This is a genomic window from Herbiconiux ginsengi (assembly GCF_900107435.1).
GTDB lineage: Bacteria > Actinomycetota > Actinomycetes > Actinomycetales > Microbacteriaceae > Herbiconiux > Herbiconiux ginsengi.
The window spans coordinates 1-56,049 of sequence record NZ_FNPZ01000007.1 but is presented as its reverse complement, the minus strand read 5'-3'; the positions used below and the strand labels follow the sequence as shown (position 1 = coordinate 56,049).

Here is a 56,049-nt window from a genome sequence, read left to right as displayed (position 1 = left end):
CCGTGAGTCTGTTCGAGAACGAGGAGCGCCCCCGCGCCTCGCGTCGTGCCCGCCGCGGCTGGACCATCCTGGTCGTCGCCCTCATACTCGGCCTCCTGATGAGCTTTCTGCCGGCGCCCTACGTGATCGAGCAGCCCGGCCCCGTCTACAACACGCTCGGCACGCAGGAGCAGGGCGGCAAAGACGTTCCCCTCATCTCGATCGACGGCGCCCAGACCTATCCCACGGCGGGCACCCTCGACATGCTCACCGTCTCGGTGCGCGGCACCCGCGAATCGCGCCCCTCCTGGGCCGAGCTCCTCAGCTCGTGGTTCGACTCCAGCCACGCCGTCGTGCCGATCGACGCCATCTACCCGCCCGAGGTCACCACCGAGCAACGCGACGAACAGAACGCCGCGCTCATGGTCGACAGCCAGCAGGAGGCCATCGCGGCCGCGCTCACCGACCTCGGCATCGACTACACCACGAACGTCGCGGTCGGTGCGGTCGACCCCTCCGGCGCTGCAGCGGATGCGCTCGTCGCCGGCGACGTCATCCTCTCGGTGAACGGCGCCACCGCCACCGACGTCGACGCACTGCGGGCGGCGCTCGCCACGAACGGCACCGATGCGCCGGCATCGATCGTGGTGCGCCACGCCGACGGCACCGAGGAGACCGTCTCCATCACGCCGACCGTGTCGGAGCAGACGGATGCGCCGGCGCTCGGCATCAGCGCGACCTATGACTACGACTTCCCCTTCGACGTGGAGATCCAGCTGAACGACGTGGGAGGCCCGAGCGCCGGCATGATGTTCGCGCTCGGGATCATCGACATGCTCACCCCGGGCGAGCTGAACGGGGGCCAGAACGTGGCCGGCACCGGCACGATCGACGCGGCCGGCGACGTGGGGCCGATCGGGGGCATCCGGCAGAAGCTGTACGGCGCCCGCGATGCCGGAGCGACCTGGTTCCTCGCACCGGCCACCAACTGCGACGAGGTGGTGGGCCATGTGCCCGACGGCCTGACGGTGTTCGCGGTGTCGACGCTGTCGGACTCGATGACCGCGTTGAAGACGATCGCCGACGGAGGCGACACGTCCGCATTGCCGAGCTGCGACGCGGTGATGGCCTCGCAACCCGCCTCGTAACCTCTCCTGCACATCCCGGGGACCGGCCCAGGTTCCCCACGGAATCCCGCCAGGGTGTTCACAGCGAGCCGCGCCTACGATTCAGTTGTCTAGGATTGATGGACACCGCGCAGCGAGCACCGCCGCCGCATCGAGCACAGCAGCAATCGAGCACAGAGGCACACGTGACTTCCCAAACAGCAGAGAAGCCCGCACGACGTTCGAGAGTCACTCTCGCGATCGCCATCGCGATCGTGGTCGTGCTCGCCATCCTCTTCTTCGTCTTCTCGACCCTCTACACCGAGATCCTCTGGTACGACCAGCTCGGCTTCCTCGGCGTGCTCACCACGCAGTGGGTCGCCGGAGCCGTCATGTTCGTGATCGGCTTCTTGGCGATGGCCGTTCCGGTCTGGGCGTCGATCGAGATCGCGTTCCGCTGGCGGCCGGTGTATGCGAAGCTCAATTCGCAGCTCGACCGCTATCAGCAGGTCATCGAGCCGCTTCGTCGCCTCGCCACCTTCGGGGTGCCGGCCGTGCTCGGCCTCTTCGCCGGTGTCGCCACCGCCTCGCGCTGGCAGCTGACGCTGCAGTACCTCAACCGCACGGCGTTCGGTCAGACCGATCCGCAGTTCGGCCTCGACATCTCCTTCTACATCTACGACCTGCCGTTCTGGCGGGGAGTGGTCGGCTTCGCCTCGGCCGTCGTGATCGTGGCGGGCCTGGCCGGAATCGCCACCAGCTACCTCTACGGCGCCATCCGGTTCAGCCAGCGGGAGGTGCGCATCTCGAAGATCGCGCGCATCCAGATGGCCGTCACCGCCGCCATCTACCTGCTGCTGCAGGCCGTGAGCATCTGGCTCGACCAGTTCGCCACGCTCGCGAACAGTTCGGGCATCATCACCGGTGCGTCGTATTCCGACGTCAACGCCACGATTCCGGGCCTGCAGATCCTTGCCGGGATCGCGGCGATCGTCGCCATCCTCTTCATCGTCGCGGCGGTGATCGGGCGCTGGAGGCTGCCGATCATCGGAACGGCGCTGCTCATCGTGAGTGCCCTCATCCTCGGCTCGCTCGCCCCCTGGGTGGTGCAGCGTTTCCAGGTCGACCCGAGCGAGCGAACGCTGGAGCAGGAGTACATCCAGCGCAACATCGACATGACGCGCGACGCCTATGACGTCTCCGACGTGGAGGAGACGCCGTACGACGCCACCACCACCGCCGAGCAGGGCGCCCTGCGCAACGACGCCGCGACCACGGCGAACATCCGTATCCTCGACCCGGCCCTCGTGACGAAGTCGTTCCAGCAGCTGCAGCAGTTCCGTCAGTACTACCAGTTCCCGGATCACCTGGATGTCGACCGCTACAAGATCGACGGTCAGGTGCAGGACGCCGTGGTCACGGTGCGCGACATCAACATCGACCAGCTCGGCTCCTCGGCCACCTGGTACAACCAGACCGTCGTCTACACCCACGGCTACGGCGTGGTGGCGGCCTACGGCAACCAGCGTTCGGCCGACGGCCAGCCCGTGTTCATCGAGTCGGGCATCCCCTCGGTCGGTCAGCTCGGCGACTTCGAGCCCCGGGTCTACTTCGGCGAGAACTCGCCGCCCTACTCGATCGTCGGCGGGCCGGAAGGCTCCTCGAAGATCGAGCTCGACTACCCCTCGGGCGAAGACGGCGCGTCGCAGACCTACACCACCTTCGAGGGCGACGGCGGGCCGAAGCTCGACAACATCTTCAAGCGGCTGGTCTACGCGCTGAAGTTCCAGTCGGAGCAGATCTTCCTCTCCGACGCGGTGAACGACGATTCGCAGATCCTCTACGATCGCGACCCGGCACAGCGCGTCTCGAAGGTCGCGCCGTACCTCACCATCGACTCCGACCCCTATCCTTCGGTGGTCGACGGCCGGATCGTCTGGATCGTCGACGGCTACACCACCTCGGCGAACTACCCGTATTCGAAGGTGCAGTCGCTCAGCGAGACGATCGCCGACACCTACACTCCGTCACCGGCGTATCCGGTCGACGACATCAACTACATCCGCAACTCGGTGAAGGCCACGGTCGATGCCTACGACGGCAAGGTCACGCTCTATGCGTGGGACGACAAAGACCCGGTGCTGCAGACCTGGGAGAAGATCTTCCCGGCGACCGTGAAGCCGATCAGCGACATGTCGGGCGATCTGATGAGCCACGTGCGCTATCCGGCCGACCTGTTCAAGGTGCAGCGGTCGATCCTGGGCCAGTACCACGTGACGGATGCAGGCGCGTTCTACTCGCAGGAAGACGCGTGGACGACGCCGAACGACCCCACCTCGCCGTCGACCAACCCGACGCTGCAGCCGCCGTATTACCTGACCCTGCAGATGCCGACGCAGGACAATCCCTCGTATTCGCTGTATTCGACGTTCATCCCGCTCTCTCAGCAGGGTGAGTCGTCGAGGAGCGTGCTCACCGGCTATCTGGCGGTCGACGCGAACGCCGGCGACACGACGGGGGAGAAGTCGGGCGACTACGGCAAGCTGAGGCTGCTCACGCTGCCGAAAGACGATACGATCCCCGGCCCGGGTCAGGTTCAGAACAGTTTCTCCTCCGACCCGGGGGTGAGCTCTGCCCTCAACCTGCTGAGACAGGGCGAGAGTCAGGTGATCAGCGGAAACCTGCTGACGCTGCCGGTCGGCGGTGGGCTGCTCTACGTGCAACCGGTGTACGTGCAATCGCGGGGTGAGACGAGCTTCCCGTTGCTGCAGAAGGTGCTGGTCTCCTTCGGCAACAAGATCGCGTTCGAGAGCACGCTCGACGGTGCGCTCGACTCGCTCTTCGGCGGCGACTCGGGGGCGGTGGCCGGCGACGGCGATCTGCCGCCGACCGACGACGGCAGCGCCGGAACCCCCGACACCGGTGGTGGCACGGCGACGCCGCCCGACGGGGGAACCACGACACCCACGGGCGACCCTGCGGTCATGGCCGCTCTTGCGGCTGCGCAGCAGGCGCTCACCGACCGTGATGCGGCGATGGCGTCCGGCGACTGGACTGCCTACGGCGAGGCCGATAAGCGCCTGAAGGATGCGATCGCTCAGGCGATCGCCGCCTCCAACAAGTGACCGGATCTGCGGATCGAATATTGATTCCCGCATAAAGGGCAATTTATTGCCCCTAAGGGTGGATATCGTTTCTAAAGTGCACGATAATGCACTTATGAATGCTGTCGATATCAGCGGAAGTGCGGTGGAGTCGACCACGACGGAAGAAGCGGAAGAGCGGCTGGGTGAGCGCATCCGCGCACTCCGCCTGTCGAAGAACCTGGATCAGTCCGCGGTCGCGGAACGGGCCGGCGTGAGCCTACGCACCGTGAAGAACCTCGAGAACGGACGCGGTTCGAGTGTGGCCACGCTGGTGCGCGTGGTGCGGGCGCTCGGGCGCAGCGAGTGGTTCGACGCGCTCCAGCCCGCGGTGGCGATCAGTCCGCTCCGGATGCTCGCCCAGGAGCGGCGCGACGTCACGCCGCAAAGAGCGTCGCGACCCCGGCGCACGCCCAGGCCGGAGACGGGCGCCAGCATCGAGGGTGGCGACCGCTGATGGCCTACACCCCGGTGTCGGTGATCGAGGTGCGCGCCTGGGATCGTCTGGTGGGGGCCATCGCGCTCGATCCGGGCTCCGGGTACTTCGCGTTCGAGTACGACCCGGGCTGGGTCGACGGCGGTATCGAGCTGGCCCCGCTGAGCACGCCGCTGAGCGAGCGGGTGCAGGTGTATCCGGGTCTTCCGGAGCCCACCTATCATCGCCTGCCGCCATTCGTGGCCGACGCCCTTCCCGACGACTTCGGCAACGCACTGGTGACCGCCTATCTCGCGTCGCAGGGTGTCGAGCGGCGCTCGATCACCGCGCTGGACCGCTTGGCCTACCTCGGCCGCCGGGGAATGGGAGCGCTCGAGTTCCGGCCCACCCGCGGCCCGCAGCGACGGAAGCCCACTGCTCTCGAGCTCTCCGAACTCGTTCTCGGCGCCCGCGGGGCGCTCTCCGGGCGCATCGAAGGCGATCGGGAATCGGCGGCCGCTCTGGCGAACCTCATCCAGGTGGGTACGTCGGCGGGAGGGGCGCGGGCGAAGGCCATCATCGCCTGGAATCCGGTGACCGGCGAGGTGCGTTCGGGTCAGCTGCCGGCCGAGGCGGGCTTCGAGCAATGGATGATCAAGCTCGACGGGGTCGGGCGAGACACCGAACTCGGCAGTTCGGCGGGGTACGGGCGCATCGAGTACGCCTACTACCTCATGGCCACCGCCGCCGGCATCGCGATGTCGCCCTCGCGCCTGCTCGAGGAGAACGGCCGGGCGCACTTCATGACCAAGCGCTTCGACCGCGTGGCGGGCGACGAGGCGCACGAGAAGATCCACTTGCAGACCCTCTGCGCGATGGCCGAGCTCGACTACAAGCAGCGCGCCACGCACGACTACGCGCAATACTTCCAGGTCATCGCGAACCTCGGGCTGGGCGACGACGCGCGCACCGAGGCCTTCCGGCGCATGGTGTTCAATGTTCTCGCCCGCAACTGCGACGACCACACCAAGAACTTCTCGTTCCTGCTCGACCCACCGGCGAACGGCGGGGGATGGCGGTTGGCGCCGGCGTACGACGTGACCTACGCCTTCAACCCGAGCGGGCAGTGGACCTACCAGCACCTCATGTCGGTGAACGGCAGCTTCGGCGAGATCACGCGAGACGACCTGCTGGTGGTGGCCGACCGGTTCCAGGTGCCGCACCGTTTCGACGTGATCGCGCAGGTCTCGGACGCCATCGGGAAGTGGGCGGGATTCGCTGATCAGGCAGGCATTGCAGCGGAGGACGTGGAGCGCATCCGCACGACCTTCCCGTCGATGTGAACACGAGGTGTCTGAACCCGTGGTAGTGTTATTTCTTGTGCCGCGGGGTGGAGCAGTTCGGTAGCTCGCTGGGCTCATAACCCAGAGGTCGCAGGTTCAAATCCTGTCCCCGCAACCAAAAGTCCAGGTCAGATCAGTTGTGTTCCCCCCTTGGGGAGCCGAGATCGACTGATTCGGTGCAAATCCGGCGCAGCCCCAAGCTGCGCCGGATTTCTTCGTCTCGCGACGATCGCGGTCGATCCAGCGGCGGGAGAGCGCTTCCATCAACGCGTGCTTTCTCATGTGCGCATCGTCGGCCAGTAGTTCGCACATGATCGATACATAGGCGGACGTTTCGATCGTCTCTCCGGCTCTCCGGGGCGCGTGTGGGCGCGCCGCGGAGTGGCTGACTAGCCATGGCAGGGCTACGCACGGGCGCGGGTCGTTGGTTATCGTTGCGGCATGGTTGTCGATGTCCGCGACGAAGCCGTCCCCGCCGACGTGCATCGGCTGATCGACTCCTGGACGGAGACCCCGGCCTTCGTGCATGACAAGCATCGCCGATTCGATCAGACCCTCGTCGTGTGGCGGGCCGCCGACGAACACGCTCATGGCGCCCTCGCGCGACTGGCGGCGATATCCACGGTCGCACCGCGGGCCGAACCCCATACTCCGAAAGGGAGGACACATGGCTGATCTGGGAAACAGGAGCAGCGACGGCCGGGTGCCGATCGAGCCGCAGACGATCGATGCGCCCCTGACCCGCCACGCCGTCTTCCTCGTGCTGACCGTGGCACCCGGCTCCGACTCGCTCGACGCGGTGCGTTCGGTGCTCAGTGACGTGGACGGCCTTGTCAAGACCGTCGGCTTCCGGGACCTCGGAGCGTCGTTCACTTGCACCGTCGGAATCGGCGCCGCGATCTGGCCCGGCCTCGCGGGACTGCCGCTTCCGCGGGAACTCCACGAGTTCACGACCATCGCGGGCGCTCGGCATACCGCGCCGTCGACCCCCGGCGACCTGCTGTTCCACATCCGCTCCGACCGTCAGGATCTCCGCTACGAGTTCGAGCGCCTGCTGCTGGAAGCGCTGGGCGAAGCCGTGGCCGTGGAGGACGAGACGATCGGCTTCCGCTACCTCGACACCCGCGACCTCCTCGGCTTCGTGGACGGCACCGCGAATCCCGTCGGCGACCACCTCCCGGAGTCGACGCTCGTCGGGGAAGAGGACCTCGCGGCGGCGGGCGGCAGCTACGTCGTCGTGCAGAAGTATCTGCATCCACTGGCCTCCTGGCAAGCTCTCACGACGGAACAGCAGGAAGCCATCATCGGGCGCCGGAAGGCCGACAACGTCGAACTCGACGACGCGGATTCCGGGCAGAAGGCGCACAAGACCCTCGCGACCATCGTCGACGACGCCGGGGTCGAGCACGACATCCTGCGCGACAACATGCCGTTCGGGAGTCCCGGCACGGCGACCTTCGGAACGTACTTCATCGGCTACTCGAGAGAGCTCTGGGTGATCGAGCGGATGCTCGAACGCATGTTCATCGGCGATCCGCCCGGCCTGCACGACCGGCTCCTCGATTTCAGCGAGGCCGTAACCGGGACGGTGTTCTTCGCCCCGTCCGCCGAGGCGCTCTCGAACCTGGGTTCGCCACCGCCACCGCCACCGCCGGCGCCGGCGACACGGCCGGTGTCGAGCACCCCCGAGGCCTCGCCGCCGTCCGACGAATCGGATCCGCCCGAAGCCGGCACGGGATCCCTCGGCCTCGGCGGCCTGCGCCGCACGCCCACCACACCTCAACAGAGCGGAGACGAACGATGAACCACCTCTTCCGGGAACTGGCCCCGGTCACCACCGACACCTGGACCATGCTGGACGACGAAGCACGCACCCGACTCGTGCCCATGCTCGGGGCAAGGAAGCTCGTCGATTTCACCGGCCCGCTCGGCTGGGAGCACTCCGCCACTTCGCTGGGGCGGGTCGGCGGCGTCGTCTCCACTCCGGCCGAGGCCGTCATCGCACGCACGCGAGCCGTGCTTCCGCTGGTCGAGGTGCGGGCCGAATTCTCCCTCGCCCGTTCCGAGCTCGACGCCGCCGCACGCGGCGCGATCGACGTCGATCTCAGTCCCCTCGACGAGGCCGCCGCACGTCTGGCGACGACCGAGAACTCCGCTGTCTTCAACGGATGGGACGCAGTCGGCTTCAGCGGTATCATCCCGGCCACGCCGAACGCGGCGACTCCGCGCGACAGTGACGTGCATCGCTTCGCACAGCAGGTGGCCGCGGCCACGGAGCAGCTCAAGCGTGCCGGCATCGAAGGACCCTATGGCGTCGCGCTGGACTCGGACACCTGGATCAACACCGTGGGCGGGAACGACGCGGGCGGGAGCCCGTTGCTGACCCACCTCCGCAAGATCCTCGACGGCCCGGTGGAGTGGGTGCCCGGGATCGAGGGTGCCGTCGTCGTCAGCCTCCGCGGGGGCGACTTCGTTCTGGAATGCGGGCAGGACATCTCCCTCGGATACGCCTCGCACTCGAGCGAATCGGTCACGCTCTATCTCGAGGAGACCCTCAGCTTCCGCGTCGCCACCCCGGAGGCCGCGGCCGTCATCCGTTAGCGCCATCGCATCGGACGGACGACGGGAGAGTCTCAGACAATTGTCGTTGTGCTGAACCGGCCGATGCGGTGTCATCGAAGCACACCCTGTTCCGAGGAGACGCCATGGAATCACCCGAGACCGCACCACACCACGAGACTCCGACGCTCGGGAACCCGGATCTGCCCCAGGAGGGCGAAGTGAACACGGTCGACGACCCGGCGGCCACCGTGATGACCGGCCCGCAGAACCCGGTCATCGCGAGCCAGTTCCCGAACCAGATCGACGCTCCGCCGACCGACATCAGCACCCAGGCGTTCTTCTGGTCATCGTTCAACATCTCGCCGAGGCGCGTGCAGCGCGGCGGGTGGGCACGCGAGCTCACCAGCTCCGACTTCGCGATCTCCGACGAGATCGCCGGCGTGAACATGTACCTCGAGGCCGGTGGCATCCGGGAACTGCACTGGCACCAGACCGCCGAGTGGGCGGTGATGACGCGCGGTCGCTGCCGTGTCACGACGCTCAGCCGGGCGGGCCTGCCGAGCGTCGAAGACGTCGAGGAGGGCGACCTCTGGTTCTTCCCGGCCGGAACCCCGCACTCGCTGCAGGGGCTCGGACCCGACGGAGCCGAGTTCGTGCTCGCCTTCGACGACGGCGAGCAGTCGGAGAGCAACACCCTGCTGCTCACCGACTGGTTCGCCCACACCCCGCCGGAGGTGCTGGCGAAGAACTTCGGGGTCGCGCAGGAGACCTTCGCCGACATCCCGCTGCACAACCTCTGGATCTTCCCGGGCGAGGTGCCCGGTGAGCTCGAGAAGGACCAGAGCGACGCCGGCGTCACCTGGGGCGCCGCCGAGCCGATCATCTTCCGGCTCTCCCGTTCCGAGCCGCTGCACCAGAACTCCGGCGGCAGCATCCGCATCGCAGACAGCACCAACTTCCCGCTCTCGAGCACCGTCGCGGCTGCACTCGTGACCGTCGAGCCCGGTTCGATGCGCGAGCTGCACTGGCATCCGAATGCCGACGAGTGGCAGTACTACTTGCGCGGCTCCGCACGGATGACGGTGTTCAACACCGGGCCGCACGCCAACACCACCGACTTCCGCGCCGGCGACGTGGGCGTGGTGAAGAAGAACTACGGCCACTACGTCGAGAACACCGGTGACGACGTGCTGCAGTTCCTCGAGGTGTTCAAGGCCGACAAGTACGAGGAGGTCTCCCTCGCCAATTGGCTGGGCCACGTGCCGCCTTCGCTGGTGTCGGCCCACCTCAACATCCCTGAAGAAGTGCTCGCTACGTTCCCGCGCGGAACTCAGGGCATCACCCCGCTCCGCTGAGCACGAACGAAAGGAACACAGCCATGGACGAGTCGATTCACGGACAGCTCTCGCACCACCACCGCACGACCCTCGAGCACATCGCTCGGCATCCCACCACCCACAACCTGGAGTGGCACGACGTGATCTCGCTTCTCGAAGAGGTCGCCGAGGTGCGCGAGGAGCACGACGGCAAGTTCGTGGTGAAGCTCGGCGACGACCGGATCGTGCTCACGAAGCCGCGGCACAAAGACGTCGACGAGCAGACCGTGCTCGACCTCCGACGGCTCTTCACCCACGCGGACTACCTGCAGGGCAAGGAATGACCAGCGGCGCGAGAGGCGTGACCTCACGGTGAGCGCGCCCGGTGCGCCGGTCGCGCCGGCACCCGCCGGGCGATCTGAACCACCGCTCGGGGGTCGGGATTGGCGTGGAGGTGGTCCTCACCTCATCGAGGAGCGCGAATACCGATCGTCGTCCGGGCGCAGATGAGGCTCTGGTGCCCCAGGGTGATGACGACCAGGTCGTGCCTTACAAGGATGCGTCGGTGAAGCAGCATGAGCTGTTGGCCAATTCGGTGTTGAAGATCTATGAGGGTTACCCGCACGGCATGCTGACCACCCATGCCGACGTCATCCACCCCGACCTCCTCACCTTCATCCAGCAATAGTTCGCGTCGGGGCGGGCGGCCGAGCCGAGCGGACCCGCGTCGTGGGGTAGCATTGTCGGGCGGCCGCACGCGGTCGGTGTCGCGGGGTGGAGCAGTTCGGTAGCTCGCTGGGCTCATAACCCAGAGGTCGCAGGTTCAAATCCTGTCCCCGCAACAAGAAAGAAAAGGCTCCGCCGTCAGGCGGGGCCTTTTCTGTTGGGCCGGGCGCCCGTCAATGCGCGTTCTTGATGGTGAAGTACGAACCGCGGATGGTGCCGGCCAGCTTCGATTTCTGGCGCGCGAACTTGAATCGCGAGGCGAGTTCCTCGGGAATCTCCATGCCGTCGGAGAGCTTGAATCCCACCGCGCGCTTGCCGGCGTCATCGAGCGAGTAGAGCACGTTGATAGAGAGCCCGCTCTCGTAGAACACGTAGGCCCACCGCACGCCCTCGACCTCGAACTCCGTCGCCTCCAGAGGAGGGGAGGCGATGACGATGTCGCGTTCGTCTTTGAGGATGTCGTGCACCCAGTCGATGATCTCCGTGGCTTCGCTTGCCGGAACGACCGTGAACACGTGGTCGTACTTGTTCTTGAAATAGCGCGCCTCGTTCGCGCGCAGTCCGGCGAGGGCGTCGACGACCGGAGACGACTCCAGGCCGATCGGTGAGACGGTGGTGAAGTCCACGGCGTACGACATGGTCGGCAGTCCTTTCCCGTTCCGCGAGTGCGGCTACGGATCCAATGTACTGTTCGCCGACTTCCGGCCCTTCTCGAAAGCTGCTCGATCGCGGGCGCGTCGATCACGAAGCATTTATGCTACAAGCGCAGATGATAGACGCTTACACGCTCTGGCTGCACGCGCAGCAGGCGGTTAGACATGTGGTGTGAGCTCTGTCCGATCCGAAGCCGCGCGCGTGCTCGGTGAGCGCGTCCGCGATGAACGGCAGCGCTTCGCGATCAGCCAGTGGGATCTCGCCGAGCTCTCCGGAGTGCATTTCACGAACATCGGGCGTGTCGAGCGCGGTGAGAGCAACCCCACCTTCGTCACGATCCTGCGCATAGCCGACGCCTTGAATCTCAATCCGGCGGTGCTGGTCGACGGTTTGACCGCCGACATGCTGCCCGATCGAGCGCACCGGATCACGGTCGCCGACCTCATTCGAGCGCGCGGCACAGGAACCGCGTCGTAACGGCCTAGCGCTGCTTGGCGGGCGAGCGATTCTCGGCGCTCACCATCCAGGCGTACTGCTCCAGCTTCTCGATGATGCCGTGCAGGATGTCGGCGCTCGTCGGATCGGCGTCGTCGACCTCGTCGTGCCCATCGCGCATCGTGCCGACGACGGCTTCCAGGCGCACCGTGATGAGATCGACCGTCACGGCGGTGTCCACCTCGCCGTTCGGGTACTCGGGGAGCGTCGTGGTGGCGGCGACGGTGTCGCTGCGGCCGTCGGGGACCGCGTGCAGTGCGCGGAGGCGCTCCGCCACGACGTCGCTGAATTCACGGGCCGCGTCGATGATCTCGTCGAGTTGCAGATGCAGGTCGCGGAAGTTCTTGCCCACCACGTTCCAATGCGCCTGCTTGCCCTGCAGGTGGAGTTCGATCAGGTCGGCGAGCACCTTCTGGAGGTTGTCGGTGAGCTGCTTGGAGGCTGTGAAGCCGCGCTCGGCGTTCTGCCGGCGCGTGGTCTTCGCTCCGGCGTCGGAGGGGGCCTTGGCGGTGCGGTCGATTGTCGTGGTCATGCTTCCTGTCTACGCCTCCGGGCGGCCGGCGGCAGGGGATTGACAGGGGATGCCCCGGTCATCGATCTGGAGCTGTGCGGCCGCGTCTCAGTGCCGTGCGAACCCTTCGAGCATGGCCGCCAGCGTGCGGGCGACACGAGGTTCGACGTCGACCACCGCGTGGGCGAGGCGGGGATCGCTGCGGTAGAGCTGCTCGACCGCGGGCCCGGGCGTCGCCATCTGCCAGTACGCGCCGGAGAGCGAGGTGGCCGCGGCGATCAGATCGATCGACTGCTCGACGGTGAGGCCGGGCCGGATGCGCCGCAGCACCTCCGAGAGCGCTGACACCTCCTCGAGCGTCACGAGCTTGAACTCCCGCACCGAGTCGAGCGAGACGTTGCGCTCGAGGTTGAGGGGCGCCTGAGCGAGCAGGTCGCAGAACATCGGCCGTGCCGCGAGGGAGGCCGCCACGGTCTGGGCGACGCCGGCCGGCGATGTGTCGGCAGAGGCTTCGAGCGACGCGCGGAGAGCGGGCCCCCACTCGCGCCAATCCTGCGCCGTCAGTCGCAGGAAGATCTGCTCGCGGGTCTCGAAATACCGCAGCAGGGCCGACTTGTGCATGCCGACGGCCTCGGCGATGTCGGTGAGGGTGACGGTGCGGATGCCGCGCGCGGCGCCCAATCGGCGGGCGGCATCCAGGATCGCCACCTCGCGCTGCAGCTTCGCGTCGGCACTACGTGCGCGCTGGAAATCGGCGCCGGTCGTGGTCATGCTTCCAGCATAGCGCAACCGGGTTGCATTAATAGCAAAACAGTGTTGTACTACCTGTCATGTCAGAACAGATATGGTTCATCACCGGTTCCTCCCGCGGCTTCGGCCGCTCCCTCGTCTCCGCCGCGCTCGAGGGCGGCGACCGCGTGGTCGCCACCGCGCGCCGCCCGGAGCAGCTCACCGAGTTCGTCGAGCGGTACGGCCAGCGCATCCTCCCCGTGGCGCTCGACGTCACCGACCCCGAGCAGGCGCGCACGGCCATCGCCGAAGGGGTCGCGCGCTTCGGCCGGCTCGACGTCATCGTCAACAACGCCGGCTACGCGAACGTCTCGCCGATCGAGCACACGCCCGACGACGACTTCCGCGCCCAGTTCGAGACCAACTTCTGGGGTGTCTACAACGTCTCGAAGGCGGCGATCCCCGTTCTCCGTGCGCAGGGCGGGGGGCTCATCATGCAGTTCTCCTCCGTCGGCGGCCGCGTCGGCGGCTCACCCGGAATCGCCTCCTACCAGGCGGCGAAATTCGCCATCGACGGCTTCAGCCGGGTGCTGCGGACCGAGACCGCGCCCTTCGGCATCCGCGTTCTCGTGGTGGAGCCGAGCGGTTTCGCCACCGACTGGGCCGGCTCGTCGATGACGGTGCACGAACCCGGCGAGGGTTACGAGCAGACGGTCGGCGCCATGAACGCCCGGGTGCGGCAGAGCACCGAGGGCCCGGCGGGCGACCCCGACCGTGCCGCGAAGATCCTGGTGCAGGTCGCCAAGCGGCAGAACGTGCCCTACCACCTGCCGCTCGGTGTCAACGCGGCCGAGATGTCGATCGCGCAGGATCGGCGACTGCTCGCGGAGGACGAGGAGTGGCGTGCCGTGAGCCGCTCGGCCGACTTCGCGGAACCCTTCCCCGTGGAGTTCCCGCCCGACGCGGCGTAACGACCGCATAATGCACGGAATGCGTGAGAGTGGTGCGCCATACGGCGTCGGTCGCACGCATTCCGTGCATTATGCCGGCCAGAGCGTCGCTACGGCGCCAGATACCCGCCGTCGACCACGAGCGAGGTGCCGGTGATGTAGCTGGCCTCGTCGCTGGCCAGGAACAGCACGGCCGCTGCAGTCTCCGCGGGTACCCCCGGGCGCTTCAGCAGCGTGCCGGCGATGAGCGCGGCGTTGATGTCGTCGGCCTGGTCCTCGTTCATCGGCGACAGGATGTACCCCGGGTGCAGCGAGTTGGCGCGCACCCCGTCGGGCCCGTGCGCCGCGGCCACGTTCTTGGTCATGTTGAGGATGGCGCCCTTGGCCGCGTGGTAGGCATGAGCGCTCGGCACGGCGGCCAGCCCCCAGATCGACGACACGTTGACGATGGCGCCGTTGCCGGTGGCGATCAGGTGGGGGAGCGCTGCTCGCATCCCGAGGTACAGCGCCTTCAGGTCGACATCCATGATGCGGTCCCAGATCTCCGGCGTGGTGTCGAGGATGGGCTCGTAGGTGATGATCGCGGCGTTGTTGACGAGGATGTCGAGCTTGCCGTACTTCTGCACGGTCTCCGTGACGACGCGGTCCCACTCGGCCTCCTTCGTGACATCCATCGTCGCGAAGTCGATGCCGGCGCCGGAGCCCTGCGGGTCGGCGGGTTCGAGCACGTCGGCGGCGACCACGGTCGCGCCTTCCTTGACGAACAGCTCGGCCATCGCGCGGCCCTGTCCACGAGCGGCTCCGGTGATGATCGCGACCTTGTCGGCGAGTCGATCCATGGTGGTGATTCCTTTCGTTATTCCTTGGCGTAGCGACGGGCGAGCGTGGAGAGGCCGACCGCGAGGATGAGGATCGCGCCCTTGAAGATCGGCTGGAACCAGGTCGGTGCTCCGAAGATGCTGAGACCGTTGAAGCCGACCGCGATGATGAGCACACCCACCAGCGTGCCGACGATGTGGAACTCGCCGTCGCGCAGGGTGGCCGACCCGAGGAAGACTGCGGCGAAGGCGTCGAGCAGGTAGCCGTCGGCGGCGGCGAGGGTTCCGCTGCCGAGAGTTGAAGAGAGCAGGGTGCCGGTGATGGCCGCGCACACGCCGGCGGTGGCGAAGGCGAAGATCTTCACCCGGTCGACCCGGATGCCCGAGAGCCGTGCCGCTTCGATGTTGCCTCCCACGGCCTGCATCTTCTGCCCGAGGTCGGTCTTGTTGAGCACCACCCAGAGGATGGCGAGCACGATCAGCATGATGAAGATCGGGTTCGGCACGCCGAAGATGAGACGCGAGAGCGCGATCTGGATGAACTCCTGCGGAACGCCCGCCGCGATCGGGAAGGCGCTGTAGGCGAAGCCGAGCCCCACCAGCACGGTGCCCACGCCGAGCGTGGCGATCACCGCGTTTATTCGCACTTTCGTCACGAGGATGCCGTTGGTGGCGCCGATCACCGCTCCGATGAGCAGCACCAGCGGCACGCCGACGAGCACCGGCATCCCGTCGCGGGCGATGAAGCCGACCACGAGCAGCCCCGCGAAGCTCGCGACATACCCGATCGACAGATCGAACTCGCCCACCACCAGGGTCATCGTGAGGCCGGCCGCGATGATCGCGGTGAGCGAGGACTGGTTGAGGATGTTGAGGAAGTTCGGCAGCGTCAGGAACGTGGTGGGTGCCTTGATCGTGAACCCGATGATCATGAGGCCGAGCCCGATCAGCGTGCCGTACCGCGACAGGATCACCAGAGCGACGCGCTTGGAGCTCTTCCTCTGCTTCTGGTCGGCGGGCGGAACGGACTGCGCCGGTCCGGCGGGGGCGACGGTGGTGCTCATGCGACGTCTCCTTCGAGAGGGTCAGGGGTGGAAGGATGTTCAGGGGAGCCGGCGGGTTGCAGGTGGGCGTAGCTCAGCTCGATGATCCGTTTCTCGGAGATCTCGTCGCCGACGAGCTCGCCGCTCACGACGCCCTCGCACATCACGACGATGCGGTCGCAGAGCACCGCGAGCTCCTCCACGTCGGAGGAGATCACGATCGTTCCGATGCCGTCGGCGGCGAGCGAGCGGATCGCCTCGTGGATCTCGTGCCGGGCTCCGATGTCGACACCGCGCGAGGGTTCGTCGAAGAACAGCACCTTCACGTCGGGGGTGAGCCACCGCGCGATCAGCGCCTTCTGCTGGTTGCCGCCGGAGAGGCTGCCGATGGTCTGCGCCGGCGACGGCGTCTTGATGCTGAGCTGCTCGATCAGGCGCTGGGCGCGGGCGCGCGACTTGCCGCCCGACACGAACGGGAGGCTCGGCACGCTGCGCAATTGCTTCAGCACGGCGATGTTCATGTTGTAGGCCACGGACTTGTCGAGCATCAGGCCCTCGGATCGCCGCTCCTCGGGAACCAGACCGACCCCGCTGGCGACGGCGCGCGGGATGGAGCCCGGCTTGAGGGTCTTTCCCGCGAGCTGGAACTCGCCGCCGTCGAGCTTGCCGGCGCCGAAGGCCAGCTTGGCGAGCTCCGAGCGCCCGGCGCCGACGAGCCCACCGATGCCGAGCACCTCGCCCCGGTAGAGCTCGAACGAGACGTCGCGCACCCGCGGTGCTCCGGCGACGTTGCGGGCGCTGAACAGGGCGGTCGCCGAGCGGTCGACACCGGAATGGCGTTCCCGTGACGGCTTCTCGACGTCCTGCCCCACGATCGCGCGGATCAGGCCGGCCTTGTCGAGCTGGCCGCGCACGGCCCGGTCGGTGACCCGGCCGTCGCGGAAGACCGTGATCCGGTCGGAGAGCTCGAGCACCTCGTCGAGACGGTGCGACACGTAGAGGATGGCCACGCCGGAGGCCGCCAGATCGCGCGTCACGCGGAAGAGATGGTTGCTCTCCTGGTCGGAGAGGGATGCGGTCGGTTCGTCCATCGCGATCATCGAGGAGTTCCGCACCAAGGCCTTGCTGATCATCACGAGCCACTGCTCGGCCACGCTCAGCTCGTCGACGCGGCGGTCGAGCGAGAAGCCCACACCGATGCGGTCGGCGGCCTCGCGGGCGAGGCGCCGCGACCGCTTCCAGTCGATCATGCCGAGGCGCTTCTCCTTGGGCGCCCCGAGCAGGATGTTCTCGATGGCCGTGAAGTGCGGCACCAGGTTGAGTTCCTGGTGGATGAAGGCGAGCCCCGCCTTCTCCGCGTCGCGGGGCGAGGAGATCGAGATCTCCTCGCCCGCGAGCGTGATGGTTCCCGAATCGGGTGCGGTCACCCCGGCGAGGCAGCGGATGAGGGTGGACTTGCCGGCGCCGTTCGCGCCGACCAGTCCGTGCACCTCGCCGGAGTGGATGTCGACGTCGACGTCACGCAGGGCGTGCGCCCCGCCGAACTGCTTGCTGAGGCCATGGATCTGCAACCAGGCGTCGTCGGTCGTCGTCATGTCAGCTCAGCGCATCCGGGTGGTCGGTCAGGAACTGGTCGATGGTGGAGGAGTCGACGAGCACACCCGGCACGTCGATCGTCTTCGACTCCCAGGAGTCACCGGCCGCTTCGGAGTCGAGCACCGCCTGGAACAGCTCCTGGCCCTCGGTGTAGCCGTCCTGCCAGATGATCTGCGTCATCGTGCCGTCTTTGACGGCTTGCAGGGCGGCGGGGCTGCCGTTGATCGAGTAGACCTTCACGTCGTCGCGCCCGGCCTGCTTGAGGGCCGCGATGGCGCCCATGCCCGGTTCGTCCCACGCGCCCCACACGGCGAGCGGCTTGCCGCCGGCCGGGTGGCTGGCGAGCCAGGCGGCCGTGAAGGCGGTGCCGTCTTCGACCTGGCCGGGGATGGCCACCTCGTTGCTCACGACGGTGATTCCCGACTCCTTGCCCATCGCCTCGTCGAAGGCCATGCCGCGATAGAGGCAGAGCACGCCGGTGTGATAAGTCAGGGCGAGCACGTCGCCCTGGTCGCCGAAGTCGGCGAGCATCGCGTCGACGGAGTCCTCGCCCACCTTGAGCGCACTCGTGGTGGCGACGATGCCGTCGACCAGTTCACCGCCCCAGCTGACCACCGGAACCCCTGCGGCGATCGCCGACTGGAGGCCGGCGCCGATCGAGGAGGAGGCGAAGGCCGAGACGAGAATCGCATCCACCTTCTGCGTGGTGGAGAACGCGGTCATCGCCGCGTTCGCCTTGTCGGGCGAGCCCTGGGTGTCGGTGACGGTGACCTTCCAGCCGGCCGCCTCCGCGGCATCCGTCGCGCCGGTGATGACGGCGGCGTTCAGGGCGTCGGTGGCGACGAGAGCGACGATGCCCAGTGTCTTCTGGGCGCCGTCACCGCCGTCGGCGCCGTCGGTGGATGCTGTTCCGGATGACGTACTGCACGCCGCGAGCGACAGTACGGCCGTTGTCGCGAGTGCGATCAGGGCAAACTTCTTCTTCATCGTTCACACCTCTCTGTGTGGGGGGACTGCAGGACTTACTTGATGGCGTCAGGGTGTTCGGAGATGAATTCCTCGACGTTGGACGAGTCGACGACGACGCCGTCGATCTTGATGGTCTGCGGCTCCCAGTCGGTGGAGTCGGCGTGCCAGTCGAGGATGGCCTGCATGAGTGCGGCGCCCTCGTCTTCGGAGGGCTGCCAGACCACCGAGGTGACCTTGCCGGCCTGCACGTCGAGGATGCCCGGCGCGCTGCCGTTGGTGCTGAAGGTCTTCACATCGGTTCGCCCGGCCTGGTCGAGGGCGGAGATGATGCCCTCCATCGGCTCGTCCCAGCAGGTCCAGATGCCGTAGTTGCCCTGGCCGGCCGGGTGGTTGGCGAGCCAGGCGGTGGTGAAGTTCGCCGCGGAGGTCTGCTGACCCGGCACGACCACCTCGTTGTACGTGATGTTCAGGCCCGGCACCTTCTTCACCGCGTTGTCGAACTCGGTCTGATGGTCGAGGCAGAGCTTTCCCGGGTGGAAGGTGAGTGCGAGCAGGTCGCCCTCGTCGCCCATCGACTCCACGAGCGCCTTGGCCGATGCCGCGCCCACGGCTTCGTTGCTGGTGGTGGCGATGACGCCATCGGCGAGTCCACCGCCCCAGATGGCTACGGGGACGTCGGCGGCCTGCGCCGAGGCGAGGCCGGCGCCGAGAGCGGTGGCCGGATAGACGAGCACCAGGATGCCGCCGACGCCCTGCGTCGCGTAACTCGTGATCGCGGCGTTCGCCTGGTCGGCGTTACCCTGAGTGTCCGTGACGTTGACCGTCCACCCGGCCTTCTCGGCGACTTCCGTCGCTCCTCGGATGGCCTGGAGGTTGATCGCGTTGGTACCGATGTACGCGACGACCCCGAGGGTCTCGCCTTCCGCCGAGCCCGAGGAGGTGTTCTCCGCCGGTGCTCCGCTCGAACAGGCTGTGAGCAGCACAGCCGCCGCGGCCGTGAGGGCCGCCATTGCCAATCGCTTCATTGCGTTCGCACTTTCGTCGTTCGTTGACTGTGAATGGAAGGGACATTGTCATGGTGATATGTGTGACTGTATGACAATAATTGGCATTGTACGAGGGTAAGTTAGCGCAGTGTCAAGAGCTTGACGAATTTCGTATGACAATCCTATAGTCAGACAAGCAACTACCGAATGGTGCAAAACGAAGGAGTTTCGACCATGTCCACACCGCCCGAGATCTCGCCGACACTGTCCATCTGGCAAGTGAAATACGGCGAACGGGTCGTCCGGATGAGCGACGTCTTCCACGATTTCGAGCAGTACGGGGTGCCCGACGGCGACCTCGACATGGATTACAACTTCTGGATACTGCGCCAGGGCGAATCGATCATCCTGGTCGACACCGGCTACGACATCCCGAAGCGCGACTGGCTGGGCGAGATCAGCGTCACGCCGACCCCGGAGGGCCTGGCCCTGGTGGGCATCGACCCGGCCGACGTCGATCTGGTGATCACCAGCCACTTCCACTACGACCACATCGGCTACCTCGGGCTCTTCACGAACGCCCGGGTGGTGTCGGGGCAGGCCGAATACGACTATTGGTTCGCCAAGAAGGTCGCCGACGCCCTGGAGGGCGAGTTCACCACCGCCGAGGATCTCGCGGTGATCGAACAGGCGGACGCGGAGGGCCGGCTGACGCTCGTGAGCGAGGAGACCGAGGTCTTCCCGGGCGTCACCGTGTACCCGATCGGCGGGCACTGCCCGGGCGAACTCCTCACCCGCGTGCAGACCGCCGACGGTTCCCTCATCCTCACCGTCGACGCCGCCCACTTCTACGAGCAGATCGAGCACGAGTGGCCGTTCTTCGCCTTCACCGACCTCGACGAGATGAAGAATGGGCTCAGCTTCATCAACCGTCTGGCGCGCGAGACCGGTGCCACGATCATCCCGGGCCATGACGCCCGGGTGCGCGCCAAGTTCCCTGCGGCGCCCGATGCCGCGGCGGCCGTCGCGACCGTGCTGGCCTGACGATGGCCCCCGACGAGACGATGCCGCAGTACGAGGTGTCGATCGCCCGCTACGGCACCCGCGTGGGGCGCCGCAGCGAGGTGTACCTCAACCACGCGCTCTACCACGAGCCCGACGACGACATCCGGATGGACTACTTCGTCTGGCTGGTGCGCGGCGAGGGCGTGGAGATCGTGGTCGACACCGGATACTCCGTTGCCGGCGGCGAGAGCCGGGGCCGCACGCTGCTGATGGACCCGCCGGAGCTCTTCGCCTCCCTCGGTGTGCATCCCGAGAACGCGCCGCTCGTGCTCATCACCCACGCGCACTACGACCACATCGGCAATCTCGCGCATTTCCGCGAGTCGCCCGTGGTCATCGCGCGCAGGGAGCTCGAGTTCTGGTCGAGCCGGCACGCGCAGCGCGTGCAGTTCCACCACTCGGTCGAAGACGTCGAGTTGGCCGAACTCTTCGCGGCGGTCGACGCCGGGCGGGTGACCGCGTTCGACGAGCGGATCGAGATCGCGCCCGGCATCGAGATGATCGAGATCGGTGGGCACACCCCGGGGCAGAGCGTCGTGCGGGTGCCGACGGCAGCCGGAGTGGTGCTGCTCGCAAGCGACGCCATCCACTACTACGAGGAGTTCGAGAAGGACATGCCGTTCAGCTCGGTGGCCGAATTGGTCGCGATGTACGCCGGATTCGATCGCATCCGGGGGATGCTCGAGACCGGTGAGGTCGAGCACCTGGTGGCCGGGCACGACCCGGCGACGCTCGACCGGTTCCGCGCGATCGGGCGCAGCGACTCCGAACTGGTCGTGACCATCGGCGAGCCGGCGATGGTGAACCGGTGAGCGGGCGGTTCGACGGCCGGGTGGCCGTGGTGACCGGCGCGGCCAACGGGTTGGGGCGGGCATCCGCCACCCGGCTGGCGGGCGAGGGGGCGAACGTCGTGGTGGTCGACATCGACGGCGACGCGGCGGCTGCCGTGGCCCGTGGGCTGCCGACCGAGTCGATCGGTGTGCGGGCGGATGTCTCGAGCGAGACGGATGTCGACGCCTATGTCGCGGCGGCCGTCGACCGGTTCGGGCGCATCGACCTGCATCATCTGAACGCCGGCGTGTTCGGCACCTTCACGCCCATCCCCGACCTCACGGTGGAGGAGTTCGACCGCGTCATGGCGGTGAACGTGCGCGGGCAGTTCCTCGGACTCCGGGCGGCGTTCCGCCGCTACGCCGTGCAGCAGTCGACGGGCGCGGTGGTGGTGACCGCGTCGATCGCGGGGCTCACCGGCAGCGCCGATCTGCTCGCGTATCAGACGTCGAAGCACGGTGTGAACGGCTTGGTGCACGGTGCGGCCGTGTACGGCGGGCCGCTCGGTATCCGGGTCAACGCGGTCGCTCCGGGCATCGTGCCGACGGAGCTCTTCGCTGCCGCCGCGACCACCACCGGCGGCAAGAACGACATGGAGTCGCGGGCGTCGACGACGCCGCTGCGGCGTGCGGGCACCGCAGACGAGATCGCGGCCGTCGCCGCGTTCTTGCTCAGCGACGACGCCGCCTACGTCACCGGTCAGATCGTGTCGGCCGACGGCGGCGCCACCGTGGTGAACACGGTGCGGCCCTCGGGCGGCGCCGGAGCGTGGGACGCGGCAGAACACGACCGCGTCTTCTATGGAACCGAGACGAAGGAACAGCAGTGACACAGGACAGGGTCGGGTTCATCGGACTCGGCAACATGGGCGGGCGGATGACCCGCTGCATCGTCGACACGGGGCGAACGGTGCTCGGCTACGACGCGAAGACCGAGAACATCGGCGCCGCCGGAGCGGAGGCCGCGGCATCCGTCGCCGACCTCGTGGCCGGCAGTGACGTCATCCTGCTCTCGCTGCCCGACAGCCGGGTGGTCGAGGCGGTCACACTGGGTGACGACGGGGTGCTCGCCCAGGTGCGCGAGGGCCAGATCGTGGTGGATCTCAGCACCTCGGCGCCCGCTTCGACGCGCGGGCTGCATGCCCGCTTCGCCGAGCGGGGCGTCGCCTATCTCGATGCCGGCATCTCCGGGGGAGCGGCCGCCGCCGAGAAGGGGCAGCTGACGCTGATGGTCGGCGGCGAATCCGACGCGCTCGAACGGGTGCAACCCGTGCTCGCCTTGTTCGCCACGAACGTGTTCCACGTCGGCGAGTCGGGCGCCGGGCACACCACGAAACTGCTCAACAACTTCCTCAACGCCATTGCGCTCTCGGCCACGGCGGAGGTGATGGTGGCGGCGAAGAAAGCCGGGCTCGACCTCGAGACCGTGCTCGACGTGTTCAACAAGAGCTCGGGCACGAACTTCGCCACGGTGAACCGCTTTCCGAAGATCATCCACGGCGACTACCTCAAGGGCGGCCTCACGAACACGCTGATGCTGAAAGACGTGACGCTCTACGTCGAGCTGCTCGGTCAGCTCGGCGTCGCCAGCCTCAACTCCTCGGGGCCTGTCGCCAGCTTCGGCCTCGCCCGCGCGCTCGGTTACGCCGACGAGATCAGCAACACCGTGGTGGATGCCATCGGCGACGTCTCCGGCGGCATCCGGCTGCACGAAGGGACGGACGCATGATCCACATCACCCCCGAGGAGCAGGCCGGCACCGCCGGCAAGCCCGGGTCGCAGTTCACCGGGACCGCCTTCCCCTACGTCACGATGGCGCAGACCGACGGCGTCACGATCAACACGGTCGTGTTCACCCCCGGCGCGCGCACGCACTGGCACAGCCACGAGAACGGGCAGATCCTGCAGGTGCTCGCCGGCCGCGGCCTGGTGCAGAGCGAGGGCGGCCCGATCGAGGTGCTGCGGGCGGGCGACACCGTCTGGGTTCCGCCAGGGGAGCGGCACTGGCACGGCGCCGCGCCCGACTCCTTCCTCTCGCACACCGCCATCTCGCTCGGCACGACGAGCTGGGAGCATCCGGTGGCCGACCACGAATACGAACCGTCCCGCGACTCCGAGGGGAGCGAACAATGATCGACAGGAACGACAGCCATCAGGACACGTTCGAGGAGGGTTTGAACGTGCGCCGCGAGGTTCTCGGGGCCGCCCACGTCGATGCGTCGCTGGGTGCCACGAGCGAGTTCTCGCGACCGATCCAGGAGCTCGTCACCGAGTACTGCTGGGGCATCGTGTGGACCAGCGACGGATTGCCGCGCAAGACCCGGAGCCTCATCAACATCGCGATGCTGACGGCGCTGAACCGGTCGCACGAGCTCGCCGTGCACGTGCGCGGGGCGCTGAACAACGGAGCGACCGACGGCGAGATCCAGGAGGTGCTGCTGCAGACCGCGATCTACGTCGGGGTGCCGGCAGCGCTGGAGTCGTTCCGGATCGCCGACCGCGTCGTGAAGGAGCACCACAATGCCGAGTGACGGCAGGGTGCAGACCGGCACGGAGCGGGCCGGAGCGGTGACGGTCGGGTTCATAGGCCTGGGCAACATGGGTGTGCCGATGGTCACCAACCTGGTGGCCGCGGGTCACACGGTCGTGGCGTCGGACCTGTCTCCGGATGCCCGGGCGCGGGCAGCCGCGGCCGGAGCCAGCGCCGTCGAGACGGCTCGCGAGGTGGCGGCGCGCAGCGGGGTCGTCATCCTCATGCTGCCGGATTCGAACATCGTGGCCGCGGTGGTCGGCGACATCGCCTCGTTGCTCGCGCCGGACTCGCTGGTGATCGACATGAGCTCCTCCGAGCCGCTGCGCACGCGGGCCCTGGCCGCCCAGCTGGCGGAGACGGGCATCCGTCTGGTCGACGCGCCGGTCTCCGGCGGGGTCGTCGGCGCGGTCAAAGGCAGCCTCACCATCATGGTGGGCGGCGAGCCGGCCGACGTCGACGAGGCGGCCGCGGTGCTGGCGCCGATGGGCCGCGTCGTGCGGGTCGGCGGGATCGGCGCCGGGCACGCCATCAAGGCGCTGAACAACCTGCTCTCGGCCACCCACCTGTGGATCACGGCCGAGGCCATGGAGGTCGGCGAACGCTTCGGGCTCGACCCGGCGACCATGCTCGAGGTCTTCAACTCCTCGAGTGGACGCAGTGGATCGACCGAGAACAAGTATCCGAACTTCATCTTCCCCGGCACCTTCGATTCGGGGTTCGGACTGCGACTGATGCTCAAGGACATGCGCATCGCCGTGCAGCTCGGCGAGCAGGTCGGCCGGCCGAGCGTGCTCGGCGCCGACGCCGTGGGCCTCTGGGCGAAGGCCGCCGATGATCTCGAGCCCACCGCCGATCACACGCGGATCGCCGAATGGGTGCGAACGGCCGAGGGAGGCGCCATCGAGCAGTAGAATTCAAGATCGTATGACCGTAGTTCAATTGCAGACCGGTAGGTGACATGGTTTCCACGAATTCCCTCGCTGCTTCCTGGACGGCCGAGCCCATGGGTCGGGTGTCGGCGCCGCTGCGCGAGCAGGTGATCTCCGCCCTCCGGCAGGCGATCCTCGACTTCCAGCTGAAGCCGGGTCAGCGCCTGGTGGAGCGGGAGCTCATCGAGCAGCTCGGCGTGTCGCGCACCACCATCCGCGAGGCCCTGCGCGAGCTGACTTCCGAGGGGCTCGTGACGGTGGTGCCGCAGCGCGGTGCGATGGTCAGTGCGCCCTCGCTCGCCGACGCGGTCGACCTCTACGAGGTGCGGGCGTCGCTCGAGTCGCTCGTGACGCAGCGGTTCGTGGAGCGGGCGACGGATGAGGAGATCGAGCGGCTCCGTGCCACCATCGACGACCTCGCCGTGGTCTCTGACAACTCGCACGACATCCGCGAGATCCTCGCCGCGAAGGACAAGTTCTACACCGTCCTGATCGCGGGAGCGCGGAGTGCGGCGCTGCAGCAACTGCTGGAGGGCATTCAGGCGCGCGTGCAGGTGCTGCGGGCGACCTCGCTGTCGGAGGCCGGCCGTTCGCTCGAGGTGGTGCGGGAGCTCCGCGCCGTGGTCGCCGCGATCGCCGACAGGGATGCCGAGAAGGCGTCCCGGCTGTGTGCGGAGCACGTGCGGAAGGCATCCGTCACCGCCCTGCACAGTCTGCGTGAATCGGAAGCGGAGTAGCTGCCGCACGGTCGTACGGTCTTCCCCTGTCTGTCACAGATCATTCGAAGGAGAAGACCATGGCACTCAGTGCTGAGCAAGAGCAGTTGAAGAAGGAGTTCATCGAGGTGCGCGGCACCTGGGGTGATTCGTGGGAGGCGATCCTCCAGCTCGATCCCGGATTCCTCAAGTCGTATCTCGAGTTCTCGGCGGTGCCGTGGCGCAAGAATCACCTCGACACCAAGACCAAGGAGTTCATGTACATCGCGGTCGACGCGGCCGCGACGCATCTCTACGTGCCCGGCATCCGCCAGCACATCAAGGCGGCTCTCGCGGCCGGGGCGACGAAGCAGGAGATCATGGAGGTGCTGGAATGCACCGCCACTCTCGGCATCCACGCGATGAACATCGGCGTGCCCATTCTCGTGCAGGTGCTGGAGGAGAAGGGGATGCGCACCGGCCCCGCCGAGCTCAGCGACTACCAGGAAGAGGTCAAGGCCGACTTCACCCGCACCCGCGGCTACTGGCACGCCTTCTGGGACGAGATGCTCGAACTCGACCCCGAGCTCTTCGCGGCGTACACCGACTTCTCCTCGGTGCCCTGGCGCACCGGAACCCTCGAGCCGAAGGTGAAGGAGCTCATCTACATCGCCTTCGACACGGCGGCCACCCACCTCTACGTGAAGGGCCTGAAGCTGCACATCGAGAACGCGATCGGCTACGGGGCGACGGCGCAGGAGATCCTCGAGGTGATGGAGATCGCCTCGACTCTCGGCATCCACGCGGTGACCACCGCTGCGCCCATCCTGCTCGAGGAGGCCGCTGCGCTCTCGGCGGGCGCGGGAGATTCGGCGGCGCCCTGAGGGGTGCGCTGACCGTTCAGTTCTGCAAACGTCGTGGCGACCGACGCTCTCTGCGGCTCGATGCGCGCCACGTTTGCAGAACTGAACCGTTCTAGGCTGAAGGCATGCGCTCTCCGGGAAGCACCGTCGTGGTCGTGGTCGGCAGCGTCACGGATGTGATCCTGCGCGAACTCGGGCGACTACCGAATGTGCAGGCGCTGCGGCTCACCGAGCAGGGCGCTCCGACGCTCCGCGAGGTGCTCGGCGCGGCGAGCCGTCCGTTCCTCGTGCACGACCTCGATCCGTTGGCCGCCGTGGCCGCCGCCTGGCGCGGCTTCTACGATGACCCGTCGACGCTCTCCCTGCTGCGGGTCGAGACCGAGTCCGCCCTCACCGCCTTCGCGGCCGGTGAATCGGTGCTGCCCGACTACTACCTGGTGCTCGACCCCGAAGGCATCGACGAGGCAGAGAGCCAGTGGTGGCTTGGCGTGCTCGCCGCCATCGCGCCGAGCCGGGTGCTGCCGGTCGAGGCCGCGACGGCCGCGGTGCAGCGGATGCTCGGCGCCCTGCCCACGGGCCGGGCGTGGCCCGATCCGGCCGGCTGGCTGCGTGAACTGCACCTGCAGGTGCCCGATCGGGCGGGCCTGCTCTAGGTCTCCGGATGTCGGCTCCCTGTCTTTTCGGAATGATCCCGCCCACGCCGCTCTTATAGATGGTGCAATAGAGGTGTGGCTGCGCCCGCTTCGGCGGCCGGCCTACCCGACGACTCCCCAGGTACCGAGGCTCTTGTGACGATCGATCTGAACCACCCGACCACCACCGCGACCCTGGGCGAGGCCGACGTGGAACGCATCCGCGCCGACTTCCCGATCCTCTCGCGCACGGTGAACGGGCATCCGCTGGTCTATCTCGACTCGGGCGCCACCTCGCAGAAACCGCAGCGCGTCATCGACGTCGAGCGCTCCTACTACGAGTTCAACAACGCGGCCGTGCACCGCGGCGCGCACACCCTCGCCGGGGAGGCCACCGAACTCTTCGAAGACGCCCGCTCCGCCGTCGCCCGCTTCGTGGGCGTGGCCGACGACGAGATCGTCTGGACGTCGAACGCCACCGAGGGAATCAACCTCGTCGCCTACGGGATGTCGAACGCCTCGCTCGGGCGTGGAGGCGCGGCTGCCGAACGCTTCCGGCTGGGCGCGGGCGACGAGATCGTGGTGACCGAGCTGGAGCACCACGCCAACCTCGTCCCGTGGCAGGAGTTGGCCTTCCGCACCGGGGCCACGCTCCGGCACATCGGTCTCGACGACGAGGGGCGCCTCCGGCTCGACCAGGCCGCCGAGATCATCAACCCGCGCACGCGCGTCGTGGCCTTCGCCCACGTCTCGAATGTGCTCGGCGCCGTCAACCCCGTGGCCGTGCTCGTCGCGCTCGCCCACGAGGTGGGCGCGCTCGTCGTGCTCGACGCCTGCCAGTCGGCGCCGCACCTGCCGCTCGACCTCGCCGCCCTGGACGTCGACTTCGCCGTGTTCTCGGGGCACAAGATGCTCGCGCCCACCGGGGTCGGCGTGCTCTACGGGCGCTCGGAGCTGCTGAACGCGCTGCCGCCCTTCCTCACCGGCGGGTCGATGATCACGACCGTCGGGCTCACCGAGTCGGAGTTCCTGCCCGCGCCGATGCGCTTCGAGGCCGGCACCCAGCGGGTCTCGCAGGCGATCGCCCTCGCCGCCGCCGTCGACTATCTCGGTGGGATCGGCATGGACCGGATCGCCGGCTGGGAGGCCGAGCTCGGCCACCGCCTCTACGAGGGCCTCAGCGCCGTTCCTGGAGTCAGGGTGCTGGGTCCGGCGCCCGGTGACGGCGTCGAACGGGTGGGGCTCGCCAGCTTCGTGGTCGACGGCATCCACTCGCACGATGTCGGCCAGTTCCTCGACGACCGCGGGATCGCCGTGCGGGTGGGCCACCACTGCGCGCAGCCGGTGCACCGACGCTACGGCGTCACCTCCACCACACGGGCGAGCACCTACCTCTACAACACGGCGGCCGAGGTCGACGCGGCGATCGCCGCCGTGGCCGACTCCCGCGGATTCTTCGGGGTGGCGTGATGGTCTCCAGCGAACTGCAGAGCATGTACCAGGCGGTCATCCTCGACCACTCGAAGCAGAAGCACGGCTTCGGGTTGCAGGCCGCCGCCGACGGCTCCTCGCACCAGATCAACCCCACCTGCGGTGACGAGGTGACGCTGCAGGTGCACCGCGGGGCCGACGGATCGGTCGCCTCGATCAGCTGGGAAGGGCAGGGCTGCTCGATTTCGACCGCGTCGGCGTCGCTCCTCAGCGACCTGGTGCACGACCTCAGCGACGACGAGGTGAGCGCCCGGATCGGCGCGTTCCGCGAGCTGATGCAGTCGAAGGGCGCGATCGAGGGCGACGAGGACCTGCTCGGCGACGCCGTGGCCCTGGGCGGCGTCTCGCGCTACATCACGCGCATCAAGTGCGCCATGCTGCCCTGGGTGGCGTTCGAGGACGCATTGCGACCATAGGATCGCAGCATGACCCCATCCTCCGGTGCCGAACGACGGCGGATCGCCGACGCGGAGGCCGGCGGCTGGCGCGACTGGGGCCCCTACCTGGCCGAGCGCGCCTGGGGAACCGTCCGCGAGGACTACAGCGCCGACGGCGACGCCTGGCGCTTCTTCCCGCACGACCACGCCCGGTCCCGCACCTATCGCTGGAACGAGGACGGCATGGCCGGCTTCAGCGACGACCAGCAGAGCTGGTGCCTCGGCCTCGCGCTGTGGAACGGCGTCGATCCGATCCTCAAGGAGCGGATGTTCGGCCTCTCCGGCCCCGAGGGCAACCATGGCGAAGACGTCAAGGAGTACTGGTGGTACCTCGACGCCACCCCTTCGCACTCCTGGCAGCGCTGGCGCTACCACTACCCGCAGGCCGCCTTCCCCTATGAGCAGCTGATCGAGGCCAACGCCGGCCGCTCGAAGGAGGAGACGGAGTTCGAACTCGTCGACACCGGTGTCTTCGACGACGGCCGGTACTGGGTGGTGACGGTCGACTACGCGAAGGCCGGCCCGCACGACCTGCTCATGCGCGTCACGGTGGAGAACGCCGGGCCCGAGACCGCGAGCATCCACGTGCTGCCGAGTCTGTGGTTCCGGAACGTGTGGGACTGGGATCTCGAGCCGCCCGCCAAGCCCGTGATCCGCGCATCCGGAGACCGCAGCGGCGGAGGCGACGGTGTCGACACCCTGCTCGCCGCCCGCCCCGACGGCGACGACCTGGTGCTGCGCATCGACCGCAGCTCAGCTCCGGGAGTCGAAGCCCTGTTCTGCGAGAACGAGACCAACCGCGAGTTGCTCTTCGGCGAGCCGAACACCACGCCGTACCCGAAAGACGGCATCAACGATCACGTGGTCGCGGGGGCGGCGACCGTGAACCCGGAGCTGCGCGGCACGAAGGCCGCCTTCCACGAGACGCTCACCGTTCCGGCCGGGGGCCGGCGCGAGCTCCGGTTGCGCCTGTCCAGAGCTCAGGATGCGCCTCCCGCGGCGACCGCGTTCGCCGACTTCGACGAGGTGCTCGCCGCCCGCGAGGCGGAGGCCGACGAGTTCTACGCCGAGGTCATCCCGGCCACCAGCGCTCCGGAAGAGCGGCGGGTGGCGCGGCAGGCCTTCGCCGGGCTGCTCTGGTCGAAGCAGTTCTTCCACTTCGACGTGCGGCGCTGGCTCGCCGGCGACCCCACCGCACCGCCGCCCCCGCCGGGCCGGCAGGCCGTGCGCAACGGCGACTGGCGGCACCTCTCCAGCCACGACGTCATCCTCATGCCCGACCCCTGGGAGTACCCGTGGTTCGCGGCCTGGGACCTCGCCTTCCACTGCGTGACCCTGGCGCACATCGATCCGGAGTACGCGAAGGCGCAGCTGATCCTCATCCTGCGCGAGTGGTACATGCATCCGAACGGCCAGCTGCCGGCCTACGAGTGGGACTTCGGCGACGTCAACCCGCCGATCGAGGCCTGGGCGGCGTTGCGCGTCTTCGAGATCGACGGGGGCCGCGACTACCACTTCCTCGGCCGCATCTTCCACAAGCTGCTGATGAACTTCACCTGGTGGACGAACAACAAAGACCACGGCGACAACAACCTCTTCGAGGGCGGCTTCATGGGCCTCGACAACATCGCGCCGCTCGACCGCTCCACCCTGCCGCCCGAGGTGGGTGTGCTCGAGCAGGCCGACTCCACCGCCTGGATGGCGACCTACGCGCTGCACCTGCTCGACATGGCGCTCCTGCTCACCATGCACGACCGCGCCTACGAAGACGTGGCGACGAAGTTCTTCGAGCACTTCCTCGTGATCGCCGCCTCCGCCAACGACGCCGGTCTCTGGGACGAGGACGACGCGTTCTACTACGACCTGCTGCACCTGGCCGACGGCCGGGAGGTGCCGATGAAGGTGCGCTCGCTCGTGGGGCTCGTGCCGGTGACGGCCGCCCTGGTCTTCGACCGCGGCCAGATGGGGCGGCTGCAGGAGTTCGTCGAGCGCGGACAGGCGTTCCTCAACCGCAACCCGGCCTACCGCAAGCACGTGCACATCCGGGTCGACCCCGACGGGCAGGGCGGCGAGCGGGTGTCGAGTCTGATGGCGCTGGTCGATCCGGAGCGCCTCACGCAGATCCTGACCGGCGTGCTCTCCACCGAGCGGATGCTCTCGCCGTTCGGGGTGCGGAGCATCTCGGCCTGGCACCGCGATCATCCGTTCCGGGTGGAGGTCGACGGCGTCGAGGCGGTGGTGGACTACGAACCGGGGGAGTCGACATCCGCACTCTTCGGCGGCAATTCGAACTGGCGTGGGCCGGTGTGGTTTCCGCTCAACGTGCTGATCATCGAGTCGCTGCGCGGCTACAACGCGAACCTCGGTGAGACGCACCGGGTGGAGTATCCGGCCGGGTCGGGCGTGCAGCACACGCTCGGCGAGGTGGCCGACGACCTCTCCGGGCGCCTGATCTCGCTCTTCGTGGGCGGCCCGGAGGCGCCGCGGCCGGCCGATGCGCGCTATCCGCTGCTCTCGACCGACCCGCGCTGGCGCGACAACATCACCTTCTACGAGTTCTACCACGGCGACACCGGGCAAGGCCTCGGCGCCTCTCATCAGACCGGCTGGACGGCGCTGGTGGCGCACCTCATCGTGACGAAGCGGCGCTGAGGCTCACGAGGAAGGGCTGACCGCGGGCGCCGGGCTTCGCCGACCGCGCCAGGGCACGGCGAGGATGACCAGGCCGGCGGCGAGCACGATCAGACCCGCCACGGCCACGCCCGAGAGCACCTCGCCGAGCACCAGGGTGCCCAGGAGGGTCGCGGTGAGCGGCTCGGCGAGGGTCAGTGTGGAGACCGTCGAGGCCCGCAGACGCCCGAGGCCCCAGCCGAAGAGCAGATAGGCCACGGCGGTGGTGACGAGGCCGAGCCAGAGGGCCATCGCGAGCCCCGGTGCGGTGGCGAGCCAGCGGATGTCGGTGGTGAGCAGCAGCGGGATGCTGAATGCTGCGGCGAGCCCGAACACGGACCCCATGGTGGAACTGGGCGTCCAGCCGCGCTCCAGCAGCGCCTTGCTGGCGAGGGTGTAGACGGCGTAGGAGGCGCCGGCGCCGACCGAGGCGAGGAGACCGGAAAAGCTGATGGGGGCGCCGGCTCCGCCGGTGCCCGAACCGCCCCCGCCGCCGGCGCCCGTCCCGCTGCCGATGCCGATGAGGCCGCTGATCAGCACCACGCCGAGGGTCGCCACGAGCGTGGCGACGAGCCAGATCGCGCCCGGGAAGCGGCGGTGCAGCGCCCAGTCGAGGAGGCCCGTGATGATGGGAGCCGAGCCGAGGGCCACGACGGTGCCGACGGCCACCCCGTTCTGGCTCGTGCCGAGGAAGAACGCGGGCTGATAGGCCAGCACCCCCGCGGCGCCGATCAGGAGCAGCAGCCACGACGGCGTGCGCCGCCCGCCCGGGCCGGGGATCGCGGGCGCGGGGCTGCCGGCACGCGCACGACCCCGCATCCGGAGCAGCAGGGCGACCGCGGCGAGCACGGCACCGCCGATCAGGATGCGGGCGGCCCCGATCGAGACCGAGGACGCGTCGGAGGGTCCGAAGGCCTGCGCGGTGCCGGTCGTGCCGAAGCAGACCGCGGCGAGCAGAACCGCCAGATAAGGAAGCATGGGCGACAGTGTGCCACGGATCGACGCCGTCGCGTGGCTGCATGGCTAGCTGTCGAGCGGGGGTCAGCTCGGGATCTGCGACATCCCGATCACCATGACGCACACCAGCGCGACGGCCGCGATGGCACCGAAGCAGACGGCCATCAGGATGAGTCGCAGCCGCCCGCCGTGCACCAGCAGCCGCACCTCCACCATCGCCACGTAGAGCAGCAGGATCACGACGATGCCGACGATCGCGACTCCGGTCGAATTCACCTGCTGCAGCGCCCAGAGCAGCACCACCGCGATGGCGGCCATGACTGCGCCCAGGATGAGCCAGATCCGCCCCGTGGAGGTCGTGAGCGCGGGCTGGTTGGTGACCTTCGTCGGATCGTCGTCCATCGTGCGCCTCGTCTCCGAGCACCCCACCGCGTTCGTGTGGCACCTACCTGTGCTCGTGCTGCCGCCGATTCTACTCCGCGGAGGCCAGCTGCCAGATGGCGACGCCGTGCAGCCCCTCGTCTTTCGCGAGCTGCACGCGGATGTTGCGGGAGGCCTCATCCGACCACCAGAGCACCGTGGAGTCCTCGAGCGTCGCCGTCCACTCGCCCTGTTCGGGGTCGAAGACCGCGCGGTCGCCGGCGACGGCGCGCGCATCCGTCACCCGCAGGGTGGTGCCGGGGGAGCCGTCGCCCGGCCAGGAGTAGCCGTAGGCCCCGATGCCGAGGTCGATCGAGGCGCCGGGGACTCCGGATGCGCGCAGCGCGTCGAGCGACGCCCGCACCCAGGGCAGACCACCCACCGGCCCGGGCTCGCTCCAGGAGGGACCGTGCTGGTCGTACCCCATCAGCACCACCCGCTGCACGCTGGCGAGCAGGCCGTGGAAGTCGTACCCGGCGGCGAGGTAGTCGGCGGGGCTGGCCTTGGCCATCACGGCGATGGAGATCGGGATCTCGCCCGTCGCGGTGAGGGTGCCGCTGTCGGGCAGCGAGTCGGGGCCGTGGCCCGGGATCCGGTCGAGGGCGGAGTCGAGCTCGCGCGCGAAGGCGGTCAATCCGGCGGCGTCGGCGATGCCGAGGTATTCGAGGTCGAGCTGCACGCTGTCGTAGCCGCCCTCCTCCACCGCGTCGACCAACTGGTCGATCACCGCCGTGCGATTCGCCGGACTGCCGAGCAGAGCGGAGCCGATCTCGGCCGAGAAGTCCTTCGTCTCGAGATCGTAATTGGCGATCAGGAGTTCGGCGCGCAGGCCACGGGCGTGCGCTTCGGCCACCGCCTCGGCCGATCCGTCCGGCTCGGGAACGAGGCTCGCGCCGTCGTCGGACACCATCACGCCGTCGACGCCGATCATCGTCACCAGGCCCGCGTTGGCGGCCACGTGGCGCGCCGATTCGCCGTCGACCAGGAGGTAGCCCTCGACGCCGAAGGGATCGGTCTGCGAACTGCCGGTGTGGGTGATCCGGCCTCCCGGTCCGGCGGAGAGGGGGGAGGGCGTGCGCGTGCCTCCGTCGGGCACAGGGCGGGAAGACGGGTCGATCGCCTCACCGGCAGCCAGGTCGGACACGCATCCTCCGAACAGCATCGCCGACCCCGCCACGAGCAGCACCAGCGCCGTGCGCAGGGCGCGCAGGGGCCGGGTGGTGGGCGCGGGCGAGCTCATGCTCTCATTCTGCTGTTCGGTGCGCCCGCGCGCCCGGGGCGGAGCGAAGTCGGCGGTATTTGCGGTTTTCCGACGGACGCTTGCCTTCCGCCCCCTGAACGGGGGTAGTCTTCGACAAACGTTCACGCGATCAAGGGGAGAACCACGTGAAGATGCTTCATCGGAGACTCGCAGGATTCGGCATCGGAACGGGGGTGGTGGTCGCGGGAGTCGCCGGTTTCGGGTCGAGCGCGGCCTTCGCCGTCGATCCCGACGATCTGGAGTCACGGGTCACGGTCGCGGGCATCACCACGCACCTGCAGGCCCTGCAAGACATCGCCGACGCGAACGGCGGCAACCGCGCCATCGGCACGCCGGGTTACGAGGCCAGCGGGCAGTACATCGAGAGCGTGCTCACCGCGGCGGGATACACGCCCGTGCGTCAGCCGTTCCAGGCCACGACACAGACGATCGACGACTTCTCGATCACCCTGCTGGGCACGACCACGGGGCCGGAGGGCGACCGCATCCCCATGGAGGGAACCACCGAGACCGCGGTGGGCGGGATCGTGGACGCGGAGATGGTCGTTCCCGCCACCGCCACCGGATGCACCACCGAGGAGTGGGGCGGTGTGGTCGCCACGGCCAAGGTCGCCGTGGTCAGCCGCGGGGCCTGCTCGTTCGCCGAGAAGTCGCTCGCCGCCGCCGGAGCCGGTGCCGCCGCGGTGCTGATCTACAACAACGAGCCCGGGCCGCTCAACGGCACCCTCGGCGAGCAGGTGCCGGAGTACATCCCGTCGGTCGGGCTCACCCAGGAGGAGGGCGCGGCCTTGGTGGCCGCGCTGCCCGGCAACCCCACGGTCAGCCTCACGCTGCAGGAGACCACGACCACCGTCGACACCTTCAACATCATCGCCGAGACGCCCACAGGGCGCGACGACAACACGGTGATGCTCGGGGCGCACCTCGACTCGGTTCCCGAAGGGCCCGGCATCAACGACAACGGGTCGGGGTCGGCCGCCATCCTGGAGACCGCGGTGCAGCTGGCCGCATCCGGAGACCTCAACAACCAGGTGCGCTTCGCCTGGTGGGGCGCGGAGGAAGTCGGCCTCGTCGGTTCGACGTACTACGTCGACGACCTGGCGGCGAACGATCCGGATGAGCTCGACGAGATCGCCACCTACCTCAACTTCGACATGGTGGCCTCGCCGAACTACGTGATCAGCGTGTACGACGCCGATCAGTCGACCTACGAAGCGCCGGTCGAGGTGCCCGAGGGCTCGATCGCCACCGAGAAGGCGTTCACCGACTACTTCGACGCGATCGGGCAGCCGTGGATCGACACGGCGTTCGACGCCCGGAGCGACTACGACGCGTTCATCGCCAACGATGTGGCGGCCTCCGGTCTGTTCACCGGCGCCGACGACGAGAAGACGGTCGACCAGGCCGCGCTCTTCGGCGGCACGGGAGGGCCGGGCATCACGCCCGACCCGAACTACCACTCGGCGGCCGACGGCATCGCCAACGTGAACGCGGATGCGCTCGGCATCATGGCGGGCGCCATCGCCTCGGTGACGGCGTCGCTCGCGAACGACACCACGGCGATCAACCAGTACCCGCCGGTCGTCGTGCCGGTCGATCCGGCACCCGTGCCGGAGCCGGTGGCCGAACCGGCCGCAACCGGTTCGCAGTTGGCGGCGACGGGCGCGGACGGCGCCCTGAGCGCCCTTCCGGTGGGCGTCCTGCTGCTCGGCGCGGGCACCGTGCTCGCCGTGCTGCGGATGCGCACGGTGCGCACGGGCGCACGTCGCGGTTAGCCGCGGGGCGGTCGTGAATTAGGGAGAAACTACTCACGTCGGACGGCGGTCGCGCGAACCTAGCGTGGGGGGATGGCATCTCGTACCCATCCCCGCACCCGGGTCGCAGTCGCGGCCGCCGTTCTCTCCACCTTCTCGTCGCTGGCCCTCGCGGTCGCGCCGCTCGCTACTCCCGCCGCCTCGGCGAGTTCGGGAACAGCATCGACCGTCAACGTGATGGCGCCGCTCTGGATCGACGACTGGCAGACCTCCGGGCCCCAGTGGCGGGCCTTCACCGCGTCGTTGGCGGTGGCCGACGCGCAGGGCGTCGACGCCGTGGCGGTCGACGTGTGGTGGGGTGCCGTCGAGGCCTCGCGGGGAACCTTCGACTGGGCCTACTACGACAAGCTGTTCGGTGCGGTCGTGGGGGCTGGGCTCGACCTGGTGCCGGTAATGTCGTTCCACGAGTGCAAGAGCAACGTGGGGGATGTCTGCGACATCTCCGTTCCCTCGTTCGTCTGGGAGCCCCTCGAGGTCTGCGGCTTCACCGGCGCGTGCTCCAGCATCCCGGCTGACAACTTCTACCGCAGCGAGTACGGGAACGACAACCACGAAGCCCCGTCGCCCTGGGGTTCCGCGAACCGTCGCACGCTCCAGGACATGCGCGACTTCATGAACGCGTTCGAAACGCACGTCACGACCCCGGGAACCGATTTCGCCGACCGCATCCAGGAGGTCACGATCGGCACGGGGCCGGCTGGCGAGCTGCGCTACCCGTCCTATGCCGCGCACGACTCGAAGGTCGCCGGCAACCCGGCGGGCTACCCGAACCGGGGCACCTTCCAGAGCTACACCCCGGCCGCCGTCACGGCGTTCGCCGACTGGGCTGTCGCCCGCTACGGCTCCGTCGCCGGTGTCGCGGCGGCCTGGGGTATCCCGGGTCTGACCTACTCGATGATCTCGCCACCCACCGACCATGAGCGGTTCATCGATTCCGGCGCCTACCACTCGATCACCTACGGGCGCGACTTCACCCGCTGGTACAACGAGAGCCTGCTGCGCCACGGCCGGGAGGTGATGACGCAGGCCATCGACGCCTTCGACGGTGGTCTCGCCTCGGTGCCGCTCGGTCTCAAGGTTCCCGGGGTGCACTGGCAGACCATGTCGACGAGCCCGATGCAGCGGGCGCCCGAGGTCGCCGCCGGGCTCATCCACACCGACCAGGCCTACAACGCCGCGTCGACCTCGCACGGCTACGACGGCATCGCGAACCTCGTGCACGACCTCGACGTGAACGGCGACGGCACCCGTACGCCCACGCACCATGTGCTCCTGCATTTCACCGCCCTCGAGATGCCCGACGGGCGGGAGTGGGACGGTTCGGCGCACGCCTACTCCGATGCCGCTTCTCTCGTCTCCTGGGTCGGCGCGGCCGCCACCAAGGCACACATCGTGCTCAAGGGCGAGAACGCCCTGGCCGGCAATCTCGGCAGCACCGGATCGGCGTCGGGGCCTGGTTGGTCGCACATCCGCGACGCCTTCTCGGGTGCGACCGCGTATTCGGGCCTGACGATCCTGCGGATCTCCGACGTGACGGCATCGGGCACGACCGGGCGGAGCGAGTTCGAGCGCTTCATCCGCGACTTCGGGTGAAGCGCCGCCGGGTTCAGTAGCGGGGCCAAGCCTGTCAGTAGTGGGCCAGGCCGCTGCCGATGATCACGGTACCGAGCACCAGAACGACGATGGTGGTGACCGTGGCGCTGTTGCCCTCGATCCAGATGCGCGTCTCTTCGAGGGGGCGGCGCATCCGTGAGGGATCGACGACGGCGAAGATGATCGGGGCCGCGAGGGTCGAGATGCCGAGCACCACGAACAGGGCGATGCCGACCACCACCTCGCTGAAGGTCGCTCCGCCGGCACCGATGGCGACTCCGGCGGCGATCGTGAGCAGGAGGTTCTTCGGGCGTAGCATGAGTACGAAGCCGACGCCGAGTGAGGGGATCGGACCGAGAGTGGTGACTTTGGCCATCCACTTGGCGGCTCCCGTCTGCGACTTCGCGGCGGTGCCGGTGCCGCCGCCGGGTGCGCCGGCGGCGGCGGCCGCATGCCCCTCGGTCTGCTCGTGATGGAGACGTCGGGCGCGCCGCCAGCGCACAGCGGCGATGAACAGCAGACCCGCCCCCAGGGCGACTTCGATGGTGGCGATGAGCGGGCTCTTGCTGGAGGAAGGCGCGGGCGGGAGGAGTGTGGCCACGGCGGTGAAGAGCGTGGTGAGGCCGGCGAGGCCGATGACGGCCCCGATCAGATAGGTGAGGCTCGACCAGCGGCCGCGCGGCGACAGCAGGATGAGCACCATCACCACGATGGGAACGGAACTGAGGGCCACGCCGAGGGCGAGCGGCAGGATGTGTCCGATGATGCCCGCCATTGCGCCATTCTATGAGTCCCGGGCTCCGCGAGCGTGCACACGTCGGCGGCGCCGGCTCGCGGCGTGCGGTTATCCTGACGGGGTGACACGGTCGATGACGGACCGCGCGCTCGTCGCCGTGATGCTCGGCCGATTCGTTCGTGCGCGGTGGGGGTTCCGGTTCCGCACCCGGGCGCGGTTCGAGGCGTGGCAGCGCCGGCGCATCCGCTCGTTCCTGAGGCGGATTCCCGCGGCGCCGTTCTACCGGTCAGACGGTTCCCGGATGCGGCTCGATCAGCTGCCGATCGTCGACAAGTCGACCCTGCTCGAGCGGTTCGACGAGTTGAACACCCGAGGCGTGCGCCTGGTCGACGCGCTCGACGTCGCGCTGGAAGCCGAACGCAGCCGCGACTTCGCGCCCCTGGTCGACGGCGATCTCACGGTCGGTCTCTCGAGCGGAACCTCGGGCCGGCGGGGAGCGTTCCTCGTGAGTCCGCGCGAGCGGATGCTCTGGGCCGGCACGATCCTCGCCCGAGTGCTCGACCACCGGGCGCTCGGGCAGCTGCTGCGTCCGTGGGAGTCGCCACTGCGGATCGCCTTCTTCTTGCGTGCGGGCGGCAACCTCTACGAGTCGGTGGCGAGTTCGCGCATCCGGTTCGCCTTCCACGACCTCACCCAACCGTTCGACGGTCACGTCGCGGCGCTCGACGGCGCCGTCGCTCGGGGTGTGGGGCCCGACGTGCTGGTGGCTCCGGCTTCCGTTCTCGATGCCCTCGCCCGGAGGGCACTGGACGGGTCGCTCGGCATCCGGCCGGGGCTCGTGGTCTCGGTCGCGGAAGTTCTCGAACCGGAGACGGCCGGCCGGGTGAAGGCGGCATGGGGCGTGTCGACTCGGCAGGTCTACCAGGCGACCGAGGGACTCCTCGGCGTCAGTTGTGCAGACGGGGCGCTGCATCTGAACGAGGAGTCGGTCTTCGTCGAGCGCGAGTGGCTGGATGCCGAGCACACGCATTTCGCGCCGGTGGTGACCGACTTCGATCGGCGCACCCAGATCATCGCCCGGTATCGACTCGACGACGTGCTGCGCGTCGATCCGGCGGCGCCCGAGCGGTGCGCCTGCGGGAGGGTGACCGCTGTGCTTGCTGCGATCGACGGCCGAGCCGACGCGGTGCTGCGGTTGCCGGGGACCGATGGGCTGACCGTGGTGGAGGTGTTCCCCGACGCGGTGCGGCGGGCGATGGCGCTGAATTCAGACGGCTACGCGGATTGGCGCATCCGGCAGACCGGTCTCGATGTCCGCGTCTCGCTGGCGGATGCCGCTCCGGATGCGCCGGCGCGGGTCGCCTCCGTGCTCCGGGATCTGCTCTCGACCTACGGGTGTATGGCGTCGGTCGTCGAGGAGCCCTGGGCGACGCCGGATCCGGCCGCGAAGGTGCGCCGCATCGTGCGGGAAGACGTCTCGTGACCCCCGGCATCGGCCCGGAGACCGGGGCGTTCAGGCCGCTGCGGGTGCTCGTCACGGGCGCCTCGGGATTCGTGGGCGGCGCACTGGTGCGGCGCCTGGCCGCCGACGCCCGGTTCGAGGTGCTCGGACTCGGGCGGCGGGCGGTCGATCGCGCGGACTACCGGGTGCTCGACCTCAGCGCCCCCGACGCGGCGGAGCGGCTCGACGGTCTCGGGTTCCGGCCCGATGTCGTCGTGCACGCCGCGGCGCGCAGCTCGCCGTGGGGGACCCGAGCCGAGTTCGAGCGCGAGAACGTGCACGCCACCCGCGCCGTGGTGGAGTTCGCGACCCGGCAGGCTGCCCGACCTCGGTTCGTGTTCGTGTCGACCGCCTCCGTTCTCTACACGGCGGGCGACCAACTCGACGTGCCCGACGACGCCATCGCCGGGCCGCGATTCGTCAACGAGTACGCGGCTTCGAAATACGCGGCCGAACTCGTGGTGCGCGACTACGCCGCGGAATGGGTCGTGCTACGGCCGCGGGCCGTGTTCGGGCCGGGCGACACCACGTTGCTGCCCCGGCTGCTCGCGGCAGCGCGGCGCGGCTCGTTGCCGCGATTCCGGGCGGGCCGCGCCGGCCCGGCGATGTCCGATCTCGTCTACATCGACACCCTTGTCGAGCAACTCGTGGTCGCCGCGACCTCGCCCGCCGTGCTCGGGCAGACCGTCGTCGTCACGAACGGCGAACCCGTGCCGCTGCAGGAGACCGTGTTCGCGCTGCTGGATCGAGTCGGGGTTCCGCGCCCCCGTCGGACGGTGTCGCGCGGCGTCGCGATCTGGCTCGCGACCGTGGTGGAGGGAGCGTGGCGGATGTCGCGGAGGAGCGGTGAGCCGCCGATAACGAGATACTCGGTGATCGTGTATGCCACTTCGAAGACCTTCGACGCCCGACGCTGTCGCGAGCTCTTCGGCCCTCCAGTCGTGTCGGTGAGCGAGGGGCTCGACCGTGTCGCGGAGTCGCTCGTGCCGACCACGGATCCGCGGATGATCTCGTGAGCGCCACCGACCGCATCCGCTCGCGCATCGCCGCGGTCGCCACCTACCTGCCGCCCACCACCCGCAGCACGGCCGAGACCGAGGAGCAGTTGCGCCGGCTCAACCCCGGCCTCGCGCTCCCCACCGGACTCGTGGGCCGTCTGACCGGCGTCGAGCGCGTGCACCTCCGCCCCGACGGCTGGCAGACCTCCGACCTCGCCGTCGCCGCGGCGCGCGGTGCCCTGGAGGAATCGCCCGGTCCCGTCGACCTCCTGCTCTTCGCGTCGGCGAGCCAAGACCTCATCGAGCCCGCCACCAGCCATATCGTCTCGGCCAAGCTCGGCCTCGGCTGCCCGGTGATGGACATCAAGAACGCCTGCAACAGCGTGCTCAATGCGATGCAGGTGGCGGATGCGCTCATCACGTCGGGGCAGTACCGTCGCGTGCTCATCGCGAGCGGCGAGGAACCCTCGCACGCGGTGCGCTGGCGGCTCGACGACCAGCGGCAGTTCCTGCGCTCCTTCGCCGGCTACACGATGAGTGACGGGGGAGCCGCCGTCCTGCTCGAGCAGGTCGGCGGAGAGCAGGAAGCGGGTCCCGGCATCCTGGGCAGCAGGTTCGTGGCCCATTCCGAGCACTGGGCGGTGGGTACGCTGCCCGCCGGCGGCTCGGTGAACCCGCACGCCGAGGGCGGCAGTTACTTCGACATGGACGGGGCGGCCCTGCAACGCGCTTTCGCCGAGGTCGGCGTCGGGCTCGTCGAACAGACGATCGCGGAGCTGGGGCATCGGGTGGGCGATCTCGACTTCGTGGCCGTGCATCAGGTGGCGCGGTCGTATCACGACACGATCGTGGAGGTGCTCGGCATCGATCCGGCGCGAACCGTCGTGACCATCTCCGAGCACGGCAACCTCGCCTCGGTCACGCTCCCGTTGCAGCTGCAACTCGCGCGGGAGCGCGGCCTGGTGGGCGACGGCAGCCTGGTGGCGCTCGTGGGCCTCGCGGGCGGGATCTCGCTCGGTGCGATGGTGGTGCGGCTGTGACGCCCGACGTCGGGGCACCCGAGGCGCCGGCAGTGCGGCCTGGCGCCGAGCGGGCGTGGGAGGAGCGGGTGCAGCGCACCGCGCACCCGGTCGTCTACCCGCTGCTGTCGCGCATCCGGCGACCCGCCGTGCGCGTGCCCGGGTTGGGGGTGGTCGTGACGGATGCGGAACTCCTCCGCTCCGTTCTCCTCGACACCGTGAGCTTCACCAAGACCGGGCCCGGCTCCCCGGCCGAGCTGTGGACGCCCGTGCTCGGCCCGTCGGTACTCCTCAACATGGAGGGCCTCGACCACCTCGCGCTCCGCCGTCGGCTCGGCCCGTTGTTCGCACCGGCGTACGTCGGTGAGCTGACGAGAGCGACCATCGGCGACGCGGCAGCAGCGCTCACGGCCCGACTCGTGGCGGGGGAGACCGTCGACCTCGTGGCAGAGGTGCGCGAATACGCCGGGCAAGTGATCAGCCGGCTCGTGGGACTCGAACGCGGGGTGATCGGCGAGGAGTTGTTCGCGCGGGTCTCCGCCGTGACCGGATACGTGCGGTTGTCCCGCCCACGCTTCACACCGCGGCAGGTGGAGGCCGCGCGTGAGGTGCTCGAGGAGCTGACGCAGCATGCCCGGCGTGCCTACCGGGAAACGCCCGGCAGCGGTGGCCCCGGCGCTCCTGACTCGCCGCAGGCCACGACCGTGCCGGGTCGGATGCGCGAACTCGGGCTCTCCGAAGACGAGGCGATGGGCGCGGTGGGCGCCTTCGTGCTCACCGGCACCGAGACGCTGGTGTCGTACCTCCCCCGGATGATCGCGATCCTCGTCGACACGGGATGGCTCGGCGCCCTCGCCTGCGACCGCACTCTCGTCGACGCCGCTGTCGCCGAAGGGCTGCGGGTCACCACCCCGTCACCGGTGATGCTGCGGAGTGTGCGGGCGGGGGCATCCGTGGGCGGCGTGGCCGTGCATCCGGGTGATCGACTCATTCTCGCCACCTTCCTCGCCGATCGGGCCGCAGGCCGCTTCGACCCCGTCGGCAACCCGGCCGCGTCGCTCAAGCAACTCTGGTTCGGGGCCGGCGTGCATTTCTGCCTCGGTGCGCCGTTGGCGATGGCGCAGATCGGCACCACCCTGGGAGCCGTGCTCGACGCCGCCGCCGAGGCCCCGCTCCGGATCGTCGGACGGAGCGCTCAGCGCGGCACCCTCATTCCGGGGTACTCCCGCCTCTCCCTCGCGCGCTGACGGCACCGAGTCACCGCGGGTAGCATCGAGGCATGCGCGCACTCGTCTTCAACGCCGCCTTCGACGTGACGGTCGAGGAGGTCCCCGATCCGGAGATCCAGGCCTCGACCGACGCCGTCGTGCGGGTGGTCGCCACCTGCGTCTGCGGCTCCGACCTCTGGTACTACCGCGGCGTCAGCGATCGCCGTCCGGGCTCTCGCATCGGTCACGAGTTCGTCGGTGTGGTCGAGGCCGTCGGCACGGATGTCGGCACCGTCGCCGTGGGCGACTTCGTGATCGCCCCCTTCATGTACAGCGACGGCACCTGCCCGCACTGCCTGCACGGTGTCCCGTCGTCGTGCCTGCACGGTGGATTCTGGGGAACCCACGGAAACGACGGCGGTCAGGGCGAGTTCGTGCGGGTTCCGCTCGCCGACGGCACCCTCGTGGTGGTGCCGGGCGGTCGGCCCGATGCCGCGCTCATCCCGCATCTGCTCGCCCTCTCCGATGTCTGCGGCACGGGTCATCATGCCGCCGTCGGTGCGGGCGTCGGGCCCGGCATGACGGTGGCGGTCGTCGGCGACGGCGCCGTCGGCCTGAGCGGCGTGCTGGCGGCCCGCCGCCTCGGCGCGGAGCGCATCATCGCGTTGAGCCGCAACCCGGCCCGGCAGGCGGTGGCCACCGAGTTCGGCGCCACCGACCTGGTGGAGGCGCGCGGTCCGGATGCGGTGGGTGCCGTGCTCGAACTCACCGGCGGCGTCGGGGCGGATGCGACCCTCGAGTGCGTCGGCACCGGTGAGGCCATGAACACGGCCTTCGCCATCGCCCGGCCCGGTTCACGGGTGGGCTTCGTGGGCGTGCCGCACGAGGTGGTGTTCCCGATCGGTATCGCGTTCGACAACAACGTGGGTCTCGGCGGTGGGTTGGCGCCGGTGCGCGCCTACCTGCCCGAACTCCTCGCCGACGTGCTCGACGGCAGCATCGAGCCCGGCCGCGTGTTCGACCTCGAGGTCGCCTTCGACGATCTGCCGGAAGGCTACGCCGCGATGGACCAACGGCTCGCGATCAAGGCGATGGCCCGTCTCGCATGAGCGGCATCGATCCCGCCCTCGGCGACGGCAGCGGCGACACCGCCCGTGATCTCGGTTTCGGCGTCGCGATCGCCCAGTTCGCCCCCGGCCCCGACAAGGCCGCCAACCTCGAGACCATCGCCCGGCTCGCCCGTCGGGCGGTGGAGCGCGGTGCGGCGCTCGTGGTCTTCCCCGAGTACTCCTCCTACTTCAGCGACCCGATCGGCGCGGAGACCGTCGCCAACGCCGAGCCGCTCGACGGCCCGTTCGTCACCGCGCTCGGTGCTCTCGCGGCCGAGCTCGACGTGCACCTGATCGCCGGCCTGGTGGCCGAGTCGAGAGAGGCCGGCCACTTCGCCAACCTCCTCGTCGCGATCTCGCCCGTCGACGGGGTGATCGCGCAGTACAGCAAGGTGCACCTCTACGACGCGTTCGGCGGCCGGGAGAGCGACTGGGTCGAGGCCGGGCCGATCGGCACCCCGCAGACATTCTCGATCGAGGGCGTGACGATCGGCATGCAGACCTGCTACGACATCCGGTTCCCCGAGGTGTCGCGGTGGCTGGTGGATGCCGGCGCGGACCTCGTGGTGGTGCCCGCCGAGTGGGTGCGCGGCCCGCTCAAGGAGCACCACTGGCGAACCCTCGTCACGGCCCGCGCGCTGGAGAACACGATCTACGTCGCGGCCGCCGACCAGACACCGCCGATCGGTGTGGGAGCGAGCCTCGTGGTCGACCCGATGGGGGTCACGATCGCCTCGCTCGGGGAGCGCGAAGACGTGGCGGTGGCCTGGATCGACCCCCGGCGGATCGACGAGGTGCGCCGCGTGAACCCGGCGCTGGCGCTCCGCCGCTTCGGCACTCGCGTGCTGGAGTAGCGGTCCGACGCGGTTAGAAGCGCGCCAGCTGCGCCGCCGCGCGCTCCAGCACGTCGGTCTTCTTGCAGAAGGCGAAGCGCACGAGCGATGCGTAGTCGTGTGCGTGCTCCTCGTGCACGAAAGCACTGATCGGCACGCCGACCACGCCCGCCAGCGCGGGCAGCTCACGGCAGAGGGTCGCGGCATCCGCGTAGCCGAGGGGGGCGGCATCGGCCACCACGAAGTAGGTGCCGCCGGGCCGGGAGACCGCGAAACCCGCCTTCACGAGCCCCTGCGACAGCAGGTCGCGCTTGGCCTGCAGCGTGCGGGCGATCCCCTCGAAGAAGGAGTCGGGCAGGTCGAGCCCCACCGCGATCGCAGGCTGGAACGGCGCGCCGTTCACGTAGGTGAGGAACTGCTTCACGGCGAGGATCGCGGTGACGAGCTCGGGCGTCGACACCAGCCAGCCGATCTTCCAGCCGGTGGTGCTGAAGGTCTTGCCGGCGGAGGAGATCGTGACGGTGCGCTCACGCGCGCCCGGCAGCGTGGCCACCGGGATGTGCGGCTGCTCGAAGGTGAGGTGTTCGTAGACCTCGTCGGTCACGATGATCGCGTCGTGCTCGTGCGCCAGCTCCACGATCAGTTCGAGGGTCTCGCGTGACAGCACCGATCCGGTGGGATTGTGGGGGTTGTTCAGCAGGATGACGCGGGTGCGGTCGGTCACGACCCGGCGCAGCTCGTCGTGGTCGGGCTGGAAGTCGGGGCGCCGCAACGGCACCGTCTTGTGCACGCCGCGAGCCAGGGAGATCAGGCCTCCGTAAGCGTCATAGAACGGCTCGAGGGTGACGACCTCGTCGCCGTCGTCGACCAGGGCGAGGATGCTCGCGGCGAGCGCCTCGGTGGCGCCGGCGGTCACGAGCACCTCGCGGTCGGGGTCGACGATGAGGCCGTAGAACCGTTTCTGGTGCCGGGCGATGGCCGAACGGAGCGCCGGGATGCCGGTTCCCGGCGGATACTGGTTCACGCCGTCGGCGATGGCGCGGCGAGCGGCGTCGAGCACCTCCGCAGGGCCGTCTTCGTCGGGGAAACCCTGACCCAGATTGATCGCGCCGGTCGACTGCGCGAGCGCACTCATCTCGGCGAAGATGGTGGAGGCGATGCGCCCGTCGGGAGCGAGGAGTCCGGCTCCACGCGCGGTGCGCTGCCAGGAACCGCTGATCGTCATCATTCCAACCTAGTGTGTGCCGAGGATCGGGAAGTCCGCGCCGGCACACGCGTTAACGTGGATGACGCAGCACTCGCATCGCGACCGGCGCGAGTCTCCTAGCTCAGTCATAACGAGACGGCAGACTGCGTACAGCCGGTCCATAGAATTCCCCCAGCTTCGGTGAGGATGCTAGCGAGTGCTTGGAAGGAGCAACACATGTCAGAGAGCACCGAGAACCCCGACGGCATTCCGGCCGACAACGCGGGCGCCGCGCACGACGCCCAGTCCTCGGAGTCGACGCCCGAGGCGCAGCAGCCGACGGTCCAGCAGCCCGAGGCCGGCCGGCCCGAGGCGGAGCAGCCCGTGGCACCGCAGCCCGTGGCACCGACCCCCGCCACCCCCGAATTCTCCCACCGCGACGACACCACCGCCGTCGTGCCCCCGATCGTGCCGCCCGTGCCGACCCAGTCGACACCCGCCCAGCCGACCACCGCGCAGCCGACCCTCCCGCAGCCGACCTCGGTGAACCCGCACCTCGCGGGATACCCGGCGCCCCAGGCTCCGGGCGCTGCGGCTCCGGCCCCCCAGAGCCCCTACGGCCAGACGGCCCATAACCCCGCCGCCCCGGCCCATTACGGCCAGGCGCCGCAGGCCGCCCCCACCCCGCAGACCGCTCCCACCGCGAACTACGGCAACGGATCGTTCGGCACCCCCGTGGCCGGCACCCCGCCCTACGGCGCGGTTCCCGACCCCAACTTCAACTCGGCGATGTACGCCGCATCCGGCGCCTACACCCAGGCACCGGCCACCCCGGTCAAGAAGCGTCGCGGCGGTGTCGCCCTCATCGCGGCACTGGCCATCGGCGCCCTGATCGGCGGCGCATCCGGAGCGGGCGTCACCGCCTGGGCCGTGAGTCAGAACAGCGGATCGACCAGCAACACCGCGTCGAGCCCGACCAGCATCACGGTGAACAACCCGGACAACGCGAACCTCATCACCGCGGTCGCCGCGAAGGCCTCGCCCTCCGTCGTCACCATCTCGGTGCAGAGCGACCAGGCGGCCGGCACCGGTTCGGGTGTCGTGCTCACCGACGACGGCTACATCGTGACGAACACGCACGTGGTCACGCTCGACGGCGCAACCGCAAAGCCCGAAATCAAGGTGCAGACCAACGACGGCAAGCTCTACAGCGCCACCGTCGTCGGCACCGACCCGGTCGCCGACCTCGCCGTGATCAAGCTGACCGACGCCTCCGGACTCACCCCGATCGAGTTCGGCGACTCGTCGAAGCTCAATGTGGGCGACGTCGCGATCGCCATCGGAGCTCCGCTCGGACTCTCCGGCACCGTCACCAACGGCATCGTGAGCGCACTGAACCGCAGCATCACCGTCGCCTCCTCCGCGGCGCCCGACGACACCGAGACCAACCCCTCGCCCGATCAGGGCAACGGAAACGGCAATCAGGGCCCCTACGACTTCTGGAACTTCGACCTCCCCGGTCAGGGCGGGCAGGAGCAACAGCAACAGCAGGCTCCCACCCAGCAGTCGAGCATCTCGCTCTCGGTCATCCAGACCGACGCGGCGATCAACCCGGGCAACTCGGGCGGCGCGTTGCTCGACTCGGAGGGCAAGCTGATCGGCGTCAACGTCGCGATCGCCAGTGCCGGATCGAGCGACAGCTCAGGCCAGTCGGGCAACATCGGTGTGGGCTTCTCCATCCCGGCGAACCTCGTGCAGCGGGTGACCGACGAGATCATCAAGAACGGGTCGGCCACGCACGGCCTGCTCGGCGCCACCGTGGGCGACGCCTCCTCGGAAGCCGACAGCACCACTGCCGGCGCCATCATCCAGTCGGTCTCCTCCGGTGGAGCGGCCGAGAAGGCGGGGCTGCAGGCCGGCGACGTGGTCACTGCGTTCAACGGACTGCCGATCACCGACTCGATCGACCTGACTGCTCAGGTGCGCACGCAGCCCGCGGGCGGCACCGCGAAGATCACCTTCACCCGTGGCGGCACGTCGAAGACGGTCGACGTGACCCTCGGGGAGCTCGCGCCGTAATCGGCCGCGCTCGTCGGGCCCCCGGGGCCCCGGGGCCCCGGAACCAGGCTGGTAGGCTCGTCGTCGCTGTAACGCGGCGGCGGGCCACCGGCCTTTTCTCCGTGTCAGCCGGAACAGACAAGAGCGGATGCGATGACCGAGCCCACACCGGAACCCACGGCCGAGCGGCCGGGCGTCTCCTACGTGATGCCGGTGCTCAACGAGGTGACGCACGTCGAGGCGGCCATCGCCAGCCTGCTCGACCAAGACTACGACGGGCCCTTCGACGTCATCGTGGCGCTCGGCCCGTCCATCGACGGCACCACTGAATTGCTGGAGCGGCTCTCGCTGGTCGATCCGCGCATCCGGGTCATCGACAACCCCACCGGCTCCACGCCGAGCGGGCTGAACGTCGCCATCGAGGCGTCGCAGTATCCGATCGTGGTGCGGGTGGATGCCCATTCGCTCCTCCCGCGCGACTACACGCGGATCGCCGTGGAGACCATGCTCCGCACGGGTGCGGCGAACGTGGGCGGCATCATGAAGGCCGAAGGCACCACGCCGTTCGAGAGCGCGGTCGCGGTCGCCTACGGCTCGAAGGCGGGCCTGGGCGGCGGCGCCCACCACGTGGGCGGCAAGGAGGGGCCGGCCGAGACGGTGTATCTCGGTGTCTTCCGGCGCGAGTGGCTGACGAAGGTCGGGCTGTTCAACGAAGACATCCGGCGCGGGCAGGACTGGGAGCTGAACCGGCGCCTGCGCGCCTCCGGGGGTGTGGTGTGGTTCACGCCGGCCCTCGTCGTGATCTACCGGCCGCGCCCGTCGCTCGAGCGGTTGGCCCGTCAGTTCTTCTCCACCGGTCTCTGGCGTGGCGAGCTCGCACGTCGCTTCTTCACCGCCAACGCCCTGAAGTACTTCGTGCCGCCCGTCACCGTCACGCTCGTCGTGCTCGGCTTCCTGGCCGGCGTCGTGGGCCTGGTGTTGCTCGGTGTCGGCGCAGGCCGGACGGACGCGACACTCCAGGCGGTCGGCCTCGGTCTGGTCTTCGGCTTCGTCGTGCCGATCGTCTACCTGCTCTTCGTGGCGGTGGCGGCGATCGACGCCGCCCGCCGTGGCGGCGGTCGCACGGGAGCCTGGTTTCTCATAGTCTTGCCGTGCATCCATTTCAGTTGGGGGCTCGGGTTCATCCTCGGGTTCCTCACCCTGACGAAGAACATCACGGCGCACACGGGAAGGTGACAGTGTCGCAATTCCCGCACGGCCGGCCCGCTGCTCCGCGCCCGGCCCGGCCCTCCTCGATCGCCGAGCTCAAGGCCGTCGCTCAGCCCCCCGAGGTGCGCGGCCGCCGCAACGCCGAGCACTGGACGGCGTCGCTCTACCTCCGGCGCCTCTCGCCCTACGTCACCTGGGTGCTGCTGAAGACCTCGATCTCGGCCAACGGCGTGACGGGCCTGATGATCCTCACCGGCTGGGCGACGGCCGCGGCCCTGCTCATCCCGGGCATCGGGGGAGCGGCACTCGCTCTCGTGCTCGGTCAGCTGCAGATGCTCGTCGACTGCTGCGACGGGGAGGTCGCGCGCTGGCGCGGCACCTCCTCGCCCGCGGGAGTGTTCCTCGACAAGGTGGGTCACTACACGACCGAGTCGCTCATTCCGATCGCGCTCGGCATCCGCGCCGCCGGCTACCCCTTCGAGGCGCCGGAGGACTTCTTCTGGACCACCCTCGGCCTCCTGCTCGCCCTCGTGATCGTGCTCAACAAGGCGCTCAACGACATGGTGCACGTGGCGCGGGCCAACGCCGGGCTCGACAAGCTGGCCGACAAGCACGGTGAGTCGGAGCCTTCACAAGCGCTCGTGGCGCGGCTGCGGCGCGCGGCGCGGTTCGTGCCGTTCCACCGGCTCTACCACTCCGTCGAGCTGACGATGCTGATCTTCGCCTTCGCGATCGTGGGACTGTTCATCGGGGGCGTCCTGGCCGACCGCATCCTGCTGGTGGCGCTCGTGCCACTGTCGATCCTCGCGCTGATCGGGCACTTCGTGGCCATCATGGCATCGAAGCGGGTGCGCTCCTGAGCGAGCCGGCTCCCACCATCGGCGTGGTGCTGCTCACCCAGGGCAAGCGCCCGGGCGACCTGCTCCGCGGCGCCGAATCGCTGCTGGCGCAGACCGGGGTCGTGCTCGACATCGTCTGCGTCGGCAACGGCTGGATTCCCGCGGGGCTCCCGGATGCGGTGCGCACGCTGGCCCTGCCCGAGAACGTCGGCATCCCGGCCGGTCGCAACGCGGGCGTCGGACAGGTCTCGGGGGAGTTCGTGTTCTTCCTCGACGACGACGCCAGCCTGCCCGACCCGTCGTTCCTCGCCGACGCCGTCGCGCGCATCCGAAGCGACCCGGGAATCGGCCTCCTGCAGCCGCGTGTGGTCGATCCGTCGGGCGCCACGAATCCGCGCCGTTGGGTGCCACGCATCCGCAAGGGGGCGGCGACCGACTCGGGCGACGTGTTCTCGGTCTGGGAGGGCGCGACCCTCCTGCCCCGCGCCGTCTTCGACGCCACCGGCGGGTGGGCCGCGCCGTTCTTCTACGCCCACGAAGGCATCGAGCTGGCCTGGCGGGTGTGGGATCAGGGTCTGCGCACCTGGTACGACGGCGATCTCGTCGCGAACCACCCCGCGATCGAGCCCACCCGCCACGCGTACTACTACCGCCTCAACGCGCGCAACCGGGTGTGGCTGGCCAAGCGCAACCTGCCCGCCGTGCTCGTGCCGCTCTACGTGGGCAGCTGGACGGGTATCCAGATCCTCCGCTGGGCTCGTCGTCCCGCAGCTCTCCGTGCCTGGTTCGGCGGGTGGGCCGAGGGCTGGCGAACGGATGCCGGCGAGCGGCGCCCGATCTCCTGGCGCACGGTTTGGCGCATGACCTGGGCCGGCCGGCCGCCCATCGTCTGAGCGCGGCTCAGCGCTCCGCACCGAAGGTCACGATTGCCTAAAGAAGAGCCCTGAGGGGGCCGATCCGAACGGCGCGGTCGATTCGCGTCGCTAGCCTGAAACGTGTGGGTGTGCTGAACGATGCGAAGCTGGGCTGGACGGTCTTGCGCGATCTCCTGCGTGCCCGACGGGTGCGCTCGAAGCTTGCCGGCCAGCTCGCCGCGCGCGCTCCGCTGAGCCGCCGCCGCTTCGAGATCGGCGTCTACTTCGCCGACGGCGACGTCAACCTCTACCAGGTCCGGCAGTGGTACAAGCCGCTGCTCGAGCTCTCCAAGACGCATCCCGTCGTCATCCTCAGCCGCAATCCGAGCGGAGCCAGCGCTCTGCTCGACGAATGCCCGCTGCCCGTCGCCTACGTGCGCAAGGTGAGCGAACTCGAGGACTTCATCGCCGAGCAGGATCTCAAGATCGTGTTCTACGTCAACCAGAACGCCCGCAATTTCCAGATGATGCGCTACGGCCGCCGGTGGCACGTGTTCATCAATCATGGCGAGAGCGACAAGATGTACATGACCACCAACCAGTTCAAGGCCTACGACTACAGCTTCGTGGCCGGCGACGCGGCCATCGCCCGGTTGAAGCGCGTGCTCTGGGATTACGACTTCGACAAGCGCGCCATCCCGATCGGCCGCCCTCAGGCCGACCATTACAGCGGCATCGTGCCGTTCGAGCGCGACGGCCGCACCGTGGTGCTCTACGCCCCCACCTGGGAGGGCGACCGGGCTGCGGCCGCCTACGGCTCCATCGCCTCGCACGGGGTCGGGCTCGTGCGCGACATCCTCTCGTCGCCCGATCACCGGCTGATCTACCGGCCGCACCCCCGGAGCGGTGTGCTCGATCCGGCCTACGCTGCGGCCAACCGCGAGATCGTGGCGGCCATCGCGGCGGCGAACCGTGACGACGCCACCGCTCAGCACGTGCACGACACCGGAGCCGAACTGGGCTGGCAGCTCGCGGTGGCCGACGTCGCCGTGGTCGACGTGTCGGCGATGGTCTACGACCGCCTGGCCACCGGTAAACCGCTGCTCATCACCCGTCCGGTGTCGCCGGATGCCGAGATCGACACCGGCGGATACCTCTCGGATGCCGAGTGGCTGCTCGCCGAGGATGCGCCCCAGGTGCGTGCCCGGATCGATCGGCTCTCGCACGACTCGGCCGCGAAGGTGCGGCTCGGCCGGTGGGTCACGCACTACTTCGGCGACACCTCGCCCGGGGCCGCTACCCGGAGATTCCATGGCGCGGTCGAGGGGCTGCTGGCGGAATGGGACCGCAACGCGGCACTGCACGCGCGCGACGAGCCGATCGACGAGCACGACGTGTATGCCGAGCACGACGAAGAGCGCTTCTAGACGCACCCTCGCCCGCCGACCACCGACGTGTTCGGGAGGCAACACGCCGCGCGAAGCACGGTGCCCGAGGCAGCTAACTGTGCCGGGAGCGCGCGAGCAGATACTTCGCGACGATCACGGCGATGCCCGAGATGAGCAGCAAGACGCCGGCCGTGACGAGCATCGGCGTGAAGTCGTAGCCCGTGGCGGCAAGCGCCGGCTCGCCCGCCGACGGATCGACGTGGACACCCGAGGCGGAGTGCGCATCGGAATTCGCCAGGGCGGCCGTGGCGCCGAAACCGAGCAGAGCCAGGGTGCCCAGCACGGCGGCGACGATGCGGTATTTCATGACATCCCCCTCACCGTGACCGACCGACCCGAAAGCTGACAAGCCTCGACTGAACATCCAGGCTACCACTCAGCTGTGAATAGCCGATATTCAGATGCGGATGTCAGGAAGCTCTGTGACGGATCCGTCGCGCGGTCCGGGCGCCTCGGTGATCTCCGTGCGCTTGCGCGACGGGACCAGCTTCGAGATGCCCTTCCTCTCGCCTTTTCCGGCCTTCTTCTGGCCCTTCTCCCGCTTGTCCGACACGGCCTTGGGCGCCTTCACCGTGATGGCGAGCTCCATCGGGAAGGTGAACGGCGGAGCACCGAACGCGGTGCGGGCGCTCTGGATGACGGTGCGCCCCAGCATGAGGTTGCCGACGCCGCCGATGGCTGCGCCGATGCCGAACGGAATGGCCCGGCCGACCACATTGGCGCCCTGCCCCACGGCGAATCTCTTCACGAAGACGTTGCGCAGCTGGTCGGCCACCGGTCCCACGACGAACTGCGGCAGACTGCTCGTCACCACCTGGCCCCAATAGGCGTTCCGGCTCACTCCACCCGTCGCCTGGCCGGCCATCTGCTTCAGCAGGTCGCTGCCGGCCTTGCCCATCAGCAGGGTCATCACGAGCGCGCGTGCCCGATCCGGGTCGTCCACGGCGATGCCGTGCACCTCGGTGACCGACTGGGCGAACAGGGCGGTGGTCTCGAGGAATCCGGCGGTCTCGACGGCGCTCAGTCCGAGTGAGATCCCGGTGCCGACGAAGGGCAGCATCGAGCTCGCGCCGACGGCGGCGCCGCCGCTGGTCACCGCTGTGACGTAACGGCGTTCGAGGATGACGAGGAGTTGTTCGGGTGAGGCGTCGGGATGCAGCCGCCGGATGCTGCGCAGATGGGCGAGCACGACCGGGCGATGGATGCTCAGCAGTCGGTCGATGTTGCGCTCGAGTCGAGAGGACATACTTCTACTCTGCTGTGTTCTGCTGAAGAGTGCGGGAGAATGGCGGGTTATGCGCCGAAATCGCCGGGCCGAGAAGTCGGTCGTCCAGTTCTCGATCGTCGACGCGCTGGTCGCCGGGCTGTTCGACGGCGTGTTCACCGTGGGGCGCATCGCCCGCAGCGGCACCCTCGGGCTCGGCTGCGGCGACCACATGGATGGCGAACTCGTGGTGCTCGACGGGGAGTTCCGGCTCTTCCACGGCGACGGGCGGATGACGGTGCTCGGCGCATCCGATTCGCTGGCCTTCGCCGAGGTCGTCGACTTCGAGCCGGAGAGTTCGGAACTCGTGGAGTCGGTGCCGTCTCTGGCGACACTGATCGCTGCGATCCACGAGCGGGTGGTGAGTGAGAACATCTTCCACGCGGTGCGTTTCGACGCCCATTTCACGTCGATCAGCCTGCGTGAGGCGAAGCGGCAGTCCAAGCCCTACCTCCCGCTGGCCGAGGCCGTGCACGATCAGCGCGAGAACGTCGTGACCGACGTCTCGGGCACGCTGCTCGGATTCATCGCGCCGCACGTGTTCCAGGGTGTGACGGTGGCGGGTGCGCATTTCCACTTCGTCGATCGCGACGGATCGGTCGGCGGGCACGTGCTGGGCATCGCGGGGGCCACCGGCACACTGGCGGTCGAGAGCTACTCGGGTGTCACCGTGCGGCTTCCGTCGTCGGCGGAGTATCTCGCGGCCGATCTCGACGTCGCCGACGCCGACGGCGCGATCCGGCACGCGGAATCGGACCATCAGCGGTGACGGGGGTGGATGGCGTCACGGAGCTTCTGGTGGAGTACCCGGTCGAGATCGTGCACCTGCTGGTGTCGTCGGTGCACCGCTACGAGGGGCGGCCCGCCGATGGTCCTCTGCCGGTGCCGGCAGGAGAGAACGAATCGCCGTCGTCGGTCGAGGTGCGGGCGGGTCTCGGCATCGTCGGTGACCGTTACTTCGGGCGACCTGCCCACAAGCGCGCCGCAGTGACGGTGATGGCGGCCGAGTCGCTCGACGCCGTGCAGGCAGAACTCGGGCTCGCACATCCGCTCGATCCCGCGGCGACGCGGCGCAACATCGTGCTGCGCGGGGTGCCGGTGGACGCGTTGGCTGGCGTGACGTTCAGTCTCGACTCGGGTGGGGGGCCGGTGCTGTTCCAGGGTCATCGGCCCGCGAATCCGTGTGCCTGGATGAATGTGACGCTCGCCGACGGCGCGCACAAGGCGTTGCACCGGCGAGGCGGCATACGCTCCGAGCCGCTCTCCGACGGCGTGCTGCGGCTCGGTCCGGCCACCCTGCGGGTGGCGGAGGAATTCTCGGTCGCCGAGCCGCCGCGGGGTTAGCGCATTCGTGGCACGGTCGATGTCGACGGGCGCTGCGATCGGCGGCAGGCTCGAGGTCGGGGTCCCACCTCTCCGAGCCTGTGGGGCGGCGCTGGGTGCGACAGCGTGGTCGGGTGACCCGGGCTCGCGCGGGTGTTGGCCTGCGTGTGCGGCGTCACAGCGGTCCTCGGTGTCGTGCGGATAAGTGGGGGATTCTCGCGATGCCTGTTCGGTCATCGTTCGGTTTGCGGTGGTGGTGGGTCGGGGGTGGTTGTGTAGGTAGCGCCTCTCGGGCTGGTCCAGGTCAGGCCGCGGGTGCCGTCTCGGGTGGGCGCCACTGTCCACCCGCCCTCGTGTTTGAGGTGGTGGTGGCGGGGGCAGAGGTGGGCGAGGTTGTCGGGGGTGGTGGTTCCGCCGTCGGCCCAGGGTTTGGTGTGGTCGAGTTCGCAGCGGTTGGCGCGGCGGCCGCAGCCGGGGAATCGGCAGGTTTCGTCGAGCATGGTCAGGGCGGTGCGGAGGATGGGGGATGGGGTGTAGCTCTCCCGGCCTGAGGGAGCGGTCGGAGCCGCCCTCGCCACGATGGTGGTTTCGCCGGTTTCGCCGGTTTCGCTGGTTTTGGTGTCGGTGATCGTGGCCGGGGTGTCGGGCGTGGCGGGGGTGGGGAGCGTGGTGGCTGGGCTGATCGGGCCTGCGGGCGTGGCGGGGGTGGGCTGGGGTGGTACGGGGCCGGCGACTGGGTGGTGTCGGTGGCGGGTGATGGTGACCGGTTCGCCGGTCTCCGGGCTGAGCAGGGCGCGGAGGAAGGTGGGTGCGCTTGCGGCGATGGTGCGGGTGGTGGCGGGGTCGATGGGGCCGTAGCCGTGCAGGGTGCCGGGGGTGTCGGTGGTGCCGGTGGTGCCGGCGATGGTGGTGGCGGGGGCGGTGATGAGGATG

56 protein-coding genes and 2 tRNA genes are annotated in these 56,049 nt (G+C 68.9%); 41 read left to right on the top strand and 17 right to left on the bottom strand.

Going from position 1 to position 56,049, the window contains the following annotated elements; translation table 11 throughout:
• Window positions 1–2: 2 nt before the first annotated feature.
• The 5 genes from BLW00_RS20925 (at window position 3) to BLW00_RS20905 (ending at window position 6,104) form a co-directional block, all read left to right on the top strand.
• Complete coding sequence (locus BLW00_RS20925; protein ID WP_245741722.1) at window positions 3–1,127, top strand: YlbL family protein; 1,125 nt, start codon at window positions 3–5, stop codon at window positions 1,125–1,127.
• 164 nt (window positions 1,128–1,291) lie between these two features.
• A complete protein-coding gene (locus tag BLW00_RS20920; RefSeq protein WP_245741721.1) occupies window positions 1,292–4,210 on the top strand; it encodes a UPF0182 family membrane protein in 2,919 nt (972 codons plus the stop codon).
• A 94-nt stretch (window positions 4,211–4,304) separates the two neighbouring features.
• A complete protein-coding gene (locus BLW00_RS20915; protein WP_092557902.1) occupies window positions 4,305–4,685 on the top strand; it encodes a helix-turn-helix transcriptional regulator in 381 nt (126 codons plus the stop codon).
• The gene (locus BLW00_RS20910; protein ID WP_092557901.1) at window positions 4,685–5,986 is read left to right on the top strand and encodes a type II toxin-antitoxin system HipA family toxin; all 1,302 of its coding nucleotides are present in this window, start codon (window positions 4,685–4,687) and stop codon (window positions 5,984–5,986) included. Before BLW00_RS20915 ends, BLW00_RS20910 begins: the two co-directional genes overlap by 1 nt.
• 41 nt (window positions 5,987–6,027) lie before the next feature.
• Window positions 6,028–6,104, top strand: a tRNA-Met gene (locus BLW00_RS20905).
• Here the strand turns inward: BLW00_RS20905 and BLW00_RS20900 are convergent.
• Window positions 6,083–6,577 (bottom strand): hypothetical protein, encoded by a 495-nt coding sequence (locus tag BLW00_RS20900; RefSeq protein WP_092557899.1) that lies wholly within the window; start codon window positions 6,575–6,577, stop codon window positions 6,083–6,085. The two genes, BLW00_RS20905 and BLW00_RS20900, sit on opposite strands and share 22 nt — an antisense overlap.
• A gap of 76 nt (window positions 6,578–6,653) precedes the next feature.
• Here BLW00_RS20900 and BLW00_RS20895 point away from each other — a divergent pair, with 76 nt between their 5' ends.
• From BLW00_RS20895 to BLW00_RS20870, 6 genes are all read left to right on the top strand, one after another.
• Window positions 6,654–7,790: a Dyp-type peroxidase gene (locus BLW00_RS20895; RefSeq protein WP_092557897.1), complete on the top strand. Its 1,137-nt coding sequence runs from the start codon at window positions 6,654–6,656 to the stop codon at window positions 7,788–7,790.
• Window positions 7,787–8,587: a family 1 encapsulin nanocompartment shell protein gene (locus BLW00_RS20890; protein WP_092557895.1), complete on the top strand. Its 801-nt coding sequence runs from the start codon at window positions 7,787–7,789 to the stop codon at window positions 8,585–8,587. The genes BLW00_RS20895 and BLW00_RS20890 overlap by 4 nt, the downstream gene beginning before the upstream one ends.
• 104 nt (window positions 8,588–8,691) lie before the next feature.
• A complete protein-coding gene (locus BLW00_RS20885; protein ID WP_092557893.1) occupies window positions 8,692–9,903 on the top strand; it encodes a cupin domain-containing protein in 1,212 nt (403 codons plus the stop codon).
• Between the two features lie 23 nt (window positions 9,904–9,926).
• Window positions 9,927–10,208 (top strand): hypothetical protein, encoded by a 282-nt coding sequence (locus BLW00_RS20880; protein ID WP_092557891.1) that lies wholly within the window; start codon window positions 9,927–9,929, stop codon window positions 10,206–10,208.
• Between the two features lie 173 nt (window positions 10,209–10,381).
• A complete protein-coding gene (locus tag BLW00_RS20875; RefSeq protein WP_245741720.1) occupies window positions 10,382–10,552 on the top strand; it encodes an alpha/beta fold hydrolase in 171 nt (56 codons plus the stop codon).
• 80 nt (window positions 10,553–10,632) lie between these two features.
• Window positions 10,633–10,706 (top strand) — tRNA-Met (locus BLW00_RS20870).
• A 57-nt stretch (window positions 10,707–10,763) separates the two neighbouring features.
• Here BLW00_RS20870 and BLW00_RS20865 read toward each other — a convergent pair.
• The gene (locus BLW00_RS20865; RefSeq protein ID WP_092557889.1) at window positions 10,764–11,228 is read right to left on the bottom strand and encodes a phage tail protein; all 465 of its coding nucleotides are present in this window, start codon (window positions 11,226–11,228) and stop codon (window positions 10,764–10,766) included.
• Between the two features lie 187 nt (window positions 11,229–11,415).
• On the opposite strand from BLW00_RS20865, the gene BLW00_RS20860 reads away from it, so the two are divergent.
• Window positions 11,416–11,721 (top strand): helix-turn-helix domain-containing protein, encoded by a 306-nt coding sequence (locus tag BLW00_RS20860; protein ID WP_092557887.1) that lies wholly within the window; start codon window positions 11,416–11,418, stop codon window positions 11,719–11,721.
• 4 nt (window positions 11,722–11,725) lie between these two features.
• On the opposite strand, the gene BLW00_RS20855 is transcribed toward BLW00_RS20860, so the two are convergent.
• Complete coding sequence (locus tag BLW00_RS20855) at window positions 11,726–12,271, bottom strand: Dps family protein (RefSeq protein WP_092557885.1); 546 nt, start codon at window positions 12,269–12,271, stop codon at window positions 11,726–11,728.
• A gap of 87 nt (window positions 12,272–12,358) precedes the next feature.
• Window positions 12,359–13,021, bottom strand: a complete 663-nt coding sequence (locus BLW00_RS20850; protein WP_092557883.1) for a TetR/AcrR family transcriptional regulator — start codon at window positions 13,019–13,021, stop codon at window positions 12,359–12,361.
• 59 nt (window positions 13,022–13,080) lie between these two features.
• On the opposite strand from BLW00_RS20850, the gene BLW00_RS20845 reads away from it, so the two are divergent.
• Window positions 13,081–13,950, top strand: coding sequence for an SDR family NAD(P)-dependent oxidoreductase (locus BLW00_RS20845; protein WP_092557881.1), 870 nt, complete (start codon window positions 13,081–13,083; stop codon window positions 13,948–13,950).
• A gap of 89 nt (window positions 13,951–14,039) precedes the next feature.
• On the opposite strand, the gene BLW00_RS20840 is transcribed toward BLW00_RS20845, so the two are convergent.
• Genes BLW00_RS20840 through BLW00_RS20820 form a run of 5 tightly spaced genes read right to left on the bottom strand, consistent with a single transcriptional unit; the run spans window position 14,040 to window position 19,380 of the window.
• Window positions 14,040–14,768, bottom strand: a complete 729-nt coding sequence (locus BLW00_RS20840; RefSeq protein ID WP_092557879.1) for an SDR family NAD(P)-dependent oxidoreductase — start codon at window positions 14,766–14,768, stop codon at window positions 14,040–14,042.
• Window positions 14,769–14,785: 17 nt separating this feature from the next.
• The gene (locus BLW00_RS20835) at window positions 14,786–15,811 is read right to left on the bottom strand and encodes an ABC transporter permease (protein WP_092557878.1); all 1,026 of its coding nucleotides are present in this window, start codon (window positions 15,809–15,811) and stop codon (window positions 14,786–14,788) included.
• On the bottom strand, window positions 15,808–17,385 hold the full coding sequence (locus tag BLW00_RS20830; protein WP_092557876.1) for a sugar ABC transporter ATP-binding protein: 1,578 nt from the start codon (window positions 17,383–17,385) through the stop codon (window positions 15,808–15,810). The genes BLW00_RS20835 and BLW00_RS20830 overlap by 4 nt, the downstream gene beginning before the upstream one ends.
• Before the next feature lies 1 nt (window position 17,386).
• On the bottom strand, window positions 17,387–18,373 hold the full coding sequence (locus BLW00_RS20825; protein WP_092557874.1) for a sugar ABC transporter substrate-binding protein: 987 nt from the start codon (window positions 18,371–18,373) through the stop codon (window positions 17,387–17,389).
• Window positions 18,374–18,408: 35 nt separating this feature from the next.
• Window positions 18,409–19,380, bottom strand: a complete 972-nt coding sequence (locus BLW00_RS20820; protein ID WP_092557872.1) for a sugar ABC transporter substrate-binding protein — start codon at window positions 19,378–19,380, stop codon at window positions 18,409–18,411.
• Window positions 19,381–19,575: 195 nt separating this feature from the next.
• Between BLW00_RS20820 and BLW00_RS20815 the strand changes: the two genes are divergently transcribed.
• The 13 genes from BLW00_RS20815 to BLW00_RS20755 all read left to right on the top strand — a co-directional run bounded on the left by BLW00_RS20815 (window position 19,576) and on the right by BLW00_RS20755 (window position 31,468).
• Window positions 19,576–20,385 (top strand): N-acyl homoserine lactonase family protein, encoded by an 810-nt coding sequence (locus BLW00_RS20815; protein WP_175494501.1) that lies wholly within the window; start codon window positions 19,576–19,578, stop codon window positions 20,383–20,385.
• 2 nt (window positions 20,386–20,387) lie between these two features.
• A complete protein-coding gene (locus BLW00_RS20810; protein ID WP_139256832.1) occupies window positions 20,388–21,218 on the top strand; it encodes an N-acyl homoserine lactonase family protein in 831 nt (276 codons plus the stop codon).
• Window positions 21,215–22,066 (top strand): SDR family NAD(P)-dependent oxidoreductase, encoded by an 852-nt coding sequence (locus BLW00_RS20805; protein ID WP_092557868.1) that lies wholly within the window; start codon window positions 21,215–21,217, stop codon window positions 22,064–22,066. Before BLW00_RS20810 ends, BLW00_RS20805 begins: the two co-directional genes overlap by 4 nt.
• The gene (locus BLW00_RS20800) at window positions 22,063–22,965 is read left to right on the top strand and encodes an NAD(P)-dependent oxidoreductase (RefSeq protein WP_092557866.1); all 903 of its coding nucleotides are present in this window, start codon (window positions 22,063–22,065) and stop codon (window positions 22,963–22,965) included. The genes BLW00_RS20805 and BLW00_RS20800 overlap by 4 nt, the downstream gene beginning before the upstream one ends.
• The gene (locus BLW00_RS20795; protein ID WP_092557864.1) at window positions 22,962–23,369 is read left to right on the top strand and encodes a cupin domain-containing protein; all 408 of its coding nucleotides are present in this window, start codon (window positions 22,962–22,964) and stop codon (window positions 23,367–23,369) included. Before BLW00_RS20800 ends, BLW00_RS20795 begins: the two co-directional genes overlap by 4 nt.
• Window positions 23,366–23,767, top strand: coding sequence for a carboxymuconolactone decarboxylase family protein (locus BLW00_RS20790; protein ID WP_175494499.1), 402 nt, complete (start codon window positions 23,366–23,368; stop codon window positions 23,765–23,767). The genes BLW00_RS20795 and BLW00_RS20790 overlap by 4 nt, the downstream gene beginning before the upstream one ends.
• Entirely contained in the window at window positions 23,757–24,680 is a 924-nt protein-coding gene (locus BLW00_RS20785) for an NAD(P)-dependent oxidoreductase (protein WP_092557862.1), read from the top strand. The genes BLW00_RS20790 and BLW00_RS20785 overlap by 11 nt, the downstream gene beginning before the upstream one ends.
• Window positions 24,681–24,727: 47 nt before the next feature.
• Complete coding sequence (locus tag BLW00_RS20780) at window positions 24,728–25,435, top strand: GntR family transcriptional regulator (RefSeq protein ID WP_092557860.1); 708 nt, start codon at window positions 24,728–24,730, stop codon at window positions 25,433–25,435.
• 59 nt (window positions 25,436–25,494) lie between these two features.
• A complete protein-coding gene (locus tag BLW00_RS20775) occupies window positions 25,495–26,277 on the top strand; it encodes a carboxymuconolactone decarboxylase family protein (protein WP_092557858.1) in 783 nt (260 codons plus the stop codon).
• A gap of 104 nt (window positions 26,278–26,381) precedes the next feature.
• On the top strand, window positions 26,382–26,909 hold the full coding sequence (locus BLW00_RS20770; protein WP_092557856.1) for a hypothetical protein: 528 nt from the start codon (window positions 26,382–26,384) through the stop codon (window positions 26,907–26,909).
• Window positions 26,910–27,044: 135 nt separating this feature from the next.
• Window positions 27,045–28,358 carry a SufS family cysteine desulfurase gene (locus tag BLW00_RS20765; protein WP_407650986.1) on the top strand — a complete coding sequence of 438 codons (1,314 nt, stop codon included), beginning with the start codon at window positions 27,045–27,047 and terminating at the stop codon, window positions 28,356–28,358.
• Window positions 28,358–28,795, top strand: coding sequence for a Fe-S cluster assembly sulfur transfer protein SufU (gene sufU, locus BLW00_RS20760; RefSeq protein WP_092557854.1), 438 nt, complete (start codon window positions 28,358–28,360; stop codon window positions 28,793–28,795). The genes BLW00_RS20765 and sufU overlap by 1 nt, the downstream gene beginning before the upstream one ends.
• 9 nt (window positions 28,796–28,804) lie before the next feature.
• Window positions 28,805–31,468 carry an MGH1-like glycoside hydrolase domain-containing protein gene (locus BLW00_RS20755; RefSeq protein WP_092557852.1) on the top strand — a complete coding sequence of 888 codons (2,664 nt, stop codon included), beginning with the start codon at window positions 28,805–28,807 and terminating at the stop codon, window positions 31,466–31,468.
• Window positions 31,469–31,471: 3 nt separating this feature from the next.
• Here the strand turns inward: BLW00_RS20755 and BLW00_RS20750 are convergent, their stop codons facing one another.
• The 3 genes from BLW00_RS20750 to BLW00_RS20740 all read right to left on the bottom strand — a co-directional run bounded on the left by BLW00_RS20750 (window position 31,472) and on the right by BLW00_RS20740 (window position 34,103).
• Complete coding sequence (locus BLW00_RS20750; protein WP_092557850.1) at window positions 31,472–32,464, bottom strand: DMT family transporter; 993 nt, start codon at window positions 32,462–32,464, stop codon at window positions 31,472–31,474.
• 63 nt (window positions 32,465–32,527) lie between these two features.
• A complete protein-coding gene (locus BLW00_RS20745) occupies window positions 32,528–32,845 on the bottom strand; it encodes a hypothetical protein (RefSeq protein ID WP_092557848.1) in 318 nt (105 codons plus the stop codon).
• A gap of 70 nt (window positions 32,846–32,915) precedes the next feature.
• Window positions 32,916–34,103 (bottom strand): glycosyl hydrolase family 18 protein, encoded by a 1,188-nt coding sequence (locus tag BLW00_RS20740; protein WP_092557846.1) that lies wholly within the window; start codon window positions 34,101–34,103, stop codon window positions 32,916–32,918.
• A 152-nt stretch (window positions 34,104–34,255) separates the two neighbouring features.
• Between BLW00_RS20740 and BLW00_RS20735 the strand changes: the two genes are divergently transcribed.
• Window positions 34,256–35,899 carry a M20/M25/M40 family metallo-hydrolase gene (locus BLW00_RS20735; RefSeq protein WP_217634461.1) on the top strand — a complete coding sequence of 548 codons (1,644 nt, stop codon included), beginning with the start codon at window positions 34,256–34,258 and terminating at the stop codon, window positions 35,897–35,899.
• Between the two features lie 72 nt (window positions 35,900–35,971).
• A complete protein-coding gene (locus tag BLW00_RS20730; RefSeq protein WP_092557844.1) occupies window positions 35,972–37,531 on the top strand; it encodes a family 14 glycosylhydrolase in 1,560 nt (519 codons plus the stop codon).
• A gap of 34 nt (window positions 37,532–37,565) precedes the next feature.
• Here the strand turns inward: BLW00_RS20730 and BLW00_RS20725 are convergent, their stop codons facing one another.
• Window positions 37,566–38,306 carry a GAP family protein gene (locus BLW00_RS20725; RefSeq protein WP_092558010.1) on the bottom strand — a complete coding sequence of 247 codons (741 nt, stop codon included), beginning with the start codon at window positions 38,304–38,306 and terminating at the stop codon, window positions 37,566–37,568.
• 82 nt (window positions 38,307–38,388) lie between these two features.
• Between BLW00_RS20725 and BLW00_RS20720 the strand changes: the two genes are divergently transcribed.
• The 6 genes from BLW00_RS20720 to BLW00_RS20695 are packed head-to-tail and all read left to right on the top strand — an operon-like array spanning window position 38,389 to window position 44,956.
• Entirely contained in the window at window positions 38,389–39,750 is a 1,362-nt protein-coding gene (locus tag BLW00_RS20720) for a F390 synthetase-related protein (protein ID WP_175494497.1), read from the top strand.
• On the top strand, window positions 39,747–40,784 hold the full coding sequence (locus BLW00_RS20715; protein ID WP_217634460.1) for an NAD-dependent epimerase/dehydratase family protein: 1,038 nt from the start codon (window positions 39,747–39,749) through the stop codon (window positions 40,782–40,784). The genes BLW00_RS20720 and BLW00_RS20715 overlap by 4 nt, the downstream gene beginning before the upstream one ends.
• Window positions 40,781–41,806: a 3-oxoacyl-ACP synthase III family protein gene (locus tag BLW00_RS20710; protein WP_217634459.1), complete on the top strand. Its 1,026-nt coding sequence runs from the start codon at window positions 40,781–40,783 to the stop codon at window positions 41,804–41,806. The genes BLW00_RS20715 and BLW00_RS20710 overlap by 4 nt, the downstream gene beginning before the upstream one ends.
• Entirely contained in the window at window positions 41,803–43,032 is a 1,230-nt protein-coding gene (locus BLW00_RS20705; protein ID WP_217634458.1) for a cytochrome P450, read from the top strand. The genes BLW00_RS20710 and BLW00_RS20705 overlap by 4 nt, the downstream gene beginning before the upstream one ends.
• 32 nt (window positions 43,033–43,064) lie before the next feature.
• Window positions 43,065–44,102 carry a zinc-dependent alcohol dehydrogenase family protein gene (locus BLW00_RS20700; protein WP_092557840.1) on the top strand — a complete coding sequence of 346 codons (1,038 nt, stop codon included), beginning with the start codon at window positions 43,065–43,067 and terminating at the stop codon, window positions 44,100–44,102.
• Window positions 44,099–44,956 carry a carbon-nitrogen hydrolase family protein gene (locus BLW00_RS20695; protein WP_092557838.1) on the top strand — a complete coding sequence of 286 codons (858 nt, stop codon included), beginning with the start codon at window positions 44,099–44,101 and terminating at the stop codon, window positions 44,954–44,956. Before BLW00_RS20700 ends, BLW00_RS20695 begins: the two co-directional genes overlap by 4 nt.
• A 13-nt stretch (window positions 44,957–44,969) precedes the next feature.
• On the opposite strand, the gene BLW00_RS20690 is transcribed toward BLW00_RS20695, so the two are convergent.
• Window positions 44,970–46,160, bottom strand: a complete 1,191-nt coding sequence (locus BLW00_RS20690; protein WP_092558002.1) for a pyridoxal phosphate-dependent aminotransferase — start codon at window positions 46,158–46,160, stop codon at window positions 44,970–44,972.
• 198 nt (window positions 46,161–46,358) lie between these two features.
• Here BLW00_RS20690 and BLW00_RS20685 point away from each other — a divergent pair, with 198 nt between their 5' ends.
• From BLW00_RS20685 to BLW00_RS20665, 5 genes are all read left to right on the top strand, one after another.
• The gene (locus tag BLW00_RS20685) at window positions 46,359–48,200 is read left to right on the top strand and encodes a S1C family serine protease (RefSeq protein ID WP_092557836.1); all 1,842 of its coding nucleotides are present in this window, start codon (window positions 46,359–46,361) and stop codon (window positions 48,198–48,200) included.
• Between the two features lie 132 nt (window positions 48,201–48,332).
• Window positions 48,333–49,415, top strand: a complete 1,083-nt coding sequence (locus BLW00_RS20680) for a glycosyltransferase family 2 protein (protein WP_092557834.1) — start codon at window positions 48,333–48,335, stop codon at window positions 49,413–49,415.
• A 2-nt stretch (window positions 49,416–49,417) separates the two neighbouring features.
• Window positions 49,418–50,248 carry a CDP-alcohol phosphatidyltransferase family protein gene (locus BLW00_RS20675; protein ID WP_092557832.1) on the top strand — a complete coding sequence of 277 codons (831 nt, stop codon included), beginning with the start codon at window positions 49,418–49,420 and terminating at the stop codon, window positions 50,246–50,248.
• The gene (locus BLW00_RS20670; protein ID WP_092557830.1) at window positions 50,245–51,120 is read left to right on the top strand and encodes a glycosyltransferase family 2 protein; all 876 of its coding nucleotides are present in this window, start codon (window positions 50,245–50,247) and stop codon (window positions 51,118–51,120) included. Before BLW00_RS20675 ends, BLW00_RS20670 begins: the two co-directional genes overlap by 4 nt.
• 104 nt (window positions 51,121–51,224) lie before the next feature.
• Window positions 51,225–52,508 carry a hypothetical protein gene (locus BLW00_RS20665; RefSeq protein ID WP_092557828.1) on the top strand — a complete coding sequence of 428 codons (1,284 nt, stop codon included), beginning with the start codon at window positions 51,225–51,227 and terminating at the stop codon, window positions 52,506–52,508.
• Window positions 52,509–52,581: 73 nt separating this feature from the next.
• On the opposite strand, the gene BLW00_RS20660 is transcribed toward BLW00_RS20665, so the two are convergent.
• Together BLW00_RS20660 and BLW00_RS20655 are read right to left on the bottom strand one after the other, a co-directional pair.
• Window positions 52,582–52,836, bottom strand: coding sequence for a hypothetical protein (locus tag BLW00_RS20660; protein ID WP_092557826.1), 255 nt, complete (start codon window positions 52,834–52,836; stop codon window positions 52,582–52,584).
• Between the two features lie 90 nt (window positions 52,837–52,926).
• The gene (locus BLW00_RS20655; RefSeq protein ID WP_175494495.1) at window positions 52,927–53,775 is read right to left on the bottom strand and encodes a hypothetical protein; all 849 of its coding nucleotides are present in this window, start codon (window positions 53,773–53,775) and stop codon (window positions 52,927–52,929) included.
• A 49-nt stretch (window positions 53,776–53,824) separates the two neighbouring features.
• Here BLW00_RS20655 and BLW00_RS20650 point away from each other — a divergent pair, with 49 nt between their 5' ends.
• Both BLW00_RS20650 and BLW00_RS20645 read left to right on the top strand, forming a co-directional pair.
• Entirely contained in the window at window positions 53,825–54,562 is a 738-nt protein-coding gene (locus BLW00_RS20650; RefSeq protein ID WP_175494493.1) for an acetolactate decarboxylase, read from the top strand.
• Entirely contained in the window at window positions 54,559–55,137 is a 579-nt protein-coding gene (locus BLW00_RS20645; protein ID WP_245741719.1) for an MOSC domain-containing protein, read from the top strand. The genes BLW00_RS20650 and BLW00_RS20645 overlap by 4 nt, the downstream gene beginning before the upstream one ends.
• A 212-nt stretch (window positions 55,138–55,349) precedes the next feature.
• Here BLW00_RS20645 and BLW00_RS23875 read toward each other — a convergent pair.
• Window positions 55,350–56,049 (bottom strand): HNH endonuclease signature motif containing protein (locus BLW00_RS23875; RefSeq protein ID WP_139256830.1); only part of this gene is annotated, 700 nt, incomplete at its 5' end.

Excerpts from the sequence above, each read along its gene's own strand:
- BLW00_RS20910 (WP_092557901.1), top strand. The coding sequence starts at position 4,685 with ATGGCCTACACCCCGGTGTCGGTGATCGAGGTGCGCGCCTGGGATCGT.
- BLW00_RS20830 (WP_092557876.1), bottom strand. The coding sequence starts at position 17,385 with ATGACGACGACCGACGACGCCTGGTTGCAGATCCATGGCCTCAGCAAG.
- BLW00_RS20685 (WP_092557836.1), top strand. The coding sequence starts at position 46,359 with ATGTCAGAGAGCACCGAGAACCCCGACGGCATTCCGGCCGACAACGCG.
- BLW00_RS20810 (WP_139256832.1), top strand. The coding sequence starts at position 20,388 with ATGGCCCCCGACGAGACGATGCCGCAGTACGAGGTGTCGATCGCCCGC.
- BLW00_RS20820 (WP_092557872.1), bottom strand. The coding sequence starts at position 19,380 with ATGAAGCGATTGGCAATGGCGGCCCTCACGGCCGCGGCGGCTGTGCTG.
- BLW00_RS20730 (WP_092557844.1), top strand. The coding sequence starts at position 35,972 with ATGGCATCTCGTACCCATCCCCGCACCCGGGTCGCAGTCGCGGCCGCC.
- BLW00_RS20825 (WP_092557874.1), bottom strand. The coding sequence starts at position 18,373 with ATGAAGAAGAAGTTTGCCCTGATCGCACTCGCGACAACGGCCGTACTG.
- BLW00_RS20780 (WP_092557860.1), top strand. The coding sequence starts at position 24,728 with ATGGTTTCCACGAATTCCCTCGCTGCTTCCTGGACGGCCGAGCCCATG.
- BLW00_RS20745 (WP_092557848.1), bottom strand. The coding sequence starts at position 32,845 with ATGGACGACGATCCGACGAAGGTCACCAACCAGCCCGCGCTCACGACC.
- BLW00_RS20770 (WP_092557856.1), top strand. The coding sequence starts at position 26,382 with ATGCGCTCTCCGGGAAGCACCGTCGTGGTCGTGGTCGGCAGCGTCACG.
- BLW00_RS20680 (WP_092557834.1), top strand. The coding sequence starts at position 48,333 with ATGACCGAGCCCACACCGGAACCCACGGCCGAGCGGCCGGGCGTCTCC.
- BLW00_RS20915 (WP_092557902.1), top strand. The coding sequence starts at position 4,305 with ATGAATGCTGTCGATATCAGCGGAAGTGCGGTGGAGTCGACCACGACG.
- BLW00_RS20735 (WP_217634461.1), top strand. The coding sequence starts at position 34,256 with ATGCTTCATCGGAGACTCGCAGGATTCGGCATCGGAACGGGGGTGGTG.
- BLW00_RS20755 (WP_092557852.1), top strand. The coding sequence starts at position 28,805 with ATGACCCCATCCTCCGGTGCCGAACGACGGCGGATCGCCGACGCGGAG.
- BLW00_RS20690 (WP_092558002.1), bottom strand. The coding sequence starts at position 46,160 with ATGACGATCAGCGGTTCCTGGCAGCGCACCGCGCGTGGAGCCGGACTC.
- BLW00_RS20865 (WP_092557889.1), bottom strand. The coding sequence starts at position 11,228 with ATGTCGTACGCCGTGGACTTCACCACCGTCTCACCGATCGGCCTGGAG.
- BLW00_RS20845 (WP_092557881.1), top strand. The coding sequence starts at position 13,081 with ATGTCAGAACAGATATGGTTCATCACCGGTTCCTCCCGCGGCTTCGGC.
- BLW00_RS20790 (WP_175494499.1), top strand. The coding sequence starts at position 23,366 with ATGATCGACAGGAACGACAGCCATCAGGACACGTTCGAGGAGGGTTTG.
- BLW00_RS20835 (WP_092557878.1), bottom strand. The coding sequence starts at position 15,811 with ATGAGCACCACCGTCGCCCCCGCCGGACCGGCGCAGTCCGTTCCGCCC.
- BLW00_RS20660 (WP_092557826.1), bottom strand. The coding sequence starts at position 52,836 with ATGAAATACCGCATCGTCGCCGCCGTGCTGGGCACCCTGGCTCTGCTC.
- BLW00_RS20855 (WP_092557885.1), bottom strand. The coding sequence starts at position 12,271 with ATGACCACGACAATCGACCGCACCGCCAAGGCCCCCTCCGACGCCGGA.
- sufU (WP_092557854.1), top strand. The coding sequence starts at position 28,358 with ATGGTCTCCAGCGAACTGCAGAGCATGTACCAGGCGGTCATCCTCGAC.
- BLW00_RS20795 (WP_092557864.1), top strand. The coding sequence starts at position 22,962 with ATGATCCACATCACCCCCGAGGAGCAGGCCGGCACCGCCGGCAAGCCC.
- BLW00_RS20895 (WP_092557897.1), top strand. The coding sequence starts at position 6,654 with ATGGCTGATCTGGGAAACAGGAGCAGCGACGGCCGGGTGCCGATCGAG.
- BLW00_RS20775 (WP_092557858.1), top strand. The coding sequence starts at position 25,495 with ATGGCACTCAGTGCTGAGCAAGAGCAGTTGAAGAAGGAGTTCATCGAG.
- BLW00_RS20695 (WP_092557838.1), top strand. The coding sequence starts at position 44,099 with ATGAGCGGCATCGATCCCGCCCTCGGCGACGGCAGCGGCGACACCGCC.
- BLW00_RS20650 (WP_175494493.1), top strand. The coding sequence starts at position 53,825 with ATGCGCCGAAATCGCCGGGCCGAGAAGTCGGTCGTCCAGTTCTCGATC.
- BLW00_RS20655 (WP_175494495.1), bottom strand. The coding sequence starts at position 53,775 with ATGTCCTCTCGACTCGAGCGCAACATCGACCGACTGCTGAGCATCCAT.
- BLW00_RS20890 (WP_092557895.1), top strand. The coding sequence starts at position 7,787 with ATGAACCACCTCTTCCGGGAACTGGCCCCGGTCACCACCGACACCTGG.
- BLW00_RS20750 (WP_092557850.1), bottom strand. The coding sequence starts at position 32,464 with ATGCTTCCTTATCTGGCGGTTCTGCTCGCCGCGGTCTGCTTCGGCACG.
- BLW00_RS20815 (WP_175494501.1), top strand. The coding sequence starts at position 19,576 with ATGTCCACACCGCCCGAGATCTCGCCGACACTGTCCATCTGGCAAGTG.
- BLW00_RS20740 (WP_092557846.1), bottom strand. The coding sequence starts at position 34,103 with ATGAGCTCGCCCGCGCCCACCACCCGGCCCCTGCGCGCCCTGCGCACG.
- BLW00_RS20900 (WP_092557899.1), bottom strand. The coding sequence starts at position 6,577 with ATGAGCGTGTTCGTCGGCGGCCCGCCACACGACGAGGGTCTGATCGAA.
- BLW00_RS20840 (WP_092557879.1), bottom strand. The coding sequence starts at position 14,768 with ATGGATCGACTCGCCGACAAGGTCGCGATCATCACCGGAGCCGCTCGT.
- BLW00_RS20725 (WP_092558010.1), bottom strand. The coding sequence starts at position 38,306 with ATGGCGGGCATCATCGGACACATCCTGCCGCTCGCCCTCGGCGTGGCC.
- BLW00_RS20880 (WP_092557891.1), top strand. The coding sequence starts at position 9,927 with ATGGACGAGTCGATTCACGGACAGCTCTCGCACCACCACCGCACGACC.
- BLW00_RS20700 (WP_092557840.1), top strand. The coding sequence starts at position 43,065 with ATGCGCGCACTCGTCTTCAACGCCGCCTTCGACGTGACGGTCGAGGAG.
- BLW00_RS20785 (WP_092557862.1), top strand. The coding sequence starts at position 23,757 with ATGCCGAGTGACGGCAGGGTGCAGACCGGCACGGAGCGGGCCGGAGCG.
- BLW00_RS20885 (WP_092557893.1), top strand. The coding sequence starts at position 8,692 with ATGGAATCACCCGAGACCGCACCACACCACGAGACTCCGACGCTCGGG.
- BLW00_RS20850 (WP_092557883.1), bottom strand. The coding sequence starts at position 13,021 with ATGACCACGACCGGCGCCGATTTCCAGCGCGCACGTAGTGCCGACGCG.